The 57,099-nt window shown below is 74.0% G+C and carries 49 protein-coding genes (1 of these 49 only partly in view); 23 read left to right on the top strand and 26 right to left on the bottom strand.

What is annotated here, in order from left to right:
- Window positions 1-925 precede the first annotated feature (925 nt).
- From QSK52_RS07610 to pyk, 7 genes are all read left to right on the top strand, one after another.
- Window positions 926-2,881, top strand: coding sequence for an alpha-1,4-glucan--maltose-1-phosphate maltosyltransferase (locus tag QSK52_RS07610; RefSeq protein ID WP_285735115.1), 1,956 nt, complete (start codon window positions 926-928; stop codon window positions 2,879-2,881).
- Window positions 2,878-4,596 carry a maltose alpha-D-glucosyltransferase gene (gene treS, locus QSK52_RS07605; RefSeq protein WP_285734963.1) on the top strand — a complete coding sequence of 573 codons (1,719 nt, stop codon included), beginning with the start codon at window positions 2,878-2,880 and terminating at the stop codon, window positions 4,594-4,596. Before QSK52_RS07610 ends, treS begins: the two co-directional genes overlap by 4 nt.
- Window positions 4,597-4,864: 268 nt before the next feature.
- Complete coding sequence (locus tag QSK52_RS07600) at window positions 4,865-6,355, top strand: maltokinase N-terminal cap-like domain-containing protein (RefSeq protein WP_285734962.1); 1,491 nt, start codon at window positions 4,865-4,867, stop codon at window positions 6,353-6,355.
- 178 nt (window positions 6,356-6,533) lie between these two features.
- Window positions 6,534-8,960: a 1,4-alpha-glucan branching protein GlgB gene (glgB, locus tag QSK52_RS07595; RefSeq protein ID WP_285734961.1), complete on the top strand. Its 2,427-nt coding sequence runs from the start codon at window positions 6,534-6,536 to the stop codon at window positions 8,958-8,960.
- Window positions 8,961-9,105: 145 nt separating this feature from the next.
- Window positions 9,106-11,259: a phosphate acetyltransferase gene (gene pta / locus QSK52_RS07590; protein ID WP_285735113.1), complete on the top strand. Its 2,154-nt coding sequence runs from the start codon at window positions 9,106-9,108 to the stop codon at window positions 11,257-11,259.
- Window positions 11,256-12,461, top strand: coding sequence for an acetate/propionate family kinase (locus QSK52_RS07585; protein ID WP_285734959.1), 1,206 nt, complete (start codon window positions 11,256-11,258; stop codon window positions 12,459-12,461). The genes pta and QSK52_RS07585 overlap by 4 nt, the downstream gene beginning before the upstream one ends.
- Window positions 12,462-12,573: 112 nt before the next feature.
- Window positions 12,574-14,004 carry a pyruvate kinase gene (pyk, locus tag QSK52_RS07580; protein ID WP_285734957.1) on the top strand — a complete coding sequence of 477 codons (1,431 nt, stop codon included), beginning with the start codon at window positions 12,574-12,576 and terminating at the stop codon, window positions 14,002-14,004.
- A gap of 92 nt (window positions 14,005-14,096) precedes the next feature.
- Here the strand turns inward: pyk and QSK52_RS07575 are convergent, their stop codons facing one another.
- From QSK52_RS07575 to QSK52_RS07560, 4 genes are all read right to left on the bottom strand, one after another.
- Entirely contained in the window at window positions 14,097-15,317 is a 1,221-nt protein-coding gene (locus QSK52_RS07575) for a hypothetical protein (protein WP_285734955.1), read from the bottom strand.
- Complete coding sequence (locus tag QSK52_RS07570) at window positions 15,314-15,862, bottom strand: DUF6114 domain-containing protein (protein ID WP_285734953.1); 549 nt, start codon at window positions 15,860-15,862, stop codon at window positions 15,314-15,316. The genes QSK52_RS07575 and QSK52_RS07570 overlap by 4 nt, the downstream gene beginning before the upstream one ends.
- Before the next feature lie 148 nt (window positions 15,863-16,010).
- Entirely contained in the window at window positions 16,011-16,658 is a 648-nt protein-coding gene (locus QSK52_RS07565) for a DUF6230 family protein (RefSeq protein ID WP_285734951.1), read from the bottom strand.
- 578 nt (window positions 16,659-17,236) lie between these two features.
- A complete protein-coding gene (locus QSK52_RS07560) occupies window positions 17,237-18,214 on the bottom strand; it encodes a tetratricopeptide repeat protein (protein ID WP_285734949.1) in 978 nt (325 codons plus the stop codon).
- A 337-nt stretch (window positions 18,215-18,551) separates the two neighbouring features.
- Between QSK52_RS07560 and QSK52_RS07555 the strand changes: the two genes are divergently transcribed.
- Window positions 18,552-19,247: a TetR/AcrR family transcriptional regulator gene (locus QSK52_RS07555; protein ID WP_435053182.1), complete on the top strand. Its 696-nt coding sequence runs from the start codon at window positions 18,552-18,554 to the stop codon at window positions 19,245-19,247.
- Window positions 19,248-19,254: 7 nt separating this feature from the next.
- Here the strand turns inward: QSK52_RS07555 and QSK52_RS07550 are convergent, their stop codons facing one another.
- The 4 genes from QSK52_RS07550 to QSK52_RS07535 all read right to left on the bottom strand — a co-directional run bounded on the left by QSK52_RS07550 (window position 19,255) and on the right by QSK52_RS07535 (window position 23,032).
- On the bottom strand, window positions 19,255-20,127 hold the full coding sequence (locus QSK52_RS07550; protein WP_285734947.1) for a sigma-70 family RNA polymerase sigma factor: 873 nt from the start codon (window positions 20,125-20,127) through the stop codon (window positions 19,255-19,257).
- A 137-nt stretch (window positions 20,128-20,264) separates the two neighbouring features.
- Entirely contained in the window at window positions 20,265-21,965 is a 1,701-nt protein-coding gene (locus tag QSK52_RS07545) for an acyl-CoA mutase large subunit family protein (RefSeq protein WP_285734945.1), read from the bottom strand.
- A 174-nt stretch (window positions 21,966-22,139) separates the two neighbouring features.
- Window positions 22,140-22,472: a DUF3817 domain-containing protein gene (locus tag QSK52_RS07540; RefSeq protein ID WP_285734944.1), complete on the bottom strand. Its 333-nt coding sequence runs from the start codon at window positions 22,470-22,472 to the stop codon at window positions 22,140-22,142.
- A gap of 20 nt (window positions 22,473-22,492) precedes the next feature.
- Window positions 22,493-23,032 carry a MarR family winged helix-turn-helix transcriptional regulator gene (locus QSK52_RS07535; protein ID WP_285734943.1) on the bottom strand — a complete coding sequence of 180 codons (540 nt, stop codon included), beginning with the start codon at window positions 23,030-23,032 and terminating at the stop codon, window positions 22,493-22,495.
- Between the two features lie 461 nt (window positions 23,033-23,493).
- Here QSK52_RS07535 and QSK52_RS07530 point away from each other — a divergent pair, with 461 nt between their 5' ends.
- On the top strand, window positions 23,494-25,128 hold the full coding sequence (locus QSK52_RS07530) for a M4 family metallopeptidase (RefSeq protein WP_285734942.1): 1,635 nt from the start codon (window positions 23,494-23,496) through the stop codon (window positions 25,126-25,128).
- Window positions 25,129-25,209: 81 nt separating this feature from the next.
- Here QSK52_RS07530 and QSK52_RS07525 read toward each other — a convergent pair whose 3' ends face one another.
- Window positions 25,210-25,533, bottom strand: a complete 324-nt coding sequence (locus tag QSK52_RS07525; RefSeq protein ID WP_285734941.1) for a DUF3817 domain-containing protein — start codon at window positions 25,531-25,533, stop codon at window positions 25,210-25,212.
- 184 nt (window positions 25,534-25,717) lie between these two features.
- Here QSK52_RS07525 and QSK52_RS07520 point away from each other — a divergent pair, with 184 nt between their 5' ends.
- The 4 genes from QSK52_RS07520 to QSK52_RS07505 all read left to right on the top strand — a co-directional run bounded on the left by QSK52_RS07520 (window position 25,718) and on the right by QSK52_RS07505 (window position 28,905).
- Window positions 25,718-26,491 (top strand): DUF2127 domain-containing protein, encoded by a 774-nt coding sequence (locus tag QSK52_RS07520; protein WP_285735109.1) that lies wholly within the window; start codon window positions 25,718-25,720, stop codon window positions 26,489-26,491.
- A gap of 118 nt (window positions 26,492-26,609) precedes the next feature.
- Complete coding sequence (locus QSK52_RS07515) at window positions 26,610-27,248, top strand: AIM24 family protein (protein ID WP_285734940.1); 639 nt, start codon at window positions 26,610-26,612, stop codon at window positions 27,246-27,248.
- Window positions 27,248-27,898, top strand: coding sequence for an AIM24 family protein (locus tag QSK52_RS07510; RefSeq protein WP_285734939.1), 651 nt, complete (start codon window positions 27,248-27,250; stop codon window positions 27,896-27,898). Before QSK52_RS07515 ends, QSK52_RS07510 begins: the two co-directional genes overlap by 1 nt.
- A gap of 149 nt (window positions 27,899-28,047) precedes the next feature.
- Window positions 28,048-28,905: an AIM24 family protein gene (locus QSK52_RS07505; RefSeq protein WP_435053187.1), complete on the top strand. Its 858-nt coding sequence runs from the start codon at window positions 28,048-28,050 to the stop codon at window positions 28,903-28,905.
- Between the two features lie 76 nt (window positions 28,906-28,981).
- On the opposite strand, the gene QSK52_RS07500 is transcribed toward QSK52_RS07505, so the two are convergent.
- From QSK52_RS07500 to QSK52_RS07475, 6 genes are read right to left on the bottom strand one after another with little or no spacing between them, the layout of a single operon-like run.
- A complete protein-coding gene (locus QSK52_RS07500; protein ID WP_285734938.1) occupies window positions 28,982-30,169 on the bottom strand; it encodes a cytochrome P450 in 1,188 nt (395 codons plus the stop codon).
- Window positions 30,166-30,807 (bottom strand): GTP-binding protein, encoded by a 642-nt coding sequence (locus tag QSK52_RS07495; RefSeq protein ID WP_435053180.1) that lies wholly within the window; start codon window positions 30,805-30,807, stop codon window positions 30,166-30,168. Before QSK52_RS07495 ends, QSK52_RS07500 begins: the two co-directional genes overlap by 4 nt.
- Window positions 30,785-31,138 (bottom strand): DUF742 domain-containing protein, encoded by a 354-nt coding sequence (locus QSK52_RS07490; RefSeq protein ID WP_285734937.1) that lies wholly within the window; start codon window positions 31,136-31,138, stop codon window positions 30,785-30,787. The genes QSK52_RS07495 and QSK52_RS07490 overlap by 23 nt, the downstream gene beginning before the upstream one ends.
- Window positions 31,135-31,554 carry a roadblock/LC7 domain-containing protein gene (locus tag QSK52_RS07485; protein WP_285734936.1) on the bottom strand — a complete coding sequence of 140 codons (420 nt, stop codon included), beginning with the start codon at window positions 31,552-31,554 and terminating at the stop codon, window positions 31,135-31,137. The genes QSK52_RS07490 and QSK52_RS07485 overlap by 4 nt, the downstream gene beginning before the upstream one ends.
- A complete protein-coding gene (locus QSK52_RS07480) occupies window positions 31,551-32,948 on the bottom strand; it encodes an ATP-binding protein (RefSeq protein WP_285734935.1) in 1,398 nt (465 codons plus the stop codon). Before QSK52_RS07480 ends, QSK52_RS07485 begins: the two co-directional genes overlap by 4 nt.
- A 45-nt stretch (window positions 32,949-32,993) precedes the next feature.
- A complete protein-coding gene (locus QSK52_RS07475) occupies window positions 32,994-33,974 on the bottom strand; it encodes an MBL fold metallo-hydrolase (protein ID WP_285734933.1) in 981 nt (326 codons plus the stop codon).
- 190 nt (window positions 33,975-34,164) lie between these two features.
- Between QSK52_RS07475 and QSK52_RS07470 the strand changes: the two genes are divergently transcribed.
- The gene (locus QSK52_RS07470; RefSeq protein ID WP_285734931.1) at window positions 34,165-34,683 is read left to right on the top strand and encodes a MarR family winged helix-turn-helix transcriptional regulator; all 519 of its coding nucleotides are present in this window, start codon (window positions 34,165-34,167) and stop codon (window positions 34,681-34,683) included.
- A gap of 8 nt (window positions 34,684-34,691) precedes the next feature.
- On the opposite strand, the gene meaB is transcribed toward QSK52_RS07470, so the two are convergent.
- Together meaB and QSK52_RS07460 are read right to left on the bottom strand one after the other, a co-directional pair.
- A complete protein-coding gene (gene meaB, locus QSK52_RS07465) occupies window positions 34,692-35,645 on the bottom strand; it encodes a methylmalonyl Co-A mutase-associated GTPase MeaB (protein WP_285734929.1) in 954 nt (317 codons plus the stop codon).
- Window positions 35,646-35,734: 89 nt separating this feature from the next.
- A complete protein-coding gene (locus QSK52_RS07460; protein WP_285734927.1) occupies window positions 35,735-36,925 on the bottom strand; it encodes an acetyl-CoA C-acetyltransferase in 1,191 nt (396 codons plus the stop codon).
- A 244-nt stretch (window positions 36,926-37,169) separates the two neighbouring features.
- Here QSK52_RS07460 and mce point away from each other — a divergent pair, with 244 nt between their 5' ends.
- The 3 genes from mce (at window position 37,170) to QSK52_RS07445 (ending at window position 43,253) form a co-directional block, all read left to right on the top strand.
- Complete coding sequence (gene mce, locus QSK52_RS07455) at window positions 37,170-37,604, top strand: methylmalonyl-CoA epimerase (RefSeq protein ID WP_285734925.1); 435 nt, start codon at window positions 37,170-37,172, stop codon at window positions 37,602-37,604.
- A gap of 339 nt (window positions 37,605-37,943) precedes the next feature.
- The gene (locus tag QSK52_RS07450; RefSeq protein ID WP_285734922.1) at window positions 37,944-42,215 is read left to right on the top strand and encodes a hypothetical protein; all 4,272 of its coding nucleotides are present in this window, start codon (window positions 37,944-37,946) and stop codon (window positions 42,213-42,215) included.
- 108 nt (window positions 42,216-42,323) lie between these two features.
- Window positions 42,324-43,253 (top strand): cellulose-binding protein, encoded by a 930-nt coding sequence (locus QSK52_RS07445; RefSeq protein ID WP_014138112.1) that lies wholly within the window; start codon window positions 42,324-42,326, stop codon window positions 43,251-43,253.
- Between the two features lie 103 nt (window positions 43,254-43,356).
- On the opposite strand, the gene QSK52_RS07440 is transcribed toward QSK52_RS07445, so the two are convergent.
- On the bottom strand, window positions 43,357-44,148 hold the full coding sequence (locus QSK52_RS07440; RefSeq protein WP_285734920.1) for an alpha/beta fold hydrolase: 792 nt from the start codon (window positions 44,146-44,148) through the stop codon (window positions 43,357-43,359).
- 96 nt (window positions 44,149-44,244) lie between these two features.
- Here QSK52_RS07440 and QSK52_RS07435 point away from each other — a divergent pair, with 96 nt between their 5' ends.
- Window positions 44,245-45,216: an ABC transporter ATP-binding protein gene (locus tag QSK52_RS07435; protein ID WP_285734918.1), complete on the top strand. Its 972-nt coding sequence runs from the start codon at window positions 44,245-44,247 to the stop codon at window positions 45,214-45,216.
- A 1-nt stretch (window position 45,217) separates the two neighbouring features.
- The gene (locus tag QSK52_RS07430; protein ID WP_285734916.1) at window positions 45,218-45,985 is read left to right on the top strand and encodes an ABC transporter permease; all 768 of its coding nucleotides are present in this window, start codon (window positions 45,218-45,220) and stop codon (window positions 45,983-45,985) included.
- 14 nt (window positions 45,986-45,999) lie between these two features.
- Here QSK52_RS07430 and QSK52_RS07425 read toward each other — a convergent pair whose 3' ends face one another.
- On the bottom strand, window positions 46,000-46,311 hold the full coding sequence (locus QSK52_RS07425; protein WP_285734914.1) for an ATP/GTP-binding protein: 312 nt from the start codon (window positions 46,309-46,311) through the stop codon (window positions 46,000-46,002).
- A 435-nt stretch (window positions 46,312-46,746) separates the two neighbouring features.
- Here QSK52_RS07425 and QSK52_RS07420 point away from each other — a divergent pair, with 435 nt between their 5' ends.
- Window positions 46,747-47,856 (top strand): LLM class flavin-dependent oxidoreductase, encoded by a 1,110-nt coding sequence (locus QSK52_RS07420; protein ID WP_285735103.1) that lies wholly within the window; start codon window positions 46,747-46,749, stop codon window positions 47,854-47,856.
- Between the two features lie 125 nt (window positions 47,857-47,981).
- Here the strand turns inward: QSK52_RS07420 and QSK52_RS07415 are convergent, their stop codons facing one another.
- Window positions 47,982-48,374 carry an SCO5389 family protein gene (locus QSK52_RS07415; RefSeq protein WP_285734912.1) on the bottom strand — a complete coding sequence of 131 codons (393 nt, stop codon included), beginning with the start codon at window positions 48,372-48,374 and terminating at the stop codon, window positions 47,982-47,984.
- A gap of 554 nt (window positions 48,375-48,928) precedes the next feature.
- Between QSK52_RS07415 and nucS the strand changes: the two genes are divergently transcribed.
- Both nucS and QSK52_RS07405 read left to right on the top strand, forming a co-directional pair.
- Window positions 48,929-49,588, top strand: a complete 660-nt coding sequence (nucS, locus tag QSK52_RS07410; protein WP_285734910.1) for an endonuclease NucS — start codon at window positions 48,929-48,931, stop codon at window positions 49,586-49,588.
- 130 nt (window positions 49,589-49,718) lie between these two features.
- Complete coding sequence (locus QSK52_RS07405) at window positions 49,719-50,381, top strand: hypothetical protein (RefSeq protein ID WP_285734908.1); 663 nt, start codon at window positions 49,719-49,721, stop codon at window positions 50,379-50,381.
- Window positions 50,382-50,468: 87 nt separating this feature from the next.
- On the opposite strand, the gene QSK52_RS07400 is transcribed toward QSK52_RS07405, so the two are convergent.
- The 4 genes from QSK52_RS07400 to QSK52_RS07385 all read right to left on the bottom strand — a co-directional run bounded on the left by QSK52_RS07400 (window position 50,469) and on the right by QSK52_RS07385 (window position 55,740).
- The gene (locus QSK52_RS07400) at window positions 50,469-52,940 is read right to left on the bottom strand and encodes an ATP-binding protein (RefSeq protein ID WP_285734906.1); all 2,472 of its coding nucleotides are present in this window, start codon (window positions 52,938-52,940) and stop codon (window positions 50,469-50,471) included.
- A gap of 180 nt (window positions 52,941-53,120) precedes the next feature.
- On the bottom strand, window positions 53,121-53,456 hold the full coding sequence (locus QSK52_RS07395) for an STAS domain-containing protein (protein ID WP_285735101.1): 336 nt from the start codon (window positions 53,454-53,456) through the stop codon (window positions 53,121-53,123).
- A gap of 443 nt (window positions 53,457-53,899) precedes the next feature.
- A complete protein-coding gene (locus tag QSK52_RS07390) occupies window positions 53,900-54,553 on the bottom strand; it encodes a response regulator (protein ID WP_285734905.1) in 654 nt (217 codons plus the stop codon).
- Window positions 54,550-55,740 (bottom strand): sensor histidine kinase, encoded by a 1,191-nt coding sequence (locus tag QSK52_RS07385; RefSeq protein ID WP_285734904.1) that lies wholly within the window; start codon window positions 55,738-55,740, stop codon window positions 54,550-54,552. The genes QSK52_RS07390 and QSK52_RS07385 overlap by 4 nt, the downstream gene beginning before the upstream one ends.
- Before the next feature lie 123 nt (window positions 55,741-55,863).
- Here QSK52_RS07385 and QSK52_RS07380 point away from each other — a divergent pair, with 123 nt between their 5' ends.
- Complete coding sequence (locus QSK52_RS07380) at window positions 55,864-56,394, top strand: hypothetical protein (RefSeq protein ID WP_285734902.1); 531 nt, start codon at window positions 55,864-55,866, stop codon at window positions 56,392-56,394.
- Window positions 56,395-56,401: 7 nt separating this feature from the next.
- On the opposite strand, the gene QSK52_RS07375 is transcribed toward QSK52_RS07380, so the two are convergent.
- Together QSK52_RS07375 and QSK52_RS07370 are read right to left on the bottom strand one after the other, a co-directional pair.
- A complete protein-coding gene (locus QSK52_RS07375; protein WP_285734900.1) occupies window positions 56,402-56,974 on the bottom strand; it encodes a cob(I)yrinic acid a,c-diamide adenosyltransferase in 573 nt (190 codons plus the stop codon).
- A gap of 45 nt (window positions 56,975-57,019) precedes the next feature.
- A protein-coding gene (locus tag QSK52_RS07370; protein WP_176190007.1) for a DUF2550 domain-containing protein crosses the window boundary here: on the bottom strand, window positions 57,020-57,099 show its 3' portion. It continues 421 nt past the right edge of the window; 80 of the gene's 501 nt are visible here — the last part of the coding sequence; the start codon falls outside the window, past its right edge; it ends in the stop codon at window positions 57,020-57,022.

Raw genomic sequence — 57,099 nt, 5'->3', positions numbered from 1 at the left:
TCTCGGCGCGTGGTGGCAAATCAGGGCGCGCAGGGGGCGCACGCTGGGAAAAGACGCGCCGTCAGGTGTGAACTTCTGGGGACGGGGACGTTTCGAGTGTCCGATTTGCCGTGGCATACCGGCCGAAACCGCGCGCCTACCCGCACGTAGCCCTTGCCGGTGGTGCGAGGATGCAACAAGGTCGTGAGTGCCGCTGGTGCGCGATCGGGTGGTCGCCCCCTGCTGCCTCGGCTGCTGCATGCCCTGTTCGACGAACCCTCACTTTCCTTAGCCCATTCGGCCCCAGTCGCCGCGTCTTCGCGTGTCCTTGTTCCCTGCCCGGTCGTTTTCCGGTGGATTGGGTCACGTGGGGGGCGTGCACCGAGCGACGCGCGCCGGGACACGTGCGTCCGACCCGGCGCGCGGCCGCGACCGGTTGGGCGGGGTTGCCGGGGCCGTCGGCACGGGCAGGCTCCGGTCGCACGTCCTTCCTCACCCAAGTAGTCCTCCCGGTACTCCCTCGGCGCCGCTGCCGCGGGAGCTGCCGCCGATCTCGGGCAGGAGCATTGGCATGCACGGCGACACGCGGGACCAGTCCACGGTGCCGACGGACGACGCACCAGACACCCCGGCGGAGGCCCCGTCGGCCGGCGAGCCGCCGGTACCGGCCCCGCGCACCGGCGCGGCCCGCCGGAAGGCCGCCGACCCGGCCGTGAAACGCGCCGCGGGCACCCCCCGCAAGGCCGCCGCGAAGCGGACCACCACCACCGTCAGGTCCACCGCCGCGGCCACCGACGCCGCGGCCGGGGAGGCCGCCGCGCGGCCCGCCGCCCGCAGACCGGCGCGGAAGACCGCCGCACCCGCCGAACCCCCCGCGACCTCCGCGCGCCCGGCCGCCAAGCGCGCCGCCGCCCGCCCCGCCCGCAAGACGACAGAGAGCGACACCGTGATCGGCCGCATCCCCGTGCTTGACGTGACCCCGCTCGTCGACGCCGGCCGGCGCCCGGCCAAGGCCGTGGAGGGGGAGCGCTTCCTGGTCTCCGCGACGGTGTTCCGCGAGGGCCACGACGCGGTCGGCGCCAACGTGGTGCTGCGCGACCCGCGCGGCCGGTCCGGCCCGTGGACGCCGATGCGCGAGCTGTCCGAGGGCAGCGACCGCTGGGGCGCGTACGTCACGCCGACCGCGCCGGGCCGCTGGTCGTACCTGGTGGAGGCGTGGTCCGACCCGGTGGCGACCTGGAAGAAGCACGCGGCGGTGAAGCTCCCGGCCGGGATCGACACCGCGCTGGTGCTGGAGGAGGGCGCGCAGCTGCTGGAGCGCGCCGCCGCCGGGGTGCCGAAGAAGGACGGCCGGGCCCAGGTGCTGGCGGCGGTGGACGCGCTGCGCGACACCGGCCTGCCGCCGCTGAGCCGCTACGCGGCGGCGCTGGACCCGGAGGTGACGGCGCTGCTGGCCCGCCACCCGCTGCGCGAGCTGGTCTCGGCGACCCGCCCGCAGCCGCTGCAGGTGGACCGCAAGCGGGCGCTGTTCGGCTCCTGGTACGAGTTCTTCCCGCGCTCGGAGGGCGCGGTGGTCGACCCGACGGGCGTCGAGCCGCCGATGTCGGGCACCTTCCGGACGGCCGCCGAGCGACTGCCCGCGGTGGCCGCGATGGGCTTCGACGTGGTGTACCTGCCGCCGATCCACCCGATCGGCCGGGCCCACCGCAAGGGTCCGGACAACGCGCTGACCGCCGGTCCGCGCGACGTCGGCTCGCCCTGGGCGATCGGCTCCCCGGAGGGCGGCCACGACGCCGTCCACCCGGACCTGGGCACCCTGGAGGACTTCGACCACTTCGTCGCCGAGGCGTCGGCGCTGGGCCTGGAGATCGCCCTCGACTTCGCGCTGCAGTGCTCGCCGGACCACCCGTGGGTGCACAAGCACCCGGAGTGGTTCAGCCACCGCGCGGACGGCACCATCGCGTACGCCGAGAACCCGCCGAAGAAGTACCAGGACATCTACCCGGTCAACTTCGACCAGGACTTCGACGGGATCGTCCGCGAGACGGTGCGCATCCTGCGGTTCTGGATGGCCCGCGGGGTGCGGATCTTCCGGGTCGACAACCCGCACACCAAGCCGGTGAACTTCTGGGAGAAGGTGCTCGCGGACATCGCCCGCACCGACCCGGACGTGCTGTTCCTGGCGGAGGCGTTCACCCGCCCGGCGATGATGCACACCCTGGGCAAGATCGGCTTCCACCAGTCCTACACGTACTTCACCTGGCGCGACACCAAGGCCGGGCTGACCGAGTACCTGACCGAGCTGACCGGCGAGGCGGCCGCCTACATGCGGCCCAACTTCTTCGCCAACACGCCGGACATCCTGCCCGAGCACCTGCAGCACGGCGGCCCGGCCGCGTTCGCGCTGCGCGCCGTGCTGGCGGCGACGCTCTCGCCGACCTACGGGGTGTACGCGGGCTTCGAGCTGTTCGAGAACGAGGCGGCGGCGCCCGGCTCGGAGGAGTACCTGCACTCGGAGAAGTACGAGTTGCGCCCGCGCGACTGGTCCCGGCAGGACACCCTCGCGCCGCTGCTGACCGCCCTGAACCGGCTGCGCCGCCGGCACCCCGCGCTGCAGCAGCTGCGGGACCTGCGCTTCCACCCCGTCGACAACGAGATGATCATCGCGTTCTCCAAGACCGCCGTCACCGAGGACGGCCTGGAGGACCACGTGATCTGCGTGGTCAACCTGGACCCGCACCACGTCCAGGAGGCCACGGTGACGCTCGACGTGCCGGGGCCGTTGACGGTGCACGACGAGCTGACCGGCGCCACCTACGCCTGGGGCCGTCACAACTACGTCCGGCTCGATCCCTCTTCCGGGCCGGCCCACCTCCTCACGGTTCGGAGGAACCCGCAGTGACAGTCAACGAGCCCGTCCCCGACACCTTCGCCGACACCCCCGCCCGGGACCGCGACCCCGAGTGGTTCAAACGCGCGGTCTTCTACGAAGTGCTGGTGCGCTCGTTCCAGGACAGCAACGGCGACGGCGTCGGTGACCTCAAGGGGCTCACCTCGCGGCTCGACTACCTCCAGTGGCTGGGTGTGGACTGCCTCTGGCTCCCCCCGTTCATGAACTCGCCGCTGCGGGACGGCGGTTACGACGTCTCGGACTACCAGTCGGTGCTCCCCGAGTTCGGCAACCTGGCCGACTTCGTGGAGTTCGTCGACGCGGCGCACCTGCGCGGCATGCGGGTGATCATCGACTTCGTGGTGAACCACACCAGCGACCAGCACGCGTGGTTCCAGGCCTCGCGCAGCGACCCGGACGGGCCGTACGGCGACTTCTACATGTGGGCCGACGACGACAAGCAGTACCCGGACGCCCGGATCATCTTCGTCGACACCGAGACCTCCAACTGGACCTTCGACCCGGTCCGCAAGCAGTACTACTGGCACCGCTTCTTCAGCCACCAGCCGGACCTCAACTACGACAACCCGCGGGTGCAGGAGGAGGTGATGGCCGCGCTGAAGTTCTGGCTGGACCTCGGCATCGACGGCTTCCGCCTCGACGCGGTGCCGTACCTGTACGCCCGCGAGGGCACCAACTGCGAGAACCTGCCGGAGACCCACGACTTCCTGAAGCGGGTCCGCAAGGAGATCGACGCCAACTACCCGGACACCGTGCTGCTGGCCGAGGCCAACCAGTGGCCGGAGGACGTGGTCGACTACTTCGGCGACTTCGGCTCCGGCGGCGACGAGTGCCACATGGCGTTCCACTTCCCGGTGATGCCGCGGATCTTCATGGCGGTCCGCCGGGAGTCCCGCTACCCGGTCTCCGAGATCCTGGCGAAGACCCCGGAGATCCCCTCGGGCTGCCAGTGGGGCATCTTCCTGCGCAACCACGACGAGCTGACCCTGGAGATGGTCACCGACGAGGAGCGCGACTACATGTACGCGGAGTACGCGAAGGACCCGCGGATGCGGGCCAACGTGGGCATCCGCCGCCGGCTGTCCCCGCTGCTGGAGAACGACCGCAACCAGGTCGAACTGTTCACCGCCCTGCTGCTCTCGCTGCCCGGCTCGCCGGTGCTGTACTACGGCGACGAGATCGGCATGGGCGACAACATCTGGCTCGGCGACCGGGACGGCGTCCGCACCCCGATGCAGTGGACGCCGGACCGCAATGCGGGTTTCTCGTCCGCCGACCCGGGCAGGCTCAGTCTGCCGCCCATCATGGATCCGGTGTACGGCTTTCAGGTGACCAACGTCGAAGCGCAGCAGAGCAGTTCGAGTTCGCTGCTGCACTGGACGCGTCGCATGATCGAGATCCGCAAGCTCAACCCCGCGTTCGGCCTCGGCAGCTACACCGAGCTGCCCTCCAGCAACCCCGCGGTGCTGGCCTTCGTGCGCGAGTACGAGGGTGACCTGGTCATGTGCGTGAACAACTTCTCGCGGTTCGCGCAGCCGACCGAACTGGACCTGCGGCAGTACGGGGGGCGGTACCCGGTCGAGCTGATCGGCGGCGTGCGCTTCCCCACCATCGGCGAGTGGCCGTACCTGCTGACGCTGGCCGGCCACGGGTTCTACTGGTTCCAGCTGCGCCAGTCCCAGACGAAGCCGTCCGGGTCGCGGTAGCGGCCGGAGCCGTCAGCACGTCCACGAAGTAACGATCCCTCAGGCCCCGAACGGGACGTCACCCTCCGCGGGCGCGCGAGAAGCCTCGTGCGCCCCCGGGGGTCTTCGCACCACCGCGTACGGAGAACAGCCCAACGGCCACCCACACGAAGGCGTGACACCGAGCCGCTGCTCGCGTGCCGTCGCCGCCGCGCCGCCGAAATCCGGAAGACTGCTGGGCCCGGCCACGATTCGTCGGGCAGCCGCCCGCTTCCGGGGAAAGGGAGTCATGTCCGAACCCTCCCGTTCTCAAGCCCACGTGCACCGTGAGCCCTCCGACGCCGCCACCGGGCAGGTGGGCACGCGCGCACCGGGGGTCCGGAGAACCGCCGCCGGAGTCAGCGAGCTGGTCCAGGCGGCGCTGCCGCTGATCGCCGAGTGGCTGCCCACCCAGCGCTGGTACGCCGGCAAGGGCCGGCCGATCGCCGCGCTCACGCCGGTGGTCGGCACCCCGCTGCAGGTCGGCGACCCCGCCCTGCTGCACCTGCTGCTGCGGGTCGAGCACGGCGGCGCCACCGCCGGGCCGGGGGACGTCTACCAGCTCCTGCTGGGCATCCGCTCGGAGCAGCCCGCGTCGGTCGGCCCGATGGCGGTGCTGGGGCGGCTGGAGGGCGGCACCTACGACGGCGCGACGCTGTACGACGCGGTGCACGACCCCGAACTCACCGGCCGGCTGCTGGAGCACCTGGCCACCGGCGACCGCTTCGGCTCGCTCTCCTTCCGCCGCACCCCCGGCCCGGGCCTGCCGGGCAACCTGCCGGGGCGGGCGTCCACCGCCGAGCAGTCCAACTCCTCGGTGATCTACGACACCGCGTTCATCCTGAAGCTGTTCCGCCGGATCAGCCCGGGCACCAACCCCGACCTGGAGCTCTCGCTGGCGCTGTCCCGGGCCGGATCGACCCGCATCCCGCGGGTCGCCGCCTGGTTCGAGTGCCGGCTGGAGCGCTCCGAGCCCGCCACCCTGGGCCTGCTGCAGCGCTACCTGGAGGACGCCGAGGACGGCTGGGAGCTGGCCCTCGACCAGGTCGCCCGGCTCAAGGGCGACCCCTCGCCCGGCAACTTCGCGATCGAGGCGCACCGGCTCGGCCGGGCCACCGCCGAGGTGCACCGGGTGCTGGCCCGCACCATGCCCACCGCCCGGCTGGACCGGGCCCGGACGGCCGAGCTGGCCGGGGCGATGGCCGACCGGCTGGACTCCGCGGTCACCGCCGTCCCCGGCCTGATGCGCTACCGCCCGGCGCTGCGCGCCGCGTTCCAGCAGCTCACCGCCGCCCACCTGGACGGGCTGCAGGTCCAGCGCATCCACGGCGACCTGCACCTGGGCCAGGCGATGCGCACCCCGCAGGGCTGGGTGCTGCTGGACTTCGAGGGCGAGCCCGCCAAGCCGCTGGCCGAGCGCCGCCTCCCGCAGCCCGCGCTGCGGGACGTCGCCGCGATGCTCCGTTCCTTCGACTACGCCGCCGCCCACCTGCTGGCCGGCGCGCCCGGCCAGGACCCGGAACTCGCCCAGCTCGCCGCCGCCTGGGCCGCCCGCAACCGGGCCGCCTACTGCGCGGGCTACACCGCGGGCGGCGGCCTCGACCCGGCCGGGACGCCGGAGCTGATGCGCGCACTGGAGATCGACAAGGCGGTGTACGAGGTGGTGTACGAGGCCCGGCACCGGCCGAGCTGGCTGCCGATCCCGCTCGCCGCGATCAACCGCCTCGCCGACACCGTCTGACCCGTGCCCGGCCGCCCCCGCGGGGACGGCCGGGCGCACCGCGTTCCCCCGCACCACCCGCCGGTCCCGCCCACCCGCGGCACCCGCACCCGATCCCTCCGCCCCGTCGACCCCCCGTCCCCGCAGACCAGTTCCCCGCGTCCCCGCGCAAGGCACCCCGATCCTGGAGGATTCCGCCGTGAGCCCGCTCGGTCCGCTCGACCCGTCCGCCGACCGCCAACCGGCCGTCCCGGCCACGTTCCGCAGCGGCCCGCGCAGCAAGGCCACCCCCGGGCGGCCCGCTGCGAAGTCCGCCGCGAAGGCTCCCGCGAAGGCCCCGGCGAAGGCCGCCGCGGCGAAGCCGGCCGCCCGGGCGGGGGCGGCCGGCGCCGCTCCGGCCGCGGCGCGGCCGCAGTCCGACGGGGGCGCGCTGCGGCTGCCGGAGGCCCCGCTGCCGCCCGCCGAGGTGGACCGGCTGGTCTCCGGCGCGCACCACGACCCGCACGCGCTGCTGGGCGCGCACGAGCTGCCGACGGGCACCGCGATCCGGGTGCTGCGGCCGTTCGCGGAGCGGGTGGTGGTGGACACCGAGCTGGGCCCGGCGGAGCTGACGCACCAGCAGGGCGGCCTGTTCACCGGCCTGCTGACCGGCCAGCGCTTCCCGCGCTACACCCTGCGGGTGACCTACCCGGGCGGCGAGCCGCTGGTCCAGGAGGACGGCTACCGGTTCGCGCCGACGCTGGGCGAGCTGGACCTGCACCTGATCCGGGAGGGCCGGCACGAGCAGCTGTGGCGGGCGCTGGGCTCGCACGTGCGCACGGTCGACGGGGTCATCGGCACCGCGTTCGCGGTGTGGGCGCCGAACGCGGTGGGCGTGCGGGTGATCGGCTCGTTCAACCACTGGGACGGCACCGCGCACCCGATGCGCTCGCTGGGCTCCTCGGGCGTGTGGGAGGTGTTCCTGCCGGAGGTCGGCGAGGGCGAGCAGTACAAGTACCAGATCCTCACCCGGCACGGGCAGCGGGTGGAGAAGGCCGACCCGCTGGCCCGGGCCACCCAGTGCCCGCCGGACACCGCCTCGGTGGTGACGGTCTCCCGCCACGCGTGGCAGGACGCCGAGTGGATGGAGCGGCGCGCCCGGGCCGTGCACCACCGCGCCCCGATGTCGGTCTACGAGCTGCACCTCGCCTCCTGGCGCCCGGAGCTGACCTCGTACCGGGAGATCGCCGAGGTGCTGCCCGGCTACCTGAACGAACTCGGCTTCACGCACGTCGAGTTCATGCCGGTGATGGAGCACCCGTTCGGCGGCTCCTGGGGCTACCAGGTCTCCGGCTTCTACGCCCCGACGGCCCGGCTCGGCACCCCCGACGACTTCCGGTACCTGGTCGACACCCTGCACCGGCACGGCATCGGCGTGCTGGTCGACTGGGTGCCCGCGCACTTCCCGAAGGACGACTTCGCGCTGGCCCGGTTCGACGGCGAGCCGCTGTACGAGCCGGCCGACCCGCTGCGCGCCGAGCACCCGGACTGGGGGACGCTGGAGTTCGACTACGGCCGCACCGAGGTGCGCAACTTCCTGGTCGCCAACGCGGTGTACTGGTGCGAGGAGTTCCACGTCGACGGCCTGCGGGTGGACGCGGTGGCCTCGATGCTCTACCTCGACTACTCCCGCGAGGGCGGCGCCTGGACGCCCAACCAGTACGGCGGCCGTGAGAACCTGGACGCGGCCTCCTTCCTGCAGGAGATGAACGCCACCGTCTACCGGCGCTGCCCCGGCGTGCTGACGGTGGCCGAGGAGTCCACCGCCTGGGAGGGCGTGACCCGGCCGACCGACAGCGGCGGCCTGGGCTTCGGCCTGAAGTGGAACATGGGCTGGATGCACGACTCGCTGGTGTACATCTCCAAGGAGCCGGTGCACCGCAAGTACCACCACAACGAGATCACCTTCTCGATGGTGTACGCCTACTCGGAGAACTACGTCCTGCCGATCTCGCACGACGAGGTGGTGCACGGCAAGCAGGCACTGGTCTCCAAGATGCCCGGCGACTGGTGGCAGCAGCGCGCCAACCACCGCGCCTACCTGGGCTTCATGTGGGCCCACCCGGGCAAGCAACTCCTGTTCATGGGGCAGGAGTTCGCCCAGGGCGCGGAGTGGGACCACGAGCACGGCCCGCAGTGGTGGGTGCTGGACGAGGGCTGGCCCGCGCACGGCGACCACCGCGGCGTGCAGCGCCTGGTCGGCGACCTGAACCGCGTCTACCGGGCGACCCCCGCGCTGTACGAGCAGGACACCGTCCCGGCCGGTTTCAGCTGGCTGGACGGCGGCGCGGCCGAGGACAACGTGCTGTCCTTCGTCCGGTTCGCGGCCGACGGCAGCCCGCTGGTCGCCGTCTGCAACTTCTCCCCGGTGGTCCGGCACGGCTTCCGGGTCGGCCTGCCCCGGCTGGAGGGCGCCGAGCAGGCGTGGGAGGAGGCGCTGAACACCGACGCCGAGCAGTACGGCGGCAGCGGCGTGGCCAACTCCAGCCCGGTGAAGTCCGAGCCCGAGGAGTGGAACGGCCAGCCGCGCTCGGCCGAACTCGTCCTCCCCCCGCTGGCCACCGTCTGGCTCCGCCCGGCCCGCTGAGCCCCCGTCGGCCCCGCCGGGCGCCGACCGCGGCTGCCGCCGACCCGTGCGGCGGTAGCCGCAGTGCCGCAGCGAGTTCCCCGTGTTGTACGACGGTATGGTCGGTATGACCGATGCCCTGGACGACCGGACGGAGAACTCCACCGTGGCGCGCAGCGTGTACGTGACCGGGATCGACCGGGGGGACGGCCGGCAGGCCGTGGAGCTCGGGGTCATGGAACTGCTCACCCGTCAGGTGGACCGGGTGGGCGTGTTCCGGCCGCTGGTGCACGCGCCGGACGGGGACGGGGCGGGCAGCGACCACGTGGTGGAGCTGCTGCGCAGCAGGTACCGGCTGGACCTGCCGGTGTCGGAGCTGTACGGGCTGACGTACGACGAGGCGGCGGCGCTGCAGGCGGCCCGCGGGCAGGACGAGCTGGTCTCGGCGTTGGTGGACCGCTTCCACCAGCTGGCGCGGCGCTGCCAGGCGGTGCTGGTGCTGGGCACCGACTTCTCGGAGACCAACATCCCGGACGAGCTGGCGTTCAACGCCCGGCTGGCGAACGAGTTCGGGGCGGGCGTGCTGCCGGTGGTGGGCGGGCGGCACGAGGACCCGCAGGCGGTGGTCGCGGAGGTCCGCAACGCGCACCGGGCGTACCGGGACCTGGGGTGCTCGATCCTGGCGATGGTGGCCAACCGGGTCCGGCCGGGGGCGAAGCAGCAGGTGCAGCGGACGCTGACCGAGAAGCTGCCGGTGCCGGTGTACGTGATCCCGGAGGAGCCCGCGCTGGCCGCGCCGACGGTGGCGCAGCTGGTGGAGGCGACCGGGGCGACGGTGCTGCTGGGCGACGCGGCGGGGCTCTCCCGGGACGTGCGGAACTTCGTGTTCGGCGGGGCGATGCTGCCGACCTTCCTGAACGCGCTGACCGAGGGCGCGCTGGTGGTGACCCCGGGCGACCGGGCGGACCTGGTGATCGGGGCGCTGGCGGCGCACGCGGCGAGTTCCCCGCCGATCGCGGGCGTGCTGCTGACCCTCGGTCAGCACCCGGGCCCGAACGTGATGGCGCTGGCCTCCCGGCTGGCCCCGGGGACGCCGGTGGCGGAGGTGTCGGAGGGCTCCTGGCTGACCGCGGCGGCGCTCACCCACCTGGAGGGCCGGATCGGCCCGAACAGCCCGCGGAAGGCCGAGATCGCCCTCGGCCTGTTCGAACTGCACGTGGACACCGCCGAGTTGACCAGCCGGATCGAGCTGAGCCGGTCCGAGCGGGTCACCCCGATGATGTTCGAGCACGCGCTGCTGGAGCGGGCCCGCGCGGACCGCCGCCACATCGTCCTGCCGGAGGGCACCGAGGACCGGGTGCTGCGCGCCGCCGAGGTGCTGCTGCGCCGCAACATCTGCGACCTGACCCTGCTCGGCGACCCGGACGCGGTGCACCGCAGGGTCGCCGCGCTGGGCATCGAGTTCCCGCAGCCCGGCGACGCGGGCGCCCAGGTGCGGATCGTCGACCCGGCGGCCAGCCCGCTGCGCCAGCAGTTCGCCGAGCTGTACGCGAAGGCCCGGGCGCACAAGGGCATGACGGTGGAGCGGGCGCTGGACGTGGTCGCCGACGTCTCGTACTTCGGCACCCTGATGGTGCAGGAGGGCATCGCGGACGGCATGGTCTCCGGCGCGGTGCACTCGACGGCGGCGACCATCCGCCCGGCCTTCGAGGTGATCAAGACCTCGCCGGGGGCGGCGATCGTCTCCTCGGTGTTCTTCATGTGCCTGGCCGACAAGGTGCTGGTGTACGGCGACTGCGCGGTCAACCCGGACCCGGACGCCCAGCAGCTGGCCGACATCGCGATCCAGTCGGCGGAGACGGCGGCCCAGTTCGGGGTGGAGCCGCGGGTGGCGATGCTGTCGTACTCGACCGGCACCTCGGGCTCGGGCGCGGACGTGGACAAGGTCCGCAAGGCGACCGAGCTGGTCCGCGAGCTGCGGCCGGACCTGCTGGTGGAGGGGCCGATCCAGTACGACGCGGCGGTGGACGCGCACGTCGCGGCGACCAAGCTGCCGGGGTCGGCGGTGGCCGGGCGGGCCACCGTGCTGGTCTTCCCGGACCTGAACACCGGCAACAACACGTACAAGGCGGTGCAGCGCTCGGCCGGGGCGATCGCGGTCGGGCCGGTGCTGCAGGGCCTGAACAAGCCGGTGAACGACCTGTCCCGGGGCGCCCTGGTGGAGGACATCGTGAACACCGTGGCGATCACCGCGATCCAGTCCCAGCCCGCCGGGGCCGCGCCCGGCGACGAGTCCCCCGCCGCAGGAGGCGCGCAGTGACCACTGGTACCCGTGTCCTGGTGCTGAACGCCGGGTCGTCCTCGGTGAAGTACCAGCTGATCGACATGCTGGACGGCGCGAAGCTGGCGTCCGGCCTGGTGGAGCGGATCGGCGAGGCGAGCGGGCGGCTGCTGCACCTGCCGCTGACCGGGGAGCCGCGCGAGACGGTGCGGCGCTTCGACGGGCACGACGTGGCGCTGGAGGCGGTCGCGGAGGAGCTGGCGAAGGACCTGGTGGGCCTGGACTCGCCGGAGCTGGCGGCGATCGGCCACCGGGTGGTGCACGGCGGGCTGCGCTTCACCCGGCCGACGCTGGTCACCGACGCGGTGCTGGCCGAGATCCGCCGGCTGATCCCGGTCGCGCCGCTGCACAACCCGGCCAACATCACCGGCATCGAGGTGGCCCGGAAGCTGCGCCCGGACCTGCCGCAGGTCGCGGTGTTCGACACCGCCTTCCACGCCACGCTGCCCGAGCACGCGGCCCGCTACGCGATCGACCGGAGGACGGCCGACGAGCACCGGGTGCGCCGCTACGGCTTCCACGGCACCTCGCACCAGTACGTCTCGCGGGCCACCGCCCGGCTGCTCGGCCGGGACCCGGCGGAGCTGAACGTGATCGTGCTGCACCTGGGCAACGGCGCCTCGGCCTCCGCGGTGGCGGGCGGGGTGTGCGTGGAGACCTCGATGGGCCTGACCCCGCTGGAGGGCCTGGTGATGGGCACCCGTTCGGGCGACGCGGACCCGGGCCTGGTGTTCCACCTGCACCGGGTCGGCGGGATGAGCATCGACGAGATCGACGACCTGCTGAACCGGCGCAGCGGCCTGCTGGGCCTGTGCGGGGACAACGACATGCGCGAGGTGGTGCGCCGGGCCCAGGAGGGCGAGGAGGACGCCAAGCTGGCGTTCGACGCGTACGTGCACCGGATCCGGCGCTACCTGGGCGGGTACTACGCGGTGCTCGGGCGGGTGGACGCGGTGGCGTTCACCGCGGGGGTCGGGGAGAACTCCGCCGAGGTGCGGGCCGCGGTCTGTGCCAATCTGGAGGAGCTGGGCATTTCGGTCGACCCGGAGCTCAACGCGGTGCGCTCGCGGGAGGCCCGGACGGTCTCGCCGTCCTACTCGCGGGTCGCCGTCGCGGTGGTGCCGACCGACGAGGAGCTGGAGATCGCCCGGCAGACGTTCGCGCTGGTCCACGCGGTGTAGGCCCCGCGCGGGATGACTACCCGTCAGTATCCCACCCCTCGGAATGTTCGTTGGCGATATCTGACGATTCGAGCTGAATGCACCGATAACACGAACGGATAGACTGACGGATATGCGCCGAGCGAAAATTGTCTGCACCCTGGGTCCTGCGACGGACTCCTACGAACAGCTGAAGGCCATCGTCGAAGCGGGCATGAACGTCGCCCGCCTCAACATGAGCCACGGCTCCCACGCCGAGCACGAGGACCGGTACCGCCGCGTCCGCCAGGTCTCGGAGGACACCGGCCGCACCATCGGCGTGCTGGCCGACCTGCAGGGCCCCAAGATCCGTCTGGCGACCTTCGCCAACGGCCCGGTGACCGTTGACAACGGCGACACGTTCACCATCACCACCGAGGACGTCCCCGGTGACCAGCACATCTGCGGCACCACCTACAAGGGCCTGCCCGGCGACGTGCGGCCCGGCGACCCGATCCTGATCAACGACGGCGTCATCGCCCTGGAGGTCGTCAGCGTCGACGGCCCGCGGGTGAAGACCGTCGTGGTCGAGGGCGGCGTCCTCTCCAACAACAAGGGCATCAACCTGCCCGGCGCGGCGGTCAACGTCCCCGCGCTCTCCGAGAAGGACAAGGACGACCTGCGCTTCGCCCTGCAGCTGGGCGTCGACATGGTCGCGCTGTCCTTCGTCCGCAACGCCGCGGACATCGACGACGTGCACAAGGTCATGGACGAGGTCGGCATCCGCGTGCCGGTCATCGCCAAGATCGAGAAGCCGCAGGCCGTCGAGGCGATGGAGGAGATCGTCCTCGCCTTCGACGCGATCATGGTGGCCCGCGGCGACCTCGCGGTCGAGTACCCGCTGGAGAAGGTGCCGCTGGTCCAGAAGCAGCTGGTCACCCTGGCCCGCCGCAACGCCAAGCCGGTCATCGTCGCCACCCAGATGATGGAGTCGATGATCCACGCCTCGCGGCCCACCCGCGCCGAGGTCTCCGACGTCGCCAACGCCATCCTGGACGGTGCGGACGCGGTCATGCTGTCCGCCGAGTCGAGCGTCGGCAAGTACCCGGTCGAGACCGTCAAGACCATGAGCCGGATCGCCGAGAAGGCCGAGGAGGAGCTGCTCTCGCAGGGCCTCCAGCCGCTCAACCCGGGCCGCAAGCCGCGCACCCAGGGCGGCTCGGTCGCCCGTGCCGCGTGCGAGCTGGGCGACTTCCTCGACGGCAAGGCGCTGGTCGCGTTCACCAAGTCCGGTGACACCGCCCGCCGCCTGTCCCGCTACCGCTCGCCGATCCCGGTGATCGCCTTCACCCCGGACGTCGCCACCCGCAACCAGCTCTCGCTGAGCTGGGGCGTCGAGGCGTACGTCTCGGAGCAGGTGGCCACCACCGACGAGATGGTCGAGCAGCTCGACCGCGAGCTGCTGAAGATGAACCGCCTCGCCGAGGGCGACACCGTGATCGTCACGGCCGGCGTGCCGGTCGGCATCCCGGGCACCACCAACATGGTGCAGGTGCACCACCTGGGCGCCCGCTCGGACGGCTGAGCACCCGCACGGGCGCCTGGACGCACGGAACGCCGCAGGGGCGGGACCCGAGGACCGGGTCCCGCCCCTGCGGCGTTCCGTGGCGGCGGCGGTCAGCCGTCGTACGGCTCCTTGTCGTTGAACAGCCGCATGCCGGGGATGGTCAGGTCGCCGCCGAACTGGCCCGCCTGCACCGCCTTGGCGTCGGTCAGGGTCAGGTCCAGCGGGATCGGCACCGCGCCCAGCAGGTCCCACAGCCACTTCGGCAGGGTGTCCGGGGTGAGCGTGATGGTGCCCAGGTCGATCGGGATCGGCAGGCCGTAGACCGCCGCGAGGTTGCCCGACAGGCTCTCCACGTACATGGTGATCGGGCCGTTGCGCATGGTCGAGGTCGAGCCCGGGCGGCTCTTCACGTGGAAGGTCAGGCCGGGGACCTGGATCGTCGACATGTCGAGGTTCTCGATGTCGACGCTGTCGGTGGTGAACTTCAGCACCCGCTTGGTGCCGCTCTCCGTGGTGACGTCGTAGACGCCGTTGAACACCGAGCCGTGCAGCGCCAGCCGGGTCGAGTGCAGCACCCAGTTCTGGTCCGGCACCACGTGGCCCGCCGGGGCCGCCTTCGCGGCCAGGCCCTCGGTGCTGACCAGGCAGTTCGGGTCCGCGGAGGCCGGGGCCGAGGGGGACGGCGTGCTCCTGGCGGTGCTGCCGCCCTTCGGGGCGGGGGTGCTCGCCGGGGCGCCGGGCGCGGGCGCCGACGCGGCGGGGGCCGAGGCTGCGGGGGCCGAGGCTGCGGGCGCCGACGCGGACGGGGCGGGGGTGGCCGCGGGGCTCTTCGGGGCGGTGGTGGTGGGGGCCGCGGACGGCGTCGCGGCGGGCGCGGGCGAGGCGCTCGCGCCGGGGTGGAGCAGGTTGTTCCACCAGTCGTCGATCGCCCCGGCCTGCTGCACCCCGCCGGTCACCGCGCCCGCCTTCGGCACGGTGTAGACGGCGGACTGCACGGTGCCCGCACCGGTGCCGGCCAGGGTGGCGGGCACCGCCGCGGCGCTGCCCGCGGGGGCCTGTCCGACGGCCGCGGCCCGGCTCACCGAGGAGTCCGGCTGCACCTTGATCTCGCTCTTCGGGACGGGCGTCTCCTCGAGCACCGTGTCCGGGGCGCAGTTCCCGGCCTGCGGGTCGGCGGCCGCCGCCAGCGTCGGCGCGTAGGCGGCGCCCATCAGCAGCGCGGTCGGCACCGCGGCGATCGCCAGCGCCCGCCCGCGCAGGCGGGCCCGGACGCCCTCCCGCGGCACCGCGTGCCGCGGGCCGGGGACGCCCGGCTGCTCGGAGCCGCTCACTGCTGCTCCTCCTCGGCCGCGGGCCGCGGGGCGGCGCCGTACTCCAGCGGCTGCTCGGCGGCGGCCTGCGCGGGCAGCTGGGCGGTGGGCGCCTCGTCCGGCGCCGCCGCGGCCCGCTCGGCCGCCTCGGGCAGCGGCTGCAGGGGTGCCCAGGACACCAGCAGGCCGCCGGCGACCAGGCCCGGGAGCAGGCCCATGCCGAAGCCGCCGAGGTTGGAGACCGGGATGGAGATCAGGGCCAGGATGGTGGTCGCCACGCCGCAGAAGATCCGCACCGCGGGCTGGAACCAGGCGGTCAGGCCCAGCACGATCAGCATCACCCCGATGATCAGCGAACCGGCCCCGGCGGTGGTGGACATCGCCACCGTGAGCCCGCCCAGGCTCAGGTGGGCGTACGGGAAGTACAGGATCGGCACGCCCGCGAGCATCGCGAGCAGCCCGCCCCAGAACGGCCGGGTACGCCGCCACGTGCGGAAGCCGCGCCGGGTGCGGCCGACCAGACCGGCCGGGCCCTCGGGCCAGGCCTCGACGGTTGCGCTGGACATGGTGCGACTCCTCGATGGTGGGTCCGAGGGGGGAATGCGGACGGCCCCGGGCGTGCCCGGGGTGCGGTGGGCGGGGGACGGCGCGCGACCGTCCCCCGCCCCGCGGCTGTCCTGCCGTCGGGCCCTCAGCGGGGCCCTCGGGTGCGGACTAGTAGCACTCGACGCCGGCGCCGGAGCCCTGGTTGATGTTCAGCTTCAGGCCGTTGAGCGTGAAGGTGCCCGCCGAGGTGGCCCAGGCGGTCTGCTGGACGCCGGTCAGGTGCGCGGTCTCGGCGGACTGCGCGAAGCCCTGCGCACCGGTCGGCACCTTGCCGCCGTCGGCCTTGAGCTTGTCGATCGCGCTGCCCTTGAGGGTGGCCGCGTCCTGGCCGATGTTGATGTTCTTGAACTCGGCGTCCGCGTTCAGCTGGTTGAGGTCGATCAGCAGCTGCTGGGCCTTGACCTGCTTGTTCGGGTCCGTGCTGTTGCCGGCCTTGAGGACCAGGGTCCACTTGCCGAGCGGGCCGAGGTCGGTGACGACCGACTGGCACAGGTTCTTCAGCGTGGCGCTGTCGAAGGCGGAGATGGCCACCGGGTGCGGGTTGCCGTTCGCCTCGACGTCGACGCCGCCGAACTGCGAGAAGTTGTTGCCCTGCAGGTCTTCGACGGTGACCTTGAACTGCTGGCCGGAGACCGAGAACGAGGCCGCCAGCGCGGAGTTGGCCAGCGAGACGCCGATCGCGGCGGTGGCCGCGACGCTGGGCACCATCACCAGGGCGAAGCGCTTCCAGCGGGTCTTGCCGTAGGACTGGGACATGCGTGTCCTCCTTCTAGGACGTACATCTCCGGCCTTTCCGGTGCGTCCCGCACGTGGTCCGGCCCGGGATGGGAGAGAGCTACGTCCTCGGTAGCGGAGAGCGCCTGCGGCCGTGGGGACGGCAGCGGCGATCACCCCCGAGCGACAACCGTGCGGCCGCGCGGGCTGCGCGACCGTCGTGAGGCCAGGAACCGCCGCGTGGGATCTGCGGTTACCCCCCTGCCCTCACCCGGTGGGGACCCCTCGTCGCCGAGGGACCGGGCGTCGCCGATCGTGGTCCAATCCAGGGCCGAGCACAAGGGGTCCGTTACTGACGGGTAATCCAACAGCACACAGGGGCGATCATGGAATCGAAGGCGCGGCGACGGAGGGTGACCGAAACCACATGCCCGGGCGGTGCCAACCCGGGGAAACAGAGACGAAACACCCCTCCGCCGTCACTTCCGGTGACCGCGGAGGGGTGTTATCAAGATTTGGTAAACGCGCCCCGAAGGCACCCGAAAGTCGTCAAATCGTCGCCGACACCGCAGGTCACCCGAGGTGCCGCCGATGTCATCGGGTGCCGCCGGGGCCCGGCCTCAGAACAGCACCCGGGCCAGCGCCTGGCGGGCCGCCACGGTGCGCGGGTCCTCCGGGCCGATCACCTCGAACAGCTCCAGCAGCCGCAGCCGCGCCGCGTCCCGGTCGTCGCCGAACGTCCGCGCGACGGTGTCGACCAGGCGTCCGAAGGCGTCCTCGACGTGCCCGCCGACCAGGTCCAGGTCGGCCGCCCGCAGCTGGGCCTGCACGTCCTTCGGGTCGGCCGCCGCCTCGGTGCGCACCTGCTGCGGGTCGAGCTGCTCCACCCGCTGCAGCAGCTGGGCCTGCGCCAGGCCGAGCTTGGCCTCGACGTGCCCCGGACGGTCGCTCAGCACGTTCTGGTAGGCCCGCACCGCACCGGCCAGGTCGCCCCGGTCCAGCGCGTCGTGCGCCGCCTCCAGCGCCGGGTCGGCCGGGACGTGCGACTCGGCCGCCGCGCCCTCGCCGCCCGCCGCGCCGCCGACGATGCCGAAGCGCTGCTCGGCCACCGCGATCAGCTGGTCCAGGATCTTGCGGACGTTGGCCTCGTTCTCGGCGCCCTGGAACAGCGGCACCAACTGGCCCGCCACCACCGCCATCACGGCCGGGATGCCCTGGATGCCGAACTGCTGGGCGATCAGCTGGTTGGCGTCCACGTCGATCTTGGCGAGCACGATCCGGCCCGCGTACTCCTCGGCGAGCCGCTCCAGCACCGGGCTGAGCTGCTTGCACGGGCCGCACCACTCGGCCCAGAAGTCCACCACCACCGGGACCTCGGCCGAGCGCTGGACCACCTCGACCTCGAAGGTCTCCTCGGTGACGTCCAGCACCAGGGGGTAGTCCGCGAGCGCCGGGCCCTCGCCCGCCGCCGCCTGCCGGGCCCGCTCGGCCCGGGTCTGCTCGGCCTTCTGGGCGGCCTCGCCGGCCGCCTTGACCGCGGCCAGGTCCACCGCACCGCGCAGGGCGGAGCTGTTGAGACGCGAATTCCGTGACTGCATGGCTCTATCCTCCCCCGCCGGAGCCGGTGCCGGGCGCCATCCGGCCGGAAAACACCGGAGCGGGCCTCCGTCTCCCCGGCGGGGCCCGAACCGTTCGACGCGGGTCCCCACCCGCGCCGCACGCCCGCCCGATCCCAGAGAGCGGGGCGCGATCGGTCGTCGCTCTTTCGCTACTGGTCGTAGCGTATCTGCCTCCCGGGCTCCCCCCGCAAGCCCCCCGCCCCCTCCCGGGGCGTGAGCTGTCCCACTTTCCGGTACCGGGCGGGTGCCGGTCCGGGCGGTCGGTCGCTACCGTGGGACCACCAAGTTACTTCTGAGTAAACAATCTGGAGGCGCGGTGGCCCCCACCACCCGGCAGCCCGCCGAACAGCCGCACCCGCCGGACGACCGGACCCCGCCCGACGGGGCCGTGGCCGACGGGGCCGTGGCCGTCCGCGGCAAGGGCCGGCCCCGCAGCGCCGCCGCCGACCAGGCCATCCTGGACGCCACCCGCGAGGCGCTGGCCGAACTCGGCTGGGGCGGGCTCACCATGGGCGACGTCGCCCAGCGGGCCGGGGTCGCCAAGACCACCCTCTACCGGCGCTGGCCCTCCAAGAGCGAACTCGTCGTCGACGCCATCGCCAGCCTCTTCGACCAGCTGGAGTGCACCGACCGCGGCAGCCTGCAGGCCGACATCGAGGCCGTGGTCGCCCGCTTCGCCGAACTGCTCACCCTGCCGGAGACCCAGGCCGCGCTGCTCGCCCTGTTCGCCGAGGGCTCCCGCGACCCGCAGCTGCGCCGCCGCATCCGCGAGCGGATCGTCCAGCCGCAGAAGGTGCTGGTCGAGCTCGGCCGGGCCAACGCCCAGGCCCGCGGCGAGATGGACCCGGACCGCGACCCGGCCGTCGCCGCCGAGGAGGTCGGCATCATCTTCGACACCATCGCGGGCACCGTCGAGCACCGGCTGCTGGTGAGCGGCGAACCCGTCACCGCGGACTGGATCCGCCGCTTCACCACCCTGCTGCTGGGGCCCTTCCCCGGCCTGCTGCGCTGAGCCGCACTCAGGCGGGCAGCGCCAGCGCCGCCAGCCGGTCCGGGTCGCCGAGCACGTCGATCTGCGCCACCCGGCCGTCCACCACGGTGAACGACATCACCGAGACCGGCTTGCCGTCCACCACCGTGAGCGTGCCCCAGGTGCCGTTCACCAGCACCGGGCGGGCGAACGGCGCCAGGTGCCGGAAGCCCTGCGCCGAGGACGCGATCACCGTGGCGCCGCGGATCACCTTGCTGAGCTGCGCCATCGCCGCCCCGCCGTCCGCCCGCAGCACCGCGTCCGGGGCCAGCACCGCGACCAGGCCCTCGAAGTCGCCCTCCCGGGACGCCGCCAGGAAGGCGTCCACCACGGCCCGCTGCGCCGCCCGGTCCCGGTCCGGCTCGGGGGCCCGCTCCTTCACCCGCCTGCGCGCCCGGCTCACCGTCTGCCGCACCGCCGCCGGGGTCCTCTCCAGCAGCGGGGCGATGTCCTCGAACGGGACGGCGAACAGGTCGTGCAGCACGAAGGCCAGCCGCTCCGCCGGGCCCAGCGTGCCCAGCACCACCTGCAGCGCCAGGCCCACCCGGTCGCCCAGCAGCGCCACCGCCTCCGGGTCGTCCCCCTCCGGCGCCGCCAGCACCGGGTCCGGCACCCGGGTGTCCAGCTCCTCCTCGCGCCGCCGCTGACGGCTGCGCAGCTCGTTCAGGCACACCCGGGAGGCGACCGTGGTCAGCCAGCCGCCGAGGTTGTCCACCTCCTCGGCGTGCCGGTCCAGCCGCAGCCAGGTCTCCTGCACCACGTCCTCGGCCTCGCTCAGCGAACCCAGCATCCGGTACGCCACCGCCCGCAGCCGCGGCCGGTGCTCCTCGAAGCGCTCCGCGAGAAGGCTTCCCCCGCCCATCCGTCACGTCCCCTTCCCCGTCGGGTCGACACCGCAGGCACCAACTCTGGCAGGCCGGACGGCGGTTCCGGCCACCGGGGCGGACGCGGCGCAGCGCCCGGGCGCGGTGTGCGGCGCCCGGGCGCGCGAGGGGCCCGCTAGAAGCTGGCGTTCTCCCGGTAGGTGCCCCACTCGTCGCGCAGGGCGTGGCAGATCTCGCCGAGGGTGGCCTCGGCGCGGACGGCGCGGAGCATCGGCTCGATCATGTTGGCGCCGGAGCGGGCCGCCGCGAGCATCTCGTCCAGGCCGGCCCGGACGGCGGCCTCGTCCCGCCGCGCCTTGCGCTCGGCCAGGACGCGGACCTGCTCGCGTTCGACCTCGTGGCTGACCCGGAGGATCTCCAGTTCGGGGGTGACGCTGCGGGGGTGGCAGTTGACGCCGACCACCCGCTTGTCGCCCTTCTCGACGCCCTGCTGGTAGCGGAAGGCGGCCTCGGCGATCTCGCCGGTGAACCAGCCCTCCTCGATGCCGCGCAGGATGCCGGAGGTCATCGGGCCGATCGGGTGCTCGGCGCTGCCCTTGTCCAGGCTGCTTTTGTTCAAGATCTGCTGGAAGATCTCCTCGACCTGGGCCTCGATCCGGTCGGTGAGCGCCTCCACGTACCAGGAGCCGCCGAGCGGGTCGGCGACGTTGGTGACGCCGGTCTCCTCCATGATCACCTGCTGGGTGCGCAGGGCGATCTCGGCGGCCTGCTCGCTGGGGAGGGCGAGGGTCTCGTCGAGGGCGTTGGTGTGCAGCGAGTTGGTGCCGCCGAGGACGGCGGAGAGCGCCTCCACCGCGGTGCGGACCACGTTGTTGTACGGCTGCTGGGCGGTCAGCGAGACGCCCGCGGTCTGGGTGTGGAAGCGCAGCCACTGCGCCTTCTCGGTCCTGGCGCCGAAGTGGTCGCGCATCCAGCGGGCCCAGATCCGGCGGGCGGCGCGGAACTTGGCGATCTCCTCGAAGAAGTCGAGGTGGGCGTCGAAGAAGAAGGACAGGCCGGGGGCGAACACGTCGACGTCCAGGCCGCGGGAGAGGCCGAGCTCGACGTAGGCGAGGCCGTCGGCGAGGGTGTAGGCGAGCTCCTGGGCGGCCGTGGCCCCGGCCTCGCGGATGTGGTAGCCGGAGACCGAGAGCGGCTTGTAGGCGGGGATGCCCGCGGCGCAGTGCTCCATCAGGTCGCCGATCAGGCGCAGGTGCGGCTCGGGGGCGAAGAGCCACTCCTTCTGCGCGATGTACTCCTTGAAGATGTCGGTCTGCAGGGTGCCGTTGAGGACGGCCGGGTCGACGCCCTGCCGCTCGGCGGCCACCAGGTACATGCAGAAGACCGGGACGGCCGGGCCGCTGATCGTCATCGAGGTGGTGACCTCGCCGAGCGGGATGCCGCGGAAGAGCACCTCCATGTCGGCGGCCGAGTCGATGGCGACGCCGCAGTGGCCGACCTCGCCGAGCGAGCGGGCGTCGTCGGAGTCGTAGCCCATCAGGGTCGGCATGTCGAAGGCGACCGAGAGGCCGCCGCCGCCCGCCTCCAGGATCATCCGGTAGCGCTCGTTGGTCTGCTCGGCGTTGCCGAAGCCGGCGAACTGGCGGATGGTCCAGGCCCGGCCGCGGTAGCCGGTGGGGTGCAGGCCGCGGGTGTAGGGGTACTCGCCGGGCCAGCCGATCCGCTCGAACCCCTCGACGTCCTGGCCGGGCGGCGGCCCGTAGACGGGTTCGACGGTCTCGCCGCTGAGGGTGGTGAAGTCCGCGTCGCGCTTGCGCGCCCCGTCGTACCGCTGCTGCCAGCGCTGCCGCCCGGCCTCGATCTGCTCGGCGTCCATCGGCTCCGACTCCCGCTCCGTGCGGCCGCTCCTCGTGGGGGCGGCAGAACTACTTGGATGTCCTAGCAATTTACTCGGACGTCCTACTACCTGTCGACGGCGACCCCCGGACGCGCGAGGGGCGCCCCTCCCGACAGGAGGGGCGCCCCGGCAGAGCGGCTGGTGCGGGTGCGGTCAGGCGGCGACGGGTTCCGGCGCGGCGATCAGCGGGGTGACCTCGCGGACCACCCGGCGCTCGACGAAGAAGACGGCGGTGGGGACGGTGCCGGCCAGCAGCGTCCAGGCGAGCTTGCCCATCGGCCACTTGGCCTTCGTCCCGAGGTCGAAGGCGAACACCAGGTAGACCACGTACAGCCAGCCGTGCGCGATGCCGACCGCGGTGGTGAAGCCCGCCGCGCCCGAGACGTCCAGGACGTACTTGGCGACCACTCCGAGGGTCAGCAGGATCAGGAGCACGCCGGTGACGTAGGCCATGGCGCGGTAGCGGGTCAGCACACTCTGCTTCATACCGTCGAGGGTAACCGCCCCTACGCGTCGTCCCGGTCGGGGCCCTCCTCGGCGGGCACCGTGAAGTCCCCGGCGGCGATCCGCAGCGGGCGGAGCAGTTCGAACACCTCGGCGCAGGCGTCGGCGTCGTAGCCGTCCAGGCCGAACTCGATCGCGACCAGGGCGCGGGTGGCCTGCTCGACGACCTCGCGGCCGCGGCCGGTGATGGCGGCGAGGACGCCGCGGCCGTCGAGCGGGTTGGGGCGGCGGGTGACCAGGCCGGCGCGCTCCAGGCGGTCGACGGTGTTGGTGACGCTGGTGGGGTGGACCATCAGGCGCTCGCCGATCTTGGAGAGCGGGAGCTCGCCGGAGCGGCTGAAGGTGAGCAGCACCAGGGCCTCGTAGCGGGCGAAGGTGAGGCCGTAGGGCTTGACCACCGCGTCGACCCGGGCCAGCAGGATCTGGTGGGCGCGCATCACCGAGGTGATCGCCGCCATCGACGGCACCTTGCCCCAGCGCTGGGTCCAGTGCTCGTCGGCGCGGGCGATCGGGTCGAAGTCGAGGGCGAGGGGCTTGGGCACGCCCCTTACCGTACCCGCGGGCGTCAACGGGGGTAGCAGGTGTCCACGATGGTGGACAAGCCGCCCGCTTGGCGGGATCACGCCAAACAGACGAGAACGGTCCGGCGGCGGCCCTTTACCGTGCATATTCCGGCAATATTCAGTGATTGCAGCGGAGTTGGCCCTCTGCGCAGCCCGCACGGCATGGTTCGCAGCGAAACCTCCGATTTCCCGGACCACCCGTTGCCGCACCGTTGGCGAGAGTTTGCCAATAGTTGCCGAACCGCTGTTCCCGGCCGCCGCCGCCTCGGCATGCTTCTGGCCAGCCCCGTTCGACACCGCCGGCCCACCCCACCGGCTGCTGTCGCCTGACCGCACGGAGCTGCACGTCAGCACCCGTTCCGCCCCAGCAGGCACCGACCCAGGTGCCCCGGAGCGAGGTGCGACCGCGCACACGCGGTTGATCCGGAAGGAACCCGTACGTGAAGCGAAAGCTCGCTGTCGGAGCCGTTCTCTCTGCCTCGGCCCTGCTGGCCGGTGCGATCCAGGTGAGCGCCGGCATGGCGTACGCCGCCCCGAACCCCGCCTCCCTCGGCCGGGCCGACCAACTCGCCCTGGCCGCCGCCCAGGCGCCCGCCGCCGCCAAGGCGCTGGGCCTGGGCGCCCAGGAGAAGCTGGTCGTCAAGGACGCCGTCGTCGACGCCGACGGCACCCGCCACTTCCGTTACGAGCGCACCTACGCCGGACTGCCGGTGCTCGGCGGCGACCTGGTCGTGCACCAGGCCGCCAACGGCAAGGTGAAGTCCAGCGACAAGGCCGCGCCCGGCAGCCTGGCCCCCGCCTCGCTGAGCCCGAAGCTGTCGGCCGGCCAGGCCGCCGCCAAGGCGACCGGCGCGGTGCAGGCCACCGTCGGCCTCACCCAGGACGCCGACGAGGCCGCCCTCACCTCGGTCTCCGGTGCCAGCGGCAGCGCCCAGCTGGTGATCTGGGCCGCCGACGGCGCCCCGCGGCTGGCGTACCGCACCACCGTGGAGGGCGTCCGGGCGGACGGCACCCCGAGCCGCCAGCTGCTGGTCACCGACGCGGACAGCGGCGCGGTGCTCTCCGTCCACGAGCAGATCCAGACCGCCGACGCGACCGGCTCCGGCAACGGCGTGTTCGTCGGCAGCGTCCCGCTGACCACCAACTACACCGGCAGCGCGTACCAGTTGAAGGACAACACCCGCGGCGGCCAGTACACCACCACGCTGGCCAACAAGACCTCGGGCAAGGGCACCCTCTACTCGAAGTCCACCAACAGCTGGGGCAACGGCCTGGTCTCCAACGGCGAGTCCGCGGCCGTCGACGCCCAGTACGGCGCGGCCGTCACCTGGGACTTCTACAAGAACACCTTCGGCCGGGCGGGCATCCGCGGCGACGGCGTCGGCGCGTACAGCCGGGTGCACTACGGACGCAACTACGTCAACGCGTTCTGGGACGACAGCTGCTTCTGCATGACCTACGGCGACGGCGCCTCCAACACCCACCCGCTGACCGAGCTCGACGTCTCCGGCCACGAGATGAGCCACGGCGTGACGTCCAACACGGCCGGCCTGAACTACTCGGGCGAGTCCGGCGGCCTGAACGAGGCCACCTCCGACATCTTCGGCACCATGGTCGAGTTCTACGCCAACCTGCCGAAGGACAACCCGGACTACCTGATCGGCGAGCTGATCGACATCAACGGCAACGGCACGCCGCTGCGCTACATGGACAAGCCGTCCAAGGACGGCGCGTCCGCCGACTACTGGTCCTCCACCGTCGGCAGCAAGGACGTCCACTACTCCTCGGGCGTCGCCAACCACTTCTTCTACCTGCTGGCCGAGGGCAGCGGCGCCAAGACGATCAACGGCGTCAGCTACAACTCGCCGACCTACAACGGCGCGACGCTGACCGGCATCGGCCGGGCCAAGGCCGCGCAGATCTGGTACCGGGCGCTGAGCGTCTACATGACCTCCAGCACCAACTACAAGGGCGCCCGCACCGCGACCCTGAGCGCCGCCGCCGACCTGTACGGCTCCGGCTCCGCCGAGTACAACGCGGTCGCGGCCACCTGGACCGCGGTGAACGTCAACTGACGCCGACCGGCTGACGAAAGCCCGCGGCGGCCGGGCCTCCCACGAAGAGGCCCGGCCGCCGCGCACCACGTTCCGGAGCGGTCAGGCGGCGGCGGTCGCCGGGGCGTCCAGCTCGCCGCGCTCCTCCTTGGCGAGCATCCGCTCGGCGAAGAAGCCGCCGGTGGGCAGCACCGACAGCACGAACAGCACCAGGGTGCGCTTCGGCTCCCAGCGGCGGGCCTGGTGCGCCTGCACCAGGAACACCACGTACAGGACGAACAGCACGCCGTGCACCATGCCCATCACCGGGACGCCGTTGAAGCTGGTGGTGCGCTTCAGCACCGAGCAGATCAGCAGCAGGATGAAGGACAGCCCCTCGGGGCCGGAGACCAGGCGCAGGCGGTGGACGGCGGCGACGCTCTTCACGGGATTCCTCACGGGGGCACGACGGACGGCTGGGCCGGTGGACGACCGGGCTTGTGAACGGTTGCACAAGCCGGGCCTATTATCACCGACCCGACACCGGCGCCGACCGCGGACCCCCTATCCTGCTGTGCTGCGCGGGCTCCGACCGTCGGGCCGCGCCGACCCACGGGGGGAACGCACCATGCTGAAGCGGGACTGGGACCGCCACACCTGCGCCAAGCGCGGGCACATCACCTACGCACCCGACGAGCCCGACCTGCGGGCCCGCCTGCACACCGCCACCGCGGTCGGCACCGCCTGGCGCTGCCTGCGCTGCGGCGACTTCGCGCTCGGCGAGCCGCACGGCTCCGGGCCCGCCCAGGACGCGCCGCTGGTGCCCCGCGGCAAGGCCCTGCGCGACCTGTTCATCCTGCGCTTCCTGGCCGTCGAGCGGCTGCTGCGCGGCCTGCTGATCGTGGTGGTCGCCTGGGGCGTGTGGAAGTTCTCCAACAGCCAGGACGCGGTGCGCCGGATCTTCGACGAGAACCTGACCGTCCTCAAGCCGGTCACCGAGCACTTCCACTGGGACCTGGAGCACTCGCCGATCGTCGACACCATCCGCAAGACCTTCGACTACAAGCACTCCACCCTGGTGTACGTGGCGGTCGCGCTGGTGGTGTACGCGCTGATCGAGATCGTCGAGGCCTTCGGCCTGTGGTGGGGCCACCGCTGGGCCGAGTACCTGACCGTGGTCGCCACCGCCGCCTTCCTGCCGCTGGAGGGCTACGAGCTCACCGAGCACGTCAGCGCCCTGAAGGTCTGCACCCTGCTGCTGAACATCGCCGCGGTGCTCTGGATCATGCTCTCCAAGCGCCTGTTCGGCCTGCGCGGCGGCCGCGCCGCGTTCGAGGCCGAGCGGCACTCGGCCTCGCTGCTGGAGGTGGAGGCCTCCGCGGGGGCGCTGCCGCAGACGGTCTGACCTTTTGTCCGGTATGCCCGACTGACGCTATGTCCGATGTACGGGTTTCGTACCGAACGGGTACCAGGTGCCCCGGCCCCCTCCCCCACCCGGGGAGGGGGCCGCTACATTCCCGGACGTGGCACAGTTCCGACTCCAGGGGTCAAAGGTCCTCGCCGTCGATCTCGCCGGGGACACCGTCAAGGCACGCAACGGCTCGATGGTCGCCTACACCGGACAGATGGGCTTCAAGAAGCTCTCCGGTGGCGGCGACGGCCTGCGCGGCATGGTCACCCGCCGGCTCACCGGCGAGCGCATGGAGGTCATGGAGGTGAAGGGGCAGGGCACCTGCTACTTCGCCGACAAGGCCACCGAGATCAACCTCGTCCGGCTGAACGGCGAGACGCTGTTCGTCGAATCCGACAACCTGCTCTGCACCGAGGCGTCCCTGCGCACCGGCACCTCCTTCACCGGTCTGAACGGCATGGCCAGCGGCAACGGCCTGTTCACCACCAAGGTCGAGGGCCAGGGCTGGGCGGCGGTCACCTCGCACGGCCCCGCGGTGATCCTCCGGGTCTCCCAGGGCCTGCCGCTGCGGGTCGACCCGGGCGCCTACATCGCGCACACCGGCAACCTGCACCGGGCGCTCAAGTCCGGGGCGGGCTGGAGCACGCTGATCGGCGAGGGCGGCGGCGAGGCCATGCAGGTCGAGTTCACCGGCGAGGGCCTGGTCTACGTCCAGCCCTCCGAGCGGACGACGCTGGGGGGCGAGGTCTGATGGCCTTCACCAGGATCAACAACAAGATGGTCTCCGCCCAGGTGCTGCCCGGGCAGCGGATCCTCTCCCAGCGCGGCTCGATGCTCGGCTACACCGGCGAGGTCTCCTTCCAGCCCAACCTGATGGGCGGCCAGGGCGGCGTGATGTCGATGATCGGCCGCCGGGTCGCCAACGAGGACACCCCGCTGATGACCGTCGAGGGCCACGGCACCGTGATGTTCGGCCACGGCGGCCACCACGTGCACGTGGTCGACCTGGTCGGCGACACCCTCTACGTGGAGGCCGACCGGCTGCTCGCCTTCGAGGGCAGCCTCCAGCAGTCCACCATGTTCATGGGCCAGCAGGGCGGCCTGATGGGCGTGGTCCGCGGCCAGGTCACCGGACAGGGCCTGTTCACCACCAAGCTCACCGGCCACGGCGCGGTCGCCGTGATGGCCCACGGCGGCGTCATCGAGCTCCCGATCTTCCCCGGCCAGCCCGTCCACGTCGACCCGCAGGCGTACGTCGCCCACCGCGGCGAGGTCACCAACAAGCTCTCCAGCGCCCTCGGGTGGCGCGACATGGTCGGACGCGGCTCCGGCGAGGCGTTCCAGCTCGAACTGTCCGGGCAGGGCACGGTGTACGTCCAGGCCAGCGAGGTGAAGCTCTGATGTCCTACCCCCCGCAGAACCCCTACGGTCAGCAGCCCTACGGTCAGCAGCCGTACGGTCAGCAGCCCCCGCCGCACCCGCCGCAGGGGCCCCCGCCCGGGTACTCCCAGCAGCAGTACGAGCAGTCCCACCAGGCCACCCAGGCCGGGATGCCGCTCCCCCCGCAGGCCCCGCCCTACCAGGCCGGCCCCGCCGGGCAGTTCGGCGCCCCGGTGTTCCAGCCGCCCGGCGGCGAGGGCCCCAAGGTCTGGGACGCCGGGACGCTGCCCGACAACGACAACGTCAACCCGTACTGCTTCTCGGTCGACCTGAACGGCGCGTACTACCTGCAGAAGGGGAAGATGATCGCCTACTACGGCGAGATGCGCTTCTCCGGGGTCGGCCGCGGCGCGCTCGACCAGCTCCTCGAACGGAACTTCAACTCCCCGCTGCACGCCTCCGACTGGGTGGTCGCCGAGGGGCGGGGCAAGCTGCTGCTCGCCGACCGGGCCTACGACCTCAACTCGTACGACCTGGAGGACGGCAACCTGACGGTGCGCTCGGGCAACCTGCTCGCCTTCGAGCCCACCCTGCAGCTCAAGCAGTCCATCATCCCCGGGTTCCTCACCCTGATCGGCACCGGCAAGTTCGTCGCCGCCTCCAACGGCCCCGTGCACTTCGTCGAGCCCCCGATCCGGGTCGACCCGCAGGCCCTGGTCGGCTGGGCCGACTGCCCCGCGCCCTGCCACCACTACGACCACGGCTACCTGCACGGCGTGATCGGCGGCCTGCGGCACCTGACCGGGATCGGCGGCGCCAGCGGCGAGGAGCACCAGTTCGAGTTCATCGGGGCCGGGCAGGTCCTGATGCAGTCCTCCGAGACCCTGATGGCCGACCGCTCGGTCGGCGTCATCGGCGCCGAACCGGGCATCCCGGGCTCCGGCGTCCCGCACCAGCAGCAGCACGGCGGCGGCAGCGTCCCGGGGCTGGGCAACCTGGGCGACCTCGGACGCCGCTTCGGGCTGTAGGCAGGAGGCGCACTGCCAGGAAGCGCACTCAGGGGGCGGGGTACTGCGCGCAGTACCCCGCCCCCTGGTTTCACCTTCACACGGGGGTGAACTCGACCGGGAGGGAGACCAGCGCCCGGTGGACCGGCCCCGGGCGCCAGAGGACGTCCGCGGTGGGGACGGCGAGGCGGAGGTCGGTGAGGCGGCTGATGAGGTACTCGATGGCGGTGACGGCCATCAGGACGGCGGGCTGGCGGGCGGGGCAGCGGTGCGGGCCGGCGCCCCAGGCGAGGTGGGCGTAGGAGCCGCCGAGGGACTCGCTCTCGGCGGGGGTGAGGGCCGCCTGGGCGTTGGCGGAGGCGTAGGAGACCAGGACGGGCTGCTCGGGGGTGAGCGGGGTGCCGTGGAAGACGATCTCGCGCCGGACGTAGTGCGGGGAGAAGTTGGACAGCGGGGGGTCGTTCCAGAGCACCTCGTTGACCGCGTCGTGCGCGGTCATCGCGCCGCTGTGCAGGGAGCCGGCGTACCGGTCGTCGGAGAGCATCCGCAGCAGCGCGCCCGCGATCAGGTTGGCGGTGGGTTCGTGCCCGGCCATCAGGGTGAGGGTGATGTGCCGGACGACCTCGTCGTCGGCGAGCTGCGCGGGGTGGCCGAGGAAGGCGGAGATCAGGTCGTGCCGGGGCGCGGCGCGGCGGTCGGCGACCTGTTCGGTGATGACGGCGACCAGGTCGGCGTACGCGGCGGCGGCGCCGGAGGAGGTCTCGAAGGCGCGGTTCATCGCGGTGCTGATCCGGTCGATGTCCGGGTCGGGGACGCCGTACCAGGAGGTGAGGATGAGCAGCGGCAGCCGGTAGGCGTACGCGGCGAGCAGGTCGGCCTTGCCGGCGTGGGCGAACTCGGCGATGAGCTGTTCGGCGACGGCGGTGGTGTCGCGCTGCAGCAGGTGGGGTTCGAGGATGCCGACGCTGTCGGTGATGACCTGGCGGTAGCGGGTGTGGGCGGGGCCGTCGGAGAAGAGGGCGGTGGGGCGCCAGCCGAACAGCGGGAGGATCGGGGAGTCGGCGGGCTGGGTGGCCTGCCAGCGGCGCGGGTCGCGGGTCCAGGTGTCGGTGTCGCGGAGGACCTCGAGGGCGACGTGGTAGTCGGTGACCAGCCAGGCGTCGACGCCGGGGGCGAGTTCGACGGGGGCGAGCGGTCCGCGGTCGCGCAGCCGGGTGTAGTGGGCGTGCGGGTCGGCGGCGAACCGGGCGCCGTAGAGGGCGGTGCGGGGGGTGCGGGCGGTCACGGGGTGCTCTCCTGGGGCAGGCGGTCCAGGACGTGTTCGGCGAGGGCGATCAGGGCGTCGACGCAGCCCTCGCGGGCTCGGGCGTCGAGTTCGAGCAGCGGGGTGGCGGGGTCGAGGTCGAGGGCGGCGCGGACGGCGTCGAGGGCGATCGGCGGGGTGTCGGGGAAGCGGTTGACGGCGACGGCGTAGGGCAGTCCGGCCTCCTCGATCAGGTCCATCGCGTCGAAGGCGTCGGCGAGGCGGCGGGTGTCGACCAGGACGAGCGCGCCGAGGGCGCCGCGGGCGAGGTCCTCCCAGAGCGGCAGGAAGCGGCGCTGGCCGGGGGTGCCGAACAGGTAGAGGACGAAGTCGCCGTCGGCGAGGGTGAGTCGGCCGAAGTCGACGGCGACGGTGGTGGCGGTCTTGCCGGGGGTGCGGCTGATGTCGTCGACCGGGACGCTCGCCGCGGTCATGGTCTCCTCGGTGTGCAGGGTCGGGATCTCCGACAGGGTGCGCACGAGGGTGGTCTTGCCGACCCCGAACGGCCCGGTGACCATGAGCTTCATCAGGACCGGGTCGGTCGGCGGCAGGTAGGCCGGGGCCCCGGCGGGTCCGTCGCCGAGCAGGGCGGCGTTGCTACTTGAGGGCGCGAAGTCCACTGAGGAGCCTTTCGGCGAGGTCCCGGTTGACCGGCTGGGCGGAGGGGATGGGCGCGCGGACGGAGAGCGCGCCGCGCTCGGCCAGGTCGGCGGCGATGAAGACGGTGGCGCTGACGGGCAGCCGGAGGTGGGCGGCGGCCTCGGCGAGGGTCAGGGCGCCGGGGCGGACCAGTTCCCATAACTGCCGGTGCTCGCCGCCGAGTCCGGCCGGGAGGTCGGCGGCGGCGTGCAGCACGCTGAGCCGGTCCAGGGTGCCGGCGCCCGCGGCGGTGGTGCGGCCGTGGGTGGCGAGGTAGGCGGGGACGAGGCGGCGGCGCGGGGGCGTGGTCATGTGCGGCTCGCCTCCCGGGCGGGGCTGGCCAGCGCCCTGGCCAGCGCGGCGACCTGGACCTGCATCTGGTAGGCGATGGTGCCGAGGTCGGCGCCGGGGAGGGCGAAGACGGCCAGCGAGGAGTTCTCGCCCGCGGGGGTGACGACGGCGTAGCCGTGCTCGGACTCGACCACGGTCTGGGTGAGGGCGACCTTCTCGGCGCCGGTGAAGGCGGTGGTGAAGGCGCGGGCGGCGGCGTGCAGCGAGGCGGTCATCGCGGCGACCCGGTCGGCGCCGTCCCGGCCGAGGTCGGCGGAGTGGCCGGTGACCAGGCCGTCGCCGGTGGCGATGACGGCGTTCTGCACGCCGGGCAGGTCGAGCAGCGGGGTGAGGACCCAGGAGAGGTCCTCGGTGTGGCGACGGAGCTGGGCGGTCACGGGGTTTCGACTCCTTCGGGTGCGGCGGGTCCCTGGGGGCCCGCGGGGCGTTCGGCGGCGCTGCGTCCGGCGGCGGTGCCGGACTGGAGGGCCGACCACGCGCTGCGGGCCCGGTCGGGGGTGGTGCCCGCCGGGGCGGGGAGGGGGGAGGGTGCGTCCTGCTGCGGGACGCGGGGGGTGCGGCGCTTGCGGGTGGGCAGGGCGTCGCCCGCGTCGAACACCGGGGCGCTCTGGGTGATCGGGCGGGGGGCGAGGGCGGAGAGCGGGGCGGCCGGGTCGGTCAGGGTGAGCAGGTCGGCGGGCAGCCGCAGGATGGCCCGCACGCCCCCGTACGGGGAGGGTTCGACCCGGCAGCCGAAGCCGAACTGGCGGCAGAGCAGGCCGATCACCGCGAAGCCGGCCTGCGGCGGGTCGCCGAGTTCGGTGAGCAGCACCTCGGCCTGGCCGTCGAGCAGTTCGGCGGCCCGTTCGAGCTGGTCGGGTTCCATGCCGACGCCCATGTCGTCGACCACCACGAGGGCGCCGGAGCTGCCCTGTTCGATGGAGACCACGACCCGGGTCTCGGGGTGGGAGTAGGCGGTGGCGTTGCCGAGGATCTCGGCGAGCGCGATGGCGACCGGCTCGGCGGCCCGGGCGGCGACCGCGAGCCGGGGTTCGCGCAGGTGGTTGGTGATCTCGATCCGGGCGTACCCGGCGACCCGGGACTGCGCGCCGACGCAGAGTTCGGCGAGCGGGGAGTCCTCGCGGGTCATGCCGGGCCAGGCGCCGGAGAGCACGGCGAGGGACTGCACGCGGCGCAGGGTGAGCTCGTTGCGGAAGTCGAGGGCGAGCAGCCGGGGGTCGTCGACCGAGAGCTGGATCTCCTCCAGCAGGGAGCGGACCTGGATCAGCAGAGCCTGGATCTTGGAGGCGGCGCCTCGCAGGGCGGCCCGGGCGGCGGCGTCGGTGCGTTCGCGTTCGGCGAGCGCGGCGCGCAGGGCGGCGCCGAGGACGGCGTCCAGGGCGCGGTGGAGCTCCTCGTTGCCGCCGGTGGCGTCGAGCGGTCCGGGGACGGGCGTGCGGGGGTGGGTGAGCGCGGTGGCGGCGGCGGGGAGGCGTTCGTGCGCGAGGTGGGCGAACTCGCGGACGGCGGCGGCCAGCCGGTCCTCGGCGAGGGTGTGCCGGGCGTCGGCGGCGCGGGCCCGGGCCTCGGCGGCCCGGGCGTGCTCCTCGTTCTCACGGGCCCGGGTCTCGGCGGCGCGGGCCCGGACCTCGGCGCCCTGGGTGCGGTGGTCGGCCTCGGCGGCGCGCTGGGTGGCGGCCCGGGCGGTGCGGACGGCGCGCCGGGCGGACCACAGCAGGGGTCCGGCGGTCAGGGCGGCGCCGGCCAGCAGGGCGAGCACGATCTCGGCCATGGGGTCCTCGGGGGAAGTCGTCGCGGCGGGGACGGTGCGCTGGGGTCAGGCGGTGCGGGCCTCGCGCTGCCGGGCGAGGTGGGCCATCCGGCCGACGACCTCCAGCATGGCGGGCGGCTCGGTGCCGTCGAGGTGCCGGTACTCGGTGCCGATGGTGACCAGCAGCCGCTCGGGGAGGCCGAGTTCGGGGTAGCGGGCCTCGTCGATCACGATCTGCGCGGCCTCGGCGGCGGTGCGCCCGGCGGCGTGCAGGGCGTGCGCGCGGTCGCGGACGTAGCGCAGGTAACCGGCGTGGGCGCGCAGGTCGGCGCGGGTGAGCAGCGGGCCGTGGCCGGGGACGATCGTCTCGGCGCCGGTGTCGAGCAGCCGCTCGACGGCGTCGATGACGTTGCCGAGCGGGCCGGCCCAGTGCACGGGGTGGTCGCCGGGGCGTTCGGCGGTGGAGCCGAAGACGACGTCGCCGGTGAAGACGGTGGAGCGGGTGGGCAGGTGCACGGTCAGGTCGCCGCTGGTGTGGGCCGGCGGGAGGCTGCTGATCCGGACCGGGATGCTGCCGACGCGCAGTTCGAGTTCGCCGGTGAAGACGGTGTCGGGGACGACGGGCGGGGTGTCGGCCCAGTTGAAGCAGCCGAAGTGCTCGTGCAGGTAGGAGCCGGTGTCGCCGTCCTTGTCGAGGTTCTGCAGCAGGGCGTGCTGCTGTTCGGGGGTCGGCTCGTAGGCGATGTGGTGCAGCGCCTCGTGGGTGGTGATCACCTCGGCGTCGGGGAGGACGCCCGCGCCCCACATGTGGTCGCCGTTGGCGTGGGTGACGACGATCCGGTCGACCTCGGTGCCGGGGGCGAGGACGGTGCGGGTGCGCTGCAGGAACTCGCCGGCCAGGGTGCGGTCGTACGGGGTGTCGATCCAGAGGGCGCGGCCGCCGTCGGTGACCAGGCCGCAGTTGGCCAGGCCCCAGCCGCGCTGCTGCGGCTGCCATGCGTATACACCGTCGGCTATCGAATGGAAGTGCGCACTCCGGGTCGTCATGGGCGCGATTATGCCCAACGCTGTGTCACCGTTTGACTCCGGCCCAGGAATTGGACATGACTGGCTCAATTCGGCCGTCCGGGACGGCGGTTGTGCGGGGACGGAGCAGTTCCCCCGACCCCCGGCAGCGAGGCGGGGCGCCGGTTGTGAATTCGTACAACATTGAACAACTTCGGCTATACTCGATCCCATGGACACCTCAGAGACCACAGCGCCCGAGGTCTCCCCCTCCCCGCGGGGAGCGGCGGACACCCCGTGGCTCGACGCGCGCGAACAGCGCTTCTGGCGCGCCCACCTGGAGGTCGGCAAGCTGCTCGACCACCAGCTGAGCCGGGAGCTGCAGAGCCACAACCTGGCCATCAACGACTACGAGATCCTGGTCGTGCTCTCCGAGTCCCCCGAGCGCCGGATGCGGATGACCGACCTGGCCACCGCCACCCTGCAGTCCAAGAGCCGCCTCTCGCACCAGATCACCCGGATGGAGACGGCCGGGCTGGTGCTGCGCCAGGAGTGCCCGGGCGACCGCCGCGGCCTGTACGCGCACCTCACCGAGCACGGCTGGCAGACGCTGCAGCAGGTCGCCCCGGACCACGTCCGCAGCGTCCGCGAGCACTTCATCGACCGGCTCACCGACGAGCAGCTCGACGCGATGTACGCGGCCCTGGCCCCGATCGCCGAGCACCTGCGCGGGCTCCGCGGCCGGGGCTGAGCACCGCCTCAGGAGGTCAGCCCGGCCACCAGCCGGTCCGCCGCCGCGTACGGGTCGAGTTCGCCCGCGGCGACCTGCCCGGCCAGCGCGTCCAGGTGCCGGTCGCCGCGCAGGTCGCCGATCCGGGCGCGCAGCGCGGCCAGCGTGATCGCCTCGACCTCCTGGGCGGCCCGGCGGCGGCGGCGGGCGTCGAGCTCGCCGGTCTCGGCCAGCCAGCCGCGGTGCTTCTCCAGCGCCTCGACGAGCTCGTCCACGCCCTCGCCGCGGGCCGCCACGGTCTTGACGATCGGCGGCCGCCAGTCGCCCGCCTGCCGGGACTCCCCCAGGCCGAGCATGTGGTTGAGCTCGCGGGCGGTGGCGTCCGCGCCGTCCCGGTCGGCCTTGTTGACCACGAACACGTCGCCGATCTCCAGGATGCCCGCCTTCGCGGCCTGGATGCCGTCGCCCATGCCGGGGGCCAGCAGCACCACCGCGGTGTCGGCCTGCGCGGCGACCTCCACCTCGGACTGCCCGACGCCGACGGTCTCCACCAGGATGACGTCGCAGCCCGCCCCGTCCAGCACCCGCAGCGCCTGCGGGGCGGCCCAGGCCAGGCCGCCGAGGTGGCCGCGGGTGGCCATCGAGCGGATGAACACCTCCGGGTCGGTGGCGTGCTCCTGCATCCGCACCCGGTCGCCGAGCAGCGCGCCGCCGGAGAACGGCGAGGACGGGTCGACCGCCAGCACCCCGACCCGCTTGCCGAGCCTGCGGTAGGCGCTGACCAGCGCCGAGGTGGAGGTCGACTTGCCCACCCCGGGCGAGCCGGTCAGACCCACCGTGTAGGCCCGCCCGCTGTACGGGGCCAGCGCCGCCATCACCTCGCGCAGCTCGGGCGCGGCGTTCTCCACCAGCGTGATCAGCCGGGCCACCGCCCGGGGACGGCCCTGCCGGGCCTGGTCGACCAGCGTCGCCACATCGGCCATCGAAATCGCTCCTCGCAGCAGAAAGACGGACGCCCCGCCGGGCCGCGCGGGCGGCCCTGCGGGGGTCCTGGGGGTCCCTGGGGGTTCGGTCAGCCCTGCGCGGGGACCTTGACGATCAGCGCGTCGCCCTGGCCGCCGCCGCCGCACAGCGCGGCCGCGCCGACCCCGCCGCCGCGGCGCTGCAGCTCCAGCGCCAGGTGCAGCACCACGCGGGCGCCGGACATGCCGATCGGGTGGCCGAGCGCGATCGCGCCGCCGTTGACGTTGACGATCTCGTCGCTGACGCCGAGGTCCTGCATCGACTGGTGGGCGACGGCGGCGAACGCCTCGTTGATCTCGATCAGGTCGAGGTCGCCGACCTCCAGGCCCTCCTTGGCCAGCGCGTGCTTGATCGCGTTGGACGGCTGCGACTGCAGCGAGTTGTCCGGGCCCGCGACGTTGCCGTGGGCGCCGATCTCGGCGATCCAGCTCAGGCCCAGCTCCTCGGCCTTGGCCTTGCTCATCACCACGACGGCGGCGGCGCCGTCGGAGATCTGCGAGGAGGTGCCGGCGGTGATGGTGCCGTCCTTGCTGAAGGCCGGGCGCAGCTTGGCCAGGCCCTCGACGGTGGTGTCGGCGCGGATGCCCTCGTCCTGGCTGAACAGCACCGGCTCGCCCTTGCGCTGCGGGATGGCGACCGGCACGATCTCGGCCTCGAACACGCCGTCGGCCTGGGCCTTGGCGGCGCGCTGGTGGGAGGCGGCGGCGATGGCGTCCTGCACCTCGCGGGTGATGCCGAGGCGGGTGTTGTGCTTCTCGGTGGACTCGCCCATCGGGATGTTCTCGTAGGCGTCGGTCAGGCCGTCGTGCGCCATCGAGTCGAGCATCCCGATCGCGCCGTACTTGAAGCCCTCGCGGGACTTCGGCAGCAGGTGCGGGGCGTTGGTCATGGACTCCTGGCCGCCGGCCACCACCACGTCGAACTCGCCGGCCCGGATCAGCTGGTCGGCCAGCGCGATCGCGTCCAGCCCGGAGAGGCAGACCTTGTTGACCGTCAGCGCCGGGACGTTCATCGGGATGCCCGCCGCGACCGCCGCCTGCCGGGCCGGGATCTGGCCCGCACCGGCCTGCAGCACCTGCCCCATGATCACGTACTGCACCTGCTCGCCGGTGATGCCGGCCCGCTCCAGCGCCGCCTTGATCGCGAAGCCGCCGAGCTCGGCGCCGGAGAAGCCCTTGAGCGACCCGAGCAGCCGTCCCATCGGGGTGCGGGCACCTGCGACGATCACAGAAGTAGTCATGGACGAGCCCCTTCGCGCGTCGGACCAGAGGGTATGGGGATGCCGTCAATGTACTGACCGGTCACCTCTGCGTCACCGGCGCGGCGATGTGATCAGCACTACTGGCACTCACCAGTGAACACCGTGCCGGGACGGGGCCGGAACCGTGTGAGCAGACTCGCAGGACGGCGCGCTGGCGCCCGGCCGCCGGGATGCGCTGCACTGGGTGCCATCCCTCGCCGTCCCACCCCTTCCGGAGGACACCGTGCTGACCCGCATCGACCACATCGGCATCGCCTGCTTCGACCTGGACCGGACCGTCGAGTTCTACCGCGCCACGTACGGCTTCGAGGTGTTCCACAGCGAGGTCAACGAGGAGCAGGGCGTCCGCGAGGCCATGCTGAAGATCAACGACACCGGGGACGGCGGCGCCTCCTACCTGCAGCTGCTGGAGCCGACCCGGGAGGACTCGACGGTCGCCAAGTGGCTGGCCAAGAACGGCGAGGGCGTGCACCACATCGCCTTCGGCACCGCCGACGTGGACGGGGACGCGGCCGCGATCGCGGGCAAGGGCGTGCGGGTGCTGTACGACGAGCCGCGGCGCGGTTCGATGGGCTCGCGGATCACCTTCCTGCACCCCAAGGACTGCGGCGGCGTGCTGACCGAGCTGGTCACCAGCGCGGACCCGTCCGCCCACTGACGGGTTCGGGCCCGCGGCCCGTGCGGGAGCCGACCGGTCGGTAACGAACTGGTCGGTAACTTCCGAAAAGCACCTCGCCCCCATTCCCCCGGCAGCGGCTCCCACTACAATGCCCAGGTGCGCTGGTACCACCGGTCCGCGCACCGCAGGGGAGTCCACGACGCGGGCACGGCCGGACGGTCGCCGTTCGGATCTGTCACCATTCTCCAGAGGCAACATGTCGCTCAGGAGTCCACCCGGACGGCGGAGCGATTGCAAGGACCAACCGATCCGCCCGCGAACCCGCGCGGCGGAACGGCCCGGTCGAGGACGCGACCAGGAGATGGATGGGACCGCGGAGTGCGGGGCTACGACCGCTACGAGGTTGAGGATCACCTCTCCAAGTTCGAGGCCGAGCTGGAGAAGGCCCGCAAGGAGCGGGACAAGACCATCGAGCACGCCGACGACCTCGCCTACCAGGTGGAGGTGCTCCGGGCCAAGCTGCACGAGGCCCGTCGGCAGCTCGCCCAGCCGCGTGCCTTCGACTCCGTCTCCGGCCAGGCCGAACAGCTCCTGCGCAACGCCGAGATGCAGGCCGAGGCGCTGCGCGCGGACGCCGAGCGCCAGCTGCGCGAGTCCCAGGCCGCCACCCAGCGGATGATGGCCGAGGCCGCCGAGCGGACCGCCCAGCTGGAGGCCGAGTTCAACGCCCGGCGCCGCCGGCTGGAGGAGGAGCTCGCCGAGTTCCGGGCCGCCGCCGAGCGCCACGTCAACGAGAACGTCAACTGGGCGGAGCAGACCCGCGCCGGCACCGAGCAGGAGGCCCAGCGCCTGCTCCAGGAGGCCCGCGCCGAGGCCGACCGGATGATGGCCGCCGTCCGCGCCGAGGCCGCCGCCCTCGCCGACCAGGCCCGCGCCCAGACCGCCGCCGACGTCGACGCCGCCCGCGGCGAGGCCCAGGCCCAGGCCGAGGCCGCCCTGCTGCGCGCCCAGACCGACGCCGAGCGCCTGCTGCGCGCCGCCTCCGAGCAGGCCCAGCAGACCGGCGCCCAGGCCGAGGAGCAGCGCGCCGCCGCCCTCACCGCCGCCCAGCAGCAGCTCGCCGAGGCGCACGCCGCCGCGGAGCAGAAGCTCGCCGCCGCCGAGGCCGAGATCACCGCCCTCAAGCAGCAGGCCCTCGCCGACCAGGAGCGCGCCGAGGCCGCCCTGTCCGGCGCCCAGGCCGAGATAGAGCGGCTGCGCGCCGAGGCCCTGGCCGAGACCGAACGGGCTCGCGCCGAGGCCGCCCGGATGCGCGAGGAGGCCACCGCCGCCGCCCAGCGGCTGCAGGCCGAGGCCACCAGCGAGGCCGAGCGCAAGGTCGCCGACGGCGCCGCCGCCAGCGAGCAGCGCTCCGCCACCGCCCGCGCCGAGATCGCCAAGATGGTGGCCGCCGCCACCCGCGAGGCCGAGCTGATCCGCTCCGCCGCCGCCACCGTGCAGGCCGAGGCGGACGCCGCCAAGGCCGCCGCCCGCGAGGAGAGCGAGCGCCTGCGCGGCGCCGCCGAGTCGGTCGCCAACGAGCTGCGCGCCGAGGCCGAGGCGGAGATCGCCGAGCGCCGGGCCGCCGCCGAGGCCGAGGCCGCCGCGCTGCGCGAGGCCACCGCCGCCGAGGCCGAGCGGATCCGCGCCGAGGCCGAGGAGGCCGGCCGCGCCGAGGGCGCCAAGGACGCGGCGCTGCGGCTGGCCCGCGCCGCCAAGCAGGCCGAGGAGGTGCTCGCCCGGGCGGGCGCCGACGCCGAGAGCACCCGCGGCGAGGCCGCCGCCGAGGCCGAGCGGCTGGTCGAGCACGCCAAGTCCGAGGCCGGGACGCTGCTGGAGCAGGCCCGCGAGGCCGTCGAGCAGGCGCAGAACGCCGCCATGGAGGACGCCGCCTCGATCCGCGAGCAGTTGGAGCGGATGCAGGCCGAGGCCGCCCGGGCCCGCGAGCAGGCCGAGGAGCAGCGCGCCGCCGCCGAGGCCGAGGCCGAGCGGGTCCGGGCCGAGGCCCGCCGCCAGGCCGCGGTGCAGATCGAGGAGTCCGCGAAGCAGGCCGAGGAACTGCTGACCACCGCCAAGTCCGACGCGGACGCGCTGCGCTCCGGCGCGGGCGAGGAGGTCGAACGGCTGCTGGGCGAGGCCCGCGAACAGGCCGCCGCCGTCCAGGGCCGGGCCGAGCAGACCCTCGCCCGGGCCCGCGCCGAGGGCGAGAAGATCACCGGCGCCGCCGAGCAGGCCCGCACCGAGCTCCTCGCCGCCGCCGAGACCGCCGCCCAGGAGGCCCGGGCCGCCGCCGAGCGGCACGGCGCCGAGCTGCGCGAGCAGGCCGCCGCCGAGGCCGACACCGTCCGCGCCGAGGCCGCGGCCGCCGCCGAGGCACTGCGTGCCGACACCGCCCAGTGGGCCGAGCAGCACCGCGCCGAGGCCGAGGAGGCCGGGCGGGCCGTGCGCGCCGAGGCCGAGGAGGCCGCCCGCGCGGTCGCCGAACGGGCCGAGGCCGCCGCGCAGGCGCTGCGCGAGGAGGCCGCCGCCGCCCGCGAGGCCGCCCGCGCCGACCTGGAGCGCGACCAGGCGCGGACCGCCGAGCAGCTGGCCGAGGCCGCCGCCATCCGGGCCGCCGCCGACGGCGAGGCCGCGCAGGTCCGCGAGGCCGCGGCCGCCGACGCCGCGCAGACCCGCGAGGCCGCCGAGGCCGACGCCGCGCAGCTGCGCGCCGAGGCCGAGCAGGCCCTCGCCGTCGCCCGCACCGACGCCGAGGCGCTGGGCACCGAGGCCGCCGCCGACCGGGCCGAGGCCGCCCGGCTGCGCGAGCAGGCCGAGGCGTACGACCGCGAACTGCGCGCCACCGCCGAACGCGAGACCGCCGAGCAGCGCGAGGCCGCCGAGGCGTACGACCGCGAACTGCGCGCCACCGCCGAACGCGAGACCGCCGAACTGCGGGCCACCGCCGAACGCGAGACCGCCGAACTGCGCGAGCAGGCCGAGGCGTACGACCGCGAACTGCGCGCCACCGCCGAACGCGAGACCGCCGAACTGCGCGAGCGGGCCGAGCACGCCGCCGAGCAGCTGCGGGCGAACGGCGAGGCGCGGGCCGCCGAGCTGGTCGCGGCGGCCGAGCAGGAGGCCGCGGAGGTCCGCCAGTCGGTGGCGGGTCTGCACGAGAAGGCGACCGGCCAGATCGCCGAGCTGCGGGCCGCCGCCGAGCGGGAGACCGCGGAGCTGCGCGAGCGGGCCGAGGCGTACGACCGCGAGCTGCGGGCCGCGGCCGAGCGGGAGACCGCCGAACTGCGGGCCGCCGTGGCCGAGTTCGCGCAGCAGCAGCGGGCCGAGGCGGAGGCCGGGGCGCAGCGGGTGCTGGCCGAGGCCGACGAGTTGGCGGCGGCGGCGCTGGCGGAGGCCGAGGAGCGGGCGGGCACGCTGCGTTCGGAGGCCGAGGAGTACGCGCTGGCGACCCGGACGCTGGCGGAGGAGTTCGACGCGGACATCCGCGGCCGGGCCGAAGCCTTCGACCGGGAGACCCGGGAGGCCGCCGAGGCGTACGACAAGGCGACCCGCGAGCAGGCGAAGTCGGTGCTGGAGAAGGCGTTCGCGGACGCCGAGCAGCTCGGCGAGCAGGCCCAGGCGGAGGCGCTGGCGCTGGCCGCGGCGGCCGAGGAGCAGTCCGACGCGATGGTCGCGGCGGCCCGCCAGGAGGCGGAGCGGCTGCGGGCCGAGGCCGAGGCGCAGGGCAAGGCCGAGGTGGAGAAGGCCCGGGCGGACGCGGACGCGCTGCTCTCGGAGGCCCGCCGGGACTCCACGGCGATCCGCGAGCGGGCCGAGGAGCTGCGCGAGCGCACCGACGCCGAGATCGAGGCGCTGCACGAGCGGGCCCGCAAGGAGAACGCGCAGGCGATGAAGTCGGCCGGCGAGCGGGTGGACGCGTTGGTGACGGCGGCCCAGGAGCAGCTGACCGAGGCCGAGGAGCAGGCGCAGGCGCAGGTCGCGGAGGCCGAGGAGCGGGCGGCGGAGCTGATCGCGGCGGCCGAGGCGCGGGCGTCCGAGCTGACCTCGGAGGCGTCCGCGGAGGCGGGCCGGGTGCGGATCTCCGCGGTGCGCAAGGCGGAGACGCTGCTCAAGGAGGCCGAGAACAAGCTCGCGGACTCCACCACCCGGGCCGAGGCGCTGATCATCAAGGCGGAGGCGAAGCTCAAGGCCGCCGAGATGGAGGCCGAGGAGCAGCTGGAGGCGGCGGCCGACGAGGCCGCGTCGCGCCTCAGGCGCGCCGACGAGGAGGCCGAGAAGCGCGTGCGGCGGGCCGGTTCGGACGCCGAGGAGCAGCTGCGGCTGGCCGCCGAGGAGGCGGAGCGGCTGCTCGCCGAGGCCCGCTCGGAGGCCAAGCGCGTGACCGACGAGGGCCAGCGGGAGTTGGACGAACTGGTCCGTCGGCGCAAGGACATCAACACCGAGATCTCTCGGGTCCAGGACGTGCTGTCGGCGTTGGAGGCGTTCGAGGCGCCCGCGCCGGCGGCCCACGGCAACGGGGGAAGCAAGAAGGACGGAGGGCCCAAGGCAGGTGCCGGAGTGGGCTCTCCGCGGTCGGGAGGCAATCGCTCCGGGGGCGCGCCACCCGATTGAGCGGACATTGTCCGCGAACCAACGGTGTTTCGCCGTTGACACTCCGGTACCGTGTCAGGATTCCCTCAACCATCTCAGCGGTTTGACGACAGGAAGCCCAGAAATCCCATGAGCGACAGTCACTCCCCGCACGGCTTCGACCTGGTACGCCGTGGGTACGAGCGCGCCCAGGTCGACGAGCGGATCGCCAAGCTGGTGGCCGACCGGGACAGCGCCCTCTCCCGGATCAGCGCGCTGGAGAAGCGCATCGAGGAGCTCCACCTGGAGACCCAGACGGCGCAGGCCGCGGTCACCGAGGCGGAGCCCTCCTACGCCGGTCTCGGTGCCCGCGTCGAGAAGATCCTCCGCCTCGCCGAGGAGGAGGCCAAGGACCTGCGCGACGAGGCGCACCGCGCCGCCGAGCAGCACCGCGAGCTGGCCGAGGCCGCCGCGCAGCAGGTCCGCACCGAGGCCGAGAACTACGCCAAGGACCGCAAGGCCAAGGCCGAGGACGAGGGTCTGCGGATCGTCGACAAGGCCAAGTCGGACGCGGCCCAGCTGCGCGCCGAGGCCAACAAGGACGCGCAGAACAAGCGCGAGGAGGCGGACGCCCTCTTCGAGGAGACCCGCACCAAGGCCGCCCAGGCCGCCCTGGAGTTCGAGACCAACCTGGCCAAGCGCCGGGAGCAGTCCGAGCGCGACCTGGCGGCCCGCCAGGCCAAGGCCGAGAAGCGGCTGGCCGAGATCGAGCACCGCGCCGAGCAGCTCCGCCTGGAGGCGGAGAAGCTGCGCACCGACGCGGAGCGCCGTTCCCGCCAGACCATCGAGACGGCGCAGCGCCAGGCCGAGGACATCGTGGCCGACGCCAACGCCAAGGCCGACCGGGTCCGCAGCGAGTCGGAGCGCGAGCTGGCGGCGCTCACCAACCGCCGCGACTCGATCAACGCGCAGCTGACCAACGTCCGCGAGATGCTGGCCACGCTGACGGGTGCCGCGGTCGCCGCGGCCTCGCTGCCGACCGACGACTCGCTGGGCGTGCCCGCGCAGCAGTCGCGCTGACGGCCCGGCCGACCGCCGGTCGGCCTTGTCGGGACACCGCTGAAGTCCTGAAGTGCCCGCAGGGGCCCGGAGCTCGCGCTCCGGGCCCCTGCGGCGTTCCCGGCTACTTGACGCGCTTGAGCAGGGCCCGGACGGCGGCGTTGAAGGTCTCGGGGGCCTCCAGCGAGGAGAGGTGGCCGACGGCCGGGATGACGGTCAGTTCGGCGTCGGAGAGCGCCTCGGCCATCATCCGGGCCTCGTCGAGCGGGGTGACGGTGTCGAGTTCGCCGACGATGACCGCGGCGGGCACCTCCAGGGCGGCCAGTTCGTCCAGCGAGTCGGGGCGGGCGGCCATCGCGCGCTGCGCCCAGGCGACCGCCGCCGGGTCGGCTTCGGCGATCATCTGCCGTACGGTGTCGACGAGTTCGGGGTCGGTGCCGGGGGCGAGCAGGTTCTCCGCCATCCGCTCCTCCAGCAGCAGGTCAACGTTGCCGCGCTCCAGGACGGCGGCGGCGATGCGCTCCCGGTTGGCGCGGACGGCGTCGGTGTCGGTGGTGGCCTTGGTGTCGGCGAGGACGAGTCCGGCCAGCCGTTCGGGGTGGCGGCGGGCGAAGGCCATCGCGACGTAGCCGCCCATGGAGAGCCCGGCCAGGACGGCCCGCTCGACGCCGAGCGAGTCCAGCAGGTCGGCGAGGTCGTCGGCGGCGGTGTCCAGCGACGGGGGCGGGTCGCCGAGCGGGGCGCTGCCGAAGCCGCGCTGGTCCGGCGCGACGGCCCGGGCGTCGTCCCCGGCCGGGCCGGGTACTCGCTCCAGTTGGACCTCCCACATCCGCGCGGAGAGCGGGAAGGCGTGCAGCAGGACGAGCGGGGTGCCGGTGCCGTTCTCGCGGACGGTCGGCGCGCTGGGCGAGGTCATGGTTCCACCGTAGGGCCCGGCGGGCACGCCCCGGACGCAGGTTGTCCGATTCGTCCGCTTTCTGCCCTAACCTGGCCGGAGACCAAGGAGCGGCAGATGATCGAGTTGCACCACCTGACGAAGCGTTACGGCGACAAGTTGGCCGTCGACGATCTGAGCTTCCGCATCCCGGAGGGCGTGGTCACCGGGTTCCTCGGCCCGAACGGGGCGGGCAAGTCCACCACCATGCGGATGATCCTCGACCTGGACCGCCCGACCAGCGGCGAGGTCACCATCGGCGGCAGGCGCTACGCCGGGATCCAGGACCCGCTGCGCCAGATCGGCGCCCTGCTGGAGGCCAAGGCCGTCCACCCCGGCCGCACCGCGTACGACCACCTGCTGTGGCTGGCGCAGTCCAACCGGGTGCCGCGCGCCCGGGTCGACGAGGTGCTCGACCTGGTCGGCCTGACCGCGGTGGCGAGGAAGCGCGCCCGCGGCTTCTCGCTCGGCATGGGCCAGCGGCTGGGCATCGCCTCCGCGCTGCTGGCCGACCCGCAGACCCTGATGTTCGACGAGCCGGTGAACGGCCTCGACCCCGAGGGCATCCTGTGGATCCGCAACCTGATGAAACGGCTGGCCTCCGAGGGCCGCACCGTCTTCGTCTCCTCCCACCTGATGAGCGAGATGGCGCTGACCGCCGACCACCTGGTGGTGATCGGCCGCGGGCGGCTGCTGGCCGACCTGCCGATGGCCGAGTTCATCAAGCGCAACTCCCGCTCGTCCGTCCGGCTGCGCACCCCGCACCAGGAGCAGCTGCTGGACGCCCTGCACGGCGCGGGCCTGCGGGCCGAGCCCGGCCCGGACGGCGCCTGGGAGGTGGTCGACGGCGACCCGGTCGTCCTCGGCGACCTGGCCGCCGCGCACGGCGTCACCCTGCACGAGCTGAGTCCGCAGCAGGCTTCGCTGGAGGAGGCGTTCATGCAGATGACCGCCGACTCGGTGGAGTACCACATGGGGGCCGCCGCCCCCGCGCCGCCGCCCGTCTGGGGCGCGGGCTGGAACGACCGCAAGCCAGGGAAGGAGAGCTGAGATGGCCGTGTTCCCCGCCGTCGCGCAGTCCGAGTGGACCAAGATCCGCAGCGTCCGGTCCACCGTCTGGTCGCTGGTCTCGGTCTTCCTGATCACCGTCGCCCTCGGCCTGGCGATCAGCCTGGTCGCCCGGAACAACCCCACGGACTTCACCGAGGGCGGCAGGCCGTTCGACGCCACCGCCATCTCGTTCATCGGCGTCGGCTTCGGCCGGCTCGCCATCGTGGTGTTCGGCGTGCTGGCCGTCGGCAACGAGTACAGCAGCGGCATGATCCGGGTCTCGCTGGCGGCCGTCCCGCAGCGCGGCACCCTGCTGGCGGCGAAGACCGCCGTGCTGGGCGCGCTGGCCCTGGCCGCCTCGCTGGTGACGGTGTTCGTCGCCTTCTTCGTCGGGCAGGCCGCGCTCGGCGGCGGGCTGTCGACCTCGCTGGGCGCGGAGAACGTGCTGCGCGCGGTGGTCGGCACCGCGCTCTACCTGACCCTGCTGTGCCTGCTCTCGGCCGGCGTCACGGTGATGGTGCGGCACCAGATCCTGGCGCTGGCGATCCTGGTGCCGTTCATCCTGCTGATCTCGCCGATCCTGACCCTCGTCCCCGTGGTGAAGGACTGGATCAAGTACTTCCCGGACCAGACGGGCGGCGCCATCACCCAGGTCGTCCCGACCGACGACCTGCCGTACGGCCCCTGGACCGGCCTGCTGATCTGCGCGGCGTGGACGGCCGCGGCCCTGCTCGGGGGCTACCTCGTCCTGAAGAGGCGCGACGCCTGAGGCGCCGTCAGCCGTCAGTACTTCGGAGCGCCGCGGCCCCGCTGGACGTTGGAGCCGCGGCGCTCCCGCGCGCCCCAGCAGGCCCGGTGCCAGTGCCGCCGGTCGTCCACGCCGCCGTGGTCGGGCCAGGCCACCACGTGGCCGACGCCGGGCGGGATCTCCTGGTCGCAGCCGGGGCACCGGTAGTACCGCCCGGCCGTCCCGGCCACGGTCTGCACCACCCACTCCTCGCCCCGGTACTCCTCGACCCGGCGCAGCGAACTCCCCATCGGTGCGCCGCTGCCGCGGCCGTCGGGCTTGTCGATCCGGTTGCGGCGGGGTGACACGGGGTTCCTCTCCGTCGGCGCGCTGTCCTCCCAGGGTACGGGCCGCCGGGCCGCCGCTCCCAGCCGGTGACCGGACCGTTGCCCGGCGCGTTGTACCGGGTGCGGGCGCCGGGAGCACCGGAAGCCACCGGCGCCCCACCGCCCCCGCGGGCCCCAATAGCACGGCGGACCGGCCGGCCGCCGGGGTTTCGGGGGTAATCCACCCTTCTCCCGGGGAAATCGGGGATTCGGCGTGCCATTGGCACATGACATGGGTTACTCACGTGGTGACACGGCGGGGCCCGCGACCCTGCGCGGCACCGATGGAGGCACCCGATGACGAAGACCACCGCCCGGCCCGACGCCCGCTCCGCCTCCCCGCGGACGGCCCGCACCGGGGTGGTGCCCGCGGCGCAGCCCGCCGCCGAGCAGTCACCGGGCACCGGCACGGACGCGATCCGGGTCGGCGCCTTCCTGCTGTCGGCGCAGTTCCCCGGCCAGGGCCACGGCGAGGCGCTGGAGCGGACGGTCTCGGCCGCGGTGGCCGCCGAGCGGGCGGGCCTGGACGCGGTCTGGCTGGCCGAGCACCACTTCGTCCCGTACGGGGTCTGCCCGGACGCGGCGACGCTGGCCGCGCTGCTGCTGGGCCGCACCCGGCGGATCGGGGTGGGCACGGCGGTGAGCGTGCTGAGCACCCGTCACCCGGTGGCGCTGGGCGAGCAGGCGGCGCTGCTGCACCTGACCTCGGGCGGCCGGTTCACGCTGGGGGTGGGGCGCGGCGGGCCGTGGATCGACCTGGCGGTGTTCGGCGGCGGCCTGGAGGCGTACGAGCAGGGCTTCCCGGAGCGCCTCGACCTGCTGCTGCGCTGGCTGCGCGGGGCCCGGGTGGGGGCGGCGGGGCCGCAGTTCGCCTTCCCGGAGGTCGCGGTGGTGCCGCGGGCGGCGGAGCCGGGACGGCGGGGGGAGCTGGCGGGCTGGCTGGGCCTGGAGGGGACGGTGATCCCGCGCCAGCGCCAGGACGGGGCGGCCCCGGCCCGGTCCGGCCCGCCGGTAGTGGTGGCCTGCACCTCGCCGGGCGGGGTGCGGACGGCCGCGGAGCGGGGCCTGCCGATGCTGCTGGGCATGCACTCGGGCGACGAGGACAAGCGGGAGATGCTGGCGGCGTACCGGGCGGCCTGGCGGGCGGCGGGGCGCGGCGAGGAGCAACTGGCCCGGGTGGAGCGGGAGCACGTCGCGGCGGGCGTCGCACAGGTGGACGACCGGGCGGGGGCGGCCCGGGCCAGCCTGCTGCGGGCGATGCCGGACTTCTTCGCGCACGGCCTGGGCGCGCACCGCACCGTGGACGGCCGGGAGCGCACCATGCGCGACCCGCGGGCGTACACCGAGCTGCTGTGCGACCTGCACGCGGTCGGCACGCCCCGGCAGTGCGCGGACCGGCTGCTGGCGACCGCGGAGCGCACCGGCATCCGGCGCTTCGCGCTGCTCGCGGAGGGCTCGGGCGACACCGCGGCGACGCTGCACAACCTGGCCCGGCTGGGCGCGGAGGTGCTGCCGCAGCTGTCCTGAGCGCCGTGGGGGCCCGCGCGCGGCCGCGGGCCGCCCCGGGATGCTGGGACCCGGGGTGGCCCGCGTTCGGCGCCCGCAGGGGTGCTGGCGGCCCGTCAGCGGTGGCGCGGCGCGGCGACGCCCCGTCAGCAGTCGCGCAGCTCCGGCGACTGGTTGAGCAGCTGGCCCCGGATCGAGGTGAAGCGGGCGAGCCGCGCCTCGGTGTCGGGGCCGGGGGCGAAGACCGCGACCCGGTGGCAGTTCTGGAAGGCCAACTGCACGCCGAAGTGCCGCTGCAGGGCGCCCCGGATCGCGTCGCTGGCCAGCGCGCGGAGCAGTTGGCCGCGCTCCTGCTCGCTCGGCGGGGGCACGTCGTTGTCGGCGAAGTCGGTTCCGTCGACCTTGAGCTGGGCGACCAGCGAGCTGATCATGTCCCAGGCGTAGGGCAGCGAGGTGCGGACACAGTCGACGAACTCCCGCTCGTCGACCTCGCCTCGTTCGGCCTTCTCCAACAGGGCCGGTGAGACGTCGAGCGACATGGGTTCTCCTCTCGCGGTCCGCTCCGACGTGGTCGCCGGGGCGGTGGTGCCGGTGTGCTGGGCGGGTGCTGGGGTGGTGAGGGCGGTGCCGGGGCGCGGTGCGCCGGGGAGGGTGGACGGACGTGCGGTGAACCACGCGTGCCGTTCGAACGGTGCGGGTGTGACGCACCGGTGGACGCCGCGCGACGGGGTTCGGGCCGGGGGTCAGACCAGCCTGGCAGGCCCCCCTCCGCCCGGGTTGGTGAATCGACGGATTGCCGCCCGGAACGCCCCTTCCTGGACGAGATTGGCCGGAATCCGACGTGTCCCAACCCCCCTCAGTGAGCAGGCACCCCTCACGGCGCGTGCCCGTGCGGTCACCATGCTTCGCCCCTCCCGCCCGGCCCACACCTGCCGTGCGCGCACTCGCTTCAAACGGCTCCCGGTTCCCGTCCGCCCGGACCGGCTGTCTCGGGATTGCGCCGCTTCGGCCCCACCGGAGCGGAGCGGGCCGCTCCGGCCCGCGGAATCGAACGCGGACCGGGGCACTCCCCGCGGGCCTTAGGCTTGTCCCCATGCGTCTTGTCATCGCCAAGTGCACCGTGGACTACGCGGGCCGCCTCGCTGCACATCTGCCCTCCGCCGTGCGCCTGGTGATCGTGAAGGCCGACGGGAGCGTCAGCATCCACGCCGACGACCGGGCCTACAAGCCGCTGAACTGGATGTCGCCGCCGTGCTCCCTCAAGGAGGCCGACGGGGTGTGGACGGTCACCAACAAGGCCGGCGAGAAGCTGATCATCACCCTGGAGGACGTCCACCACGACTCCTCGCACGAACTGGGCGTCGACCCCGGCCTGATCAAGGACGGCGTGGAGGCCCACCTGCAGGAGCTGCTGGCCGACCGGATGGAGGTGCTCGGCTCCGGCTGGCAGCTGATCCGCCGTGAGTACCCCACCCCGATCGGCCCGGTCGACATCCTGTGCCGCGACTCCGACGGCACCACCGTCGCCGTGGAGATCAAGCGCCGCGGCGAGATCGACGGCGTCGAGCAGCTCACCCGCTACCTCGAACTCCTCAACCGCGACCCGCTGCTGGCCCCGGTCAGGGGCGTCTTCGCCGCCCAGGAGATCAAGCCCCAGGCCCGCGTGCTGGCCACCGACCGCGGCATCGGCTGCGTCGTCCTCGACTACGACGAGCTGCGCGGCATCGACGACGACAAGCTCAAGCTCTTCTAGGAGCTGCCCGCCCGACCCGGAGCTGCCCGCCCGACCCGGGGCTGCCCGCCCGACCCGGGGCTGCCCGCCCGGCCCGGGGCTGCCCGCCCGGCCCGGGGGCGCCGTCGGCGCGGGCTGCCACAATCCCGGCATGCCCGATCGCAGCACCGCCGGGGCCCCGTGGTCCGGCCCGTACGAGACCCACCTGACGCTGGCCCCGGCCGAGGCCGACGCGCTGGCCGCCTGGGCGGCCGCGCACGGCCTGGAGTTCACCCACATCCTGCTGGCCCGCGGACGACACCCCTCGCAGCCGATGCTCTCCTGGCGCGCCGAGGGCACGCTGGCCGCGCAGCACCGCCGGGCCGCCGCCGAGAGCGCCCGGCTGCGCGGCGCCGGGTTCACCCCCGTCCGGGTCAAGATCGAGGCGGCCCCCTGGACGCCGGGCGTCCCGCGCACCGACGCCGAGGCCGAACGCGCCGACCCCGCCCACTACTTCGAGCACCACGTGAAGGTCCGGCTGTCCCCCGGCACCCCGCGCGAGGCCTTGGCCCGCGCCGCCCGCGGCCACCACGCCCACGTCTCCTGGAACGCCCGCCGCACCGAGCCCGGCGGCCACCGCCACTACTTCGTCACCCAGCGCTGCCACCGCGTCGGTCTCACCACCGCCACCGCCCGCCTGACCCGCCTCGCCACCACCCTCACCACCGCCGGCTTCCCGCCCCTGAAGGCCGAACGCGAGTACGTGGTCCACGACTCGGCGCTCGCCCTGGACGCGGGCTGGCTCGACGGCGGCCCCGCGGAGGACCCGCCGTGACCGCCACCGCCCCGGCCCGGGCGGAGTGCGCGCACGCCCTCGCCCGGGACGACGCCGCCCCGGAACAGCCCCTGCGGTGACGCCCCGTCAGGGAGTACCGCCGGTGGCGCCGCCCGTCGTCGTGCCGCCGGTCGCCCCGCCCGTGGCCCCTCCGGTGGTCGTGCCTCCCGTGCTGCCGCCGGTGGTGCCGCCGGTGGTCGTGCCGCCGGTTCCGGTGCTGCCGCCGGTCGTGCCTCCCGTGCTGCCGCCCGTGGTGCCGCCGGTGGTCGTGCCGCCGGTTCCGGTGCTGCCGCCGGTCGTGCCTCCCGTGCTGCCGCCGGTGGTCGTGCCGCCGGTTCCGGTGCTGCCGCCGGTCGTGCCTCCCGTGCTGCCGCCCGTGGTGCCGCCGCTGGTCGTGCCACCGGTTCCGGTGCTGCCGCCGGTCGTGCCTCCCGTGCTGCCGCCCGTGGTGCCGGTGCCCGGCTTCGTCGTGGTTGCGCTCGGGGACGGGGAGCCGCTGGGCTTGTGGGTGGCGGAGGGGCTGCTCGTGGTGGAGGCGCTGGGGCTGGGGCTGCCGCTCGCGGTCGGGCTGTCCGTGGCCGTGGGGCTGCCGCTGGAGGGGGCGGGGGTGGGCGAGCTGCTGCGGGGGGCGGGACTGGGGTCGAGCGGGGGGCGGTCGTCGGCGGAGTTGCCGGTGCGGTCGCCGCCCGGGTGGTCGTCGCCGGTGGCGGCGACGCCGATCGCGGTGCCGAGCGCACCCAGCGCCATCACCGCCGCCCCGGCCAGCAGCACGGTCTTGCGGGCGCCGCGCGGGGCCCGCTTGCGCAGGCGGCCGGGGACGACCTGGGCGATGGCCCGGATGGAGCGGCGGCGGCGGGCGGGCGCGGTGTCGGTGCCCGCGGTCAGGGCGGCGGTCTCCTCGATCCGGATCAGGTCGAGCATCCGGCGGGCCCCGGCGACGCCGCGCTGCTCGCCCGCGGCGGCGCGCAGCGCGAGCGCGGCCTCCAGTTCGGCGACGGCCCGCCGGCTGTCGCCCGTGCAGAGCGCGTGCACGCCCAACTCGTGGTGGAACCAGCCCTGTTCGGCGTTGGCGCCGAGCATCCTGGCGGCTTCCAGGCCGAGTTGCAGGACGCGCTCCCAGGCGCCCCAGCGCAGCGACAGCGCGAGCGCGGGGGCGGCGGCCCGGGCGAGGCGGAGCACCTCGGCGGGGCGGTCGGCGTTCCGTTCGGCGAGCAGCACGGCGAGGATGACCTCGGCTTCGGCGGCGACCTGCCGGGTGGAGACGGAGGCGTGTCCGACCCACCAGGCGAGGTGTTCGGCGGCGCCGTACGCGATCCCGCCGGGGGCGAACGGGGCGGGCAGGCCGTTGCTGTCGTCCTCGACCTCGGGCAGCAGGGCGTCGAGGACGCCCTCGGTGAGGCGGTGGTGGCCGCCGACGGAGACCGCGAGCCCGGCTTCGACGAGTTCCTGCAGGGCGCTCTCGCCGAGGCCGACGTCGAGCAGCGCGGGCAGGTGCGGGGCGGTCGGGCACTCCCCGCCGAGGGCGAGGGCGAGCCGCAGCACCAGCCGGGCGGACTCGCTCAGCCCCTGGACCAGGCGGCGGGCCGGTGCGGCGCTCTCCCCCACCGAGGGCAGCGGCACCTGCTGGCGCAGTTCCCGCTCCAACTCGGCCGGGTCCCGGGGGAGTTCGTACTCCTGGACGGAGCCGAACAGGCTCCGCCGGTCCTCCTGGGCGGCGACCAGGGCGTCCACCGTGACGTCGCGCTGGCGCAGCAGCGCGGCGGCCCGGACGAAGCGCAGCGGCAGGCCCTCGGACTCGAACCAGAGGTCGACCGCCCAGGCCCGTTCGACCTCGTCGAGCGGACGGCCCGCGAGCCGGGCCGCGAGGGTCAGGGAGGCGGGGCGGGACAGGCCCGCGACCAGGTGGTCGCGCAGCCGGGAGCCGGGGGCGGGGGGCGGGCTGCCGGGGACGGCGGCGATCAGGAAGGCGCACTCGGGGGCGAGGGCGAGCAGTTCCTCCAGTTCCTCGCCGTACGGTTCGACGTCGTCGATCACCACGACCGCGGCGACGCCGGCCAGCAGTTCGGCGAGCTGTTCCCGGTCGGGGCGGAAGTCGGGGGCCTGGTGGGTGGCGGCGAACAGGTCCTGCAGCAGGTCGGTGACGGTCCGGCGGTAGCCGCTCAGCCGCACCACGCCGTCGGGGGCGAGCTCCCCGGCCGCTTCGGCGACGGCGGCGAGCAGGGCGGAGCGGCCCGATCCGGCCTGTCCGACCAGTTGGACGGAGCGGCCGGCCCGGAGCTGCTCCAGCAGGGCCGCGATGTCGCCCTCCCGGTCCAGCAGCCGCAGGTCGCCCGGTCCGGCGCCGAGCGCGAGCGGGCCGACGGCCGGGCTGGGGCCCAGTTCCGGGCGGGCCTGCACCAGTCCGCGGATCCGGCGGGGCTGCGGCATCCACTCGTCCGGGCAGTGCCGGGCCTCCGAGCCCTCCGGCCCGCCGACCACCACCAGCCGCTCGCCGCTGACCAGTTCCCCGCTCCGCGGGCGCACCCCGTCCCCCCGGAAATCGCCGCTCGGCTGACCCACGTCACTGCTCCCCGCCACTCGGACACCTGAGCGGAGACTTTCCCACACGTCCGCGCCCGGTCACCACACAGGGGTGCCTCCGGCGCCCAGCCGCTCCGCACACGAACTCCCGGCGCCCGGGCCGACCTGCGACGGCGCACCGGCGGGGTGCGCGGGGGGAACCGCGGGAAGCCGCGGGGACTAGCCCAGCGCGGGGAGCGTCGTCCCGCAGGGGTCCTGCACCGCGCCCTCGACCGCGAGGATCCGGTGCAGCCTGGTCGCGACCAGCAGCCGCTGCAGTTGCACGGGCACGTCGCGGAGCACCAGGCGCCGCCCGGCCCGCCCGGCCCGCCGGTGGGTGCCCATGATCACGCCGAGGCCGGTGGCGTCCCAGAACTCCAGGCGTCCGAGGTCGAGGACGAGGTCGCCCTCGCCGCCGTCGACGGCGGCGTGCAGCAGCGCCCTGGCGTCGGCGGCGCTGCGCACGTCGAGCCGCCCTTCGACGGCCAGTGCGGTGTGGTCGCCGGTGATGCGCATGCTGTCCTCCTCCTCGGCCGTCTGCCGTACGTCCGCTGCCACGGTGCGCCCGCACCTCGGGGAACGTCCGCGCCCTGTGGGGCCGTGTCCGCGCACCGGCCCCTTCCTGAATCTGACGGTGAACCAGTTCCGCAGGTTGCTGTCACCCGCCGGACTGCCCCTCAACTTCACCCGTCCGAGGGAATATACGCAGGATCACCTCACACCTACGCTCGATTACCGCCCAAATCACCCGTCTGCGGGCGGACCGTGAGCAAACTCACCCGACCGCCCGGAACGCCCGCGCCCGGGCAGCACGGACGGCCTGCGGGAGCGGCATCGCTCTCGCCGGACTCTAGTGGGAGCGCGCCCGCCGTGGTGCGATCCGGCGGTGTGATCTGCGCCGGAGGGGTGTGATCTGCACCCCTCCCCCGCGCCGCCCCCACTCCTCCCCCGCCCCGCGCTCACTCCTCCCCCGGCGCGGGCACCCCCCACTCCTGGGCGAGGATCGCCGCCTGCACCCGGCTGCGCAGGCCGAGCTTGGCCAGGATCCGGCTGACGTGCGTCTTGGTGGTGGCCTCGGCGGTGCGCAGCCGCTGCGCGATCTGCGCGTTGGACAGGCCCGCCCCGAGGCAGCCCAGCACCTCCCGCTCCCTGGGCGTGAGCCCGTCCAGCGCGACCGGTGCGACGGCGGCCGGGCCGGTGCGGGCGAAGGAGGAGATCAGCCGCCGGGTGACGGAGGGCGCGAGGGTGCCGTCGCCGCGGGCGACCGTCCGGATGCCCTCGACCAGGGCCTCGGCCTCCAGGTCCTTGAGCAGGAACCCGGCCGCACCGGCCCGCAGCGCACCCCACACGTACGCGTCGAGGTCGAAGGTGGTGAGCACCAGGACCTGCCCGGCCCCGGCGGCGACCACCTCGCGGGTCGCCGCGACGCCGTCGAGCCGGGGCATCCGGACGTCCATCAGCACCACGTCGGGCCGCAGCTCCAGGGCCAGCCGGACGGCCTGCTCGCCGTCGGCGGCCTCGCCGACCACCTCCAGGTCGTCCTCCGCGCGCAGGATCATCACCAGCGCGGCCCGCACCGCCGCCTGGTCCTCGGCCACCAGCACCCTGATCACGCGCGCTCCCCTCCCGCCGTCCGCGGCAGCACCGCCCGCACCGTCCACGTCCCCCCGTCCGGCCCGGCGGTGAGCTCCCCGCCGAGCAGCTGGGCCCGCTCGCCCATGCCGACCAGCCCGGCCCCCGCCCCGGGCACCGCCCTGCCCTCCCCGGGCCGGTACGCGGACACCACCGAGATCTCCAACTCGCCCTCCCCGTAACGGATCTCCAGCCGCACCGGCCCGGGCGCGGCGTGCTTGACGGCGTTGGTCAGCGACTCCTGGACGATCCGGTACGCGGCCAGCTCCAGCGGCGCGGCCAGCTCGCCGCGCTCGCCGACCTCCTCGGCCTCGAAGCTCAGCCCGGCCGCCCGCCCGGCCGCCCGGGCCTGCTCCAGCAGCACGTCGACGGCGGCCAACCGCGGTGCGGCGTACGGCTCTTCGGGTGCGGAATCGCGCAGCAGGCCGATCATCCGGCGCATCTCGGCCAGGCCCTGCACGCTGTTCTCCCGGATCACCGCCAGCGCCTCGACCAGCGGCTCGTCCGGCGCACGCCGCTGGCGGCGGGCCACCGCCTGGGCGCCGGTGGCGTGGATGGCGATCGCCGACAGGTGGTTGGCGATGACGTCGTGCAGCTCCCGGGCCATCCGGGCGCGTTCCGCGACCACCGCCCCGCGCCGGTCCAACTCGGCCAGCAGCGCGGTCTGTTCGGCCCGCAGCCGCTCGGCCTCGGCCCGGTCGCGGTGGTGGCGCAGCAGGTCGGCCGTCCAGACCGGGGCGAGGAAGACCAGCCCGCAGAACACCGCGACCAGCAGCGCCCCGGGCACCGACCCGTACCGCCAGGTCAGCCCGGAGAGCACCAGGGTGGCGGCGGCCCCGGTCAGCTGCAGCACCTTGCTCATCCGGGCCGGGCCGTACAGGGTGGCCGCGTACAGCAGGTCGGTGTACATCAGCAGGGTCGCCATCAGCGAGCCCAGGTACACCGCGGCGCCGAACAGCACGCCGCCCAGGCAGACCGTCCAGACCGGACGGCTGCGACGCGCCGGCTCCAGCGCCGCCATCGCCGCCAGCGGCAGCGCCACCGCCCACACCGGCAGCCCGGGCCGGGCGTCGTAGGCGCCGAAGGCCAGCAGCAGCAGGCCGCCGAGCAGCCCGGCGGCGGCGATGGCCAGGTCCTCCTGGCGGTCGGTGAGCCTCACGGGCCCCATCCCAGCACTCCTTCCCACCTGCAGGAACGACCGGCCGGACGACCCGCCGTCCGACGAAAGTCGCACGCCCGGCTCGACTGCCCGGACGATGACCCGGCGCCCGCGCGGGAGCAGGATCGAGGCATGGTTTTCCTGATCGCAGCCGGTGAGGTCGGCTTCTGGGTGGTACTGGCGGCCGGGCTGCTGGCCCGCTACGGGCTGCGCCTGCGCCGCACCGGCGCGGTGCTGCTGGCCCTGCTCCCGGTGGTCGACCTGGTGATCCTCGGGGCGACCGTCGCGGACCTGCGCGGCGGCGCCACCGCCGACTGGACGCACGGCCTGGCGGCCGCGTACGTCGGCTTCTCGCTCGCCTACGGCCACCGCCTGGTCCGCTGGGCCGACGGGCACGCCGCGCACCGCCTGGCGGGCGGCCCGAAGCCCGCCGGGATGCCCAGGTACGGTGCGGCGCGGGCCCGTTACGAGTGGGGCGTGTTCGCCCTGACGCTGCTGGCCGCGGCGGTCACGGTGGTGCTGGTCGCCGCCGTGCAGTGGCTGGTCGGCGACGGCGCCCGCACCGCGGCGCTCGACTCCTGGTACCCGCGGATGGGTCTGGTCGTCGGCGTCAACCTGCTGGTAGCCGCCAGCTACACGCTCTTCCCCAAGCGGCCCCGGTAGCGCCGCCTCAGCGGTTCTCGCCGGGCACCCACAGCACGTCGCCGCGCTCCTTGTTGGCGGTCCGCGCCAGGATGAACAGCAGGTCGGAGAGCCGGTTCAGGTACTTCGCGGTCAGCGGGTTGACGCTCTCCCCGTGCTCCTCGATCGCCGCCCAGGTCGCCCGCTCGGCCCGCCGCACCACCGTGCACGCCAGGTGCAGGTACGCCGCCCCGGGCGTCCCGCCGGGCAGGATGAAGCTGCGCAGCTTCTCCAGGTCCGCCAGGAACCGGTCGCAGTCGGCCTCCAGCCGGTCGACGTACGACTGCTCGACCCGCAGCGGCGGGTACTTCGGGTCCGGCACGATCGGGGTGGCCAGGTCCGCGCCGACGTCGAACAGGTCGTTCTGGATCCGGGTCAGCACCGCGACCAGTTCCTCGTCCAGCCCACCGGCGGCCAGCGCCACGCCGAGCGCCGCGTTGGCCTCGTTGGTGTCCGCGTACGCGATCAGCCGGGGGTCGGTCTTCGTGGTCCGGCTCATGTCGCCGAGCGCGGTCGTGCCGTCGTCCCCGGTCCGGGTGTAGATGCGCGTCAGGTTCACCATGCCCGCAGCCTAGCGGGCCGGTTCACCACCGTTAACGGCGCCTCACTACGCGACGTTCACTCGCTGTCCGGGCGGCGCCGCCTCGAGCCAGGCCAGGAAGCCGGTCAGCGCGTCGTCGCTCATCG

It is taken from the genome of Kitasatospora phosalacinea, assembly GCF_030268885.1.
Classification (GTDB): Bacteria; Actinomycetota; Actinomycetes; order Streptomycetales; family Streptomycetaceae; genus Kitasatospora; species Kitasatospora phosalacinea_C.
The sequence above is the reverse complement of the archived record's forward strand: the minus strand, read 5'-3'. Positions and strand labels throughout refer to the sequence as shown.

Coding starts and splice junctions, on each gene's coding strand:
- QSK52_RS07600 (WP_285734962.1), top strand. CDS start 4,865: ATGTCCGAACCCTCCCGTTCTCAAGCCCACGTGCACCGTGAGCCCTCC.
- pyk (WP_285734957.1), top strand. CDS start 12,574: ATGCGCCGAGCGAAAATTGTCTGCACCCTGGGTCCTGCGACGGACTCC.
- QSK52_RS07570 (WP_285734953.1), bottom strand. CDS start 15,862: ATGTCCAGCGCAACCGTCGAGGCCTGGCCCGAGGGCCCGGCCGGTCTG.
- QSK52_RS07565 (WP_285734951.1), bottom strand. CDS start 16,658: ATGTCCCAGTCCTACGGCAAGACCCGCTGGAAGCGCTTCGCCCTGGTG.
- QSK52_RS07560 (WP_285734949.1), bottom strand. CDS start 18,214: ATGCAGTCACGGAATTCGCGTCTCAACAGCTCCGCCCTGCGCGGTGCG.
- QSK52_RS07550 (WP_285734947.1), bottom strand. CDS start 20,127: ATGGGCGGGGGAAGCCTTCTCGCGGAGCGCTTCGAGGAGCACCGGCCG.
- QSK52_RS07545 (WP_285734945.1), bottom strand. CDS start 21,965: ATGGACGCCGAGCAGATCGAGGCCGGGCGGCAGCGCTGGCAGCAGCGG.
- QSK52_RS07540 (WP_285734944.1), bottom strand. CDS start 22,472: ATGAAGCAGAGTGTGCTGACCCGCTACCGCGCCATGGCCTACGTCACC.
- QSK52_RS07510 (WP_285734939.1), top strand. CDS start 27,248: ATGGCCTTCACCAGGATCAACAACAAGATGGTCTCCGCCCAGGTGCTG.
- QSK52_RS07505 (WP_435053187.1), top strand. CDS start 28,048: ATGCCGCTCCCCCCGCAGGCCCCGCCCTACCAGGCCGGCCCCGCCGGG.
- QSK52_RS07490 (WP_285734937.1), bottom strand. CDS start 31,138: ATGACCACGCCCCCGCGCCGCCGCCTCGTCCCCGCCTACCTCGCCACC.
- QSK52_RS07480 (WP_285734935.1), bottom strand. CDS start 32,948: ATGGCCGAGATCGTGCTCGCCCTGCTGGCCGGCGCCGCCCTGACCGCC.
- QSK52_RS07475 (WP_285734933.1), bottom strand. CDS start 33,974: ATGACGACCCGGAGTGCGCACTTCCATTCGATAGCCGACGGTGTATAC.
- QSK52_RS07470 (WP_285734931.1), top strand. CDS start 34,165: ATGGACACCTCAGAGACCACAGCGCCCGAGGTCTCCCCCTCCCCGCGG.
- meaB (WP_285734929.1), bottom strand. CDS start 35,645: ATGGCCGATGTGGCGACGCTGGTCGACCAGGCCCGGCAGGGCCGTCCC.
- QSK52_RS07460 (WP_285734927.1), bottom strand. CDS start 36,925: ATGACTACTTCTGTGATCGTCGCAGGTGCCCGCACCCCGATGGGACGG.
- QSK52_RS07445 (WP_014138112.1), top strand. CDS start 42,324: ATGAGCGACAGTCACTCCCCGCACGGCTTCGACCTGGTACGCCGTGGG.
- QSK52_RS07440 (WP_285734920.1), bottom strand. CDS start 44,148: ATGACCTCGCCCAGCGCGCCGACCGTCCGCGAGAACGGCACCGGCACC.
- QSK52_RS07435 (WP_285734918.1), top strand. CDS start 44,245: ATGATCGAGTTGCACCACCTGACGAAGCGTTACGGCGACAAGTTGGCC.
- QSK52_RS07430 (WP_285734916.1), top strand. CDS start 45,218: ATGGCCGTGTTCCCCGCCGTCGCGCAGTCCGAGTGGACCAAGATCCGC.
- QSK52_RS07415 (WP_285734912.1), bottom strand. CDS start 48,374: ATGTCGCTCGACGTCTCACCGGCCCTGTTGGAGAAGGCCGAACGAGGC.
- nucS (WP_285734910.1), top strand. CDS start 48,929: ATGCGTCTTGTCATCGCCAAGTGCACCGTGGACTACGCGGGCCGCCTC.
- QSK52_RS07405 (WP_285734908.1), top strand. CDS start 49,719: ATGCCCGATCGCAGCACCGCCGGGGCCCCGTGGTCCGGCCCGTACGAG.
- QSK52_RS07395 (WP_285735101.1), bottom strand. CDS start 53,456: ATGCGCATCACCGGCGACCACACCGCACTGGCCGTCGAAGGGCGGCTC.
- QSK52_RS07385 (WP_285734904.1), bottom strand. CDS start 55,740: ATGGGGCCCGTGAGGCTCACCGACCGCCAGGAGGACCTGGCCATCGCC.
- QSK52_RS07380 (WP_285734902.1), top strand. CDS start 55,864: ATGGTTTTCCTGATCGCAGCCGGTGAGGTCGGCTTCTGGGTGGTACTG.
- QSK52_RS07375 (WP_285734900.1), bottom strand. CDS start 56,974: ATGGTGAACCTGACGCGCATCTACACCCGGACCGGGGACGACGGCACG.